49 protein-coding genes (1 of these 49 running past the window's edge) are annotated in these 49,811 nt (G+C 59.7%); 20 read left to right on the plus strand and 29 right to left on the minus strand.

All coding sequences use genetic code 11. The annotated features are described in order from the left end of the window. The 3 genes in view from FP026_RS16595 to FP026_RS16605 are tightly spaced (at most 41 nt apart) and all read right to left on the minus strand, a layout consistent with a single transcriptional unit that may run on beyond the window. Window positions 1–913, minus strand: the 5' portion of a protein-coding gene (locus FP026_RS16595; protein ID WP_149635700.1) for an ABC transporter substrate-binding protein. It extends 347 nt beyond the left edge of the window; only the first 913 of its 1,260 coding nucleotides appear in the window; the start codon lies at window positions 911–913; its stop codon lies beyond the left edge, outside the window. A 41-nt stretch (window positions 914–954) separates the two neighbouring features. Then, the gene (locus tag FP026_RS16600; RefSeq protein ID WP_149635701.1) at window positions 955–2,121 is read right to left on the minus strand and encodes a PLP-dependent transferase; all 1,167 of its coding nucleotides are present in this window, start codon (window positions 2,119–2,121) and stop codon (window positions 955–957) included. Further along, window positions 2,118–2,813 (minus strand): FadR/GntR family transcriptional regulator, encoded by a 696-nt coding sequence (locus FP026_RS16605; protein ID WP_149635786.1) that lies wholly within the window; start codon window positions 2,811–2,813, stop codon window positions 2,118–2,120. Before FP026_RS16605 ends, FP026_RS16600 begins: the two co-directional genes overlap by 4 nt. 193 nt (window positions 2,814–3,006) lie before the next feature. Between FP026_RS16605 and FP026_RS16610 the strand changes: the two genes are divergently transcribed. Together FP026_RS16610 and FP026_RS30260 are read left to right on the plus strand one after the other, a co-directional pair. Then, a complete protein-coding gene (locus FP026_RS16610) occupies window positions 3,007–3,261 on the plus strand; it encodes a hypothetical protein (protein WP_149635702.1) in 255 nt (84 codons plus the stop codon). Window positions 3,262–3,706: 445 nt separating this feature from the next. Then, window positions 3,707–3,847: a hypothetical protein gene (locus tag FP026_RS30260; protein WP_188112594.1), complete on the plus strand. Its 141-nt coding sequence runs from the start codon at window positions 3,707–3,709 to the stop codon at window positions 3,845–3,847. A gap of 86 nt (window positions 3,848–3,933) precedes the next feature. Here the strand turns inward: FP026_RS30260 and FP026_RS16615 are convergent, their stop codons facing one another. Beyond that, complete coding sequence (locus FP026_RS16615) at window positions 3,934–5,169, minus strand: amidohydrolase family protein (RefSeq protein ID WP_149635703.1); 1,236 nt, start codon at window positions 5,167–5,169, stop codon at window positions 3,934–3,936. A 137-nt stretch (window positions 5,170–5,306) separates the two neighbouring features. Then, window positions 5,307–6,020, minus strand: coding sequence for a GntR family transcriptional regulator (locus FP026_RS16620; RefSeq protein ID WP_149635704.1), 714 nt, complete (start codon window positions 6,018–6,020; stop codon window positions 5,307–5,309). A 267-nt stretch (window positions 6,021–6,287) separates the two neighbouring features. Here FP026_RS16620 and FP026_RS16625 point away from each other — a divergent pair, with 267 nt between their 5' ends. From FP026_RS16625 to FP026_RS16650, 6 genes are all read left to right on the plus strand, one after another. Then, window positions 6,288–7,376 (plus strand): ABC transporter ATP-binding protein, encoded by a 1,089-nt coding sequence (locus tag FP026_RS16625; RefSeq protein ID WP_149635705.1) that lies wholly within the window; start codon window positions 6,288–6,290, stop codon window positions 7,374–7,376. Between the two features lie 32 nt (window positions 7,377–7,408). After that, window positions 7,409–8,707 (plus strand): ABC transporter substrate-binding protein, encoded by a 1,299-nt coding sequence (locus tag FP026_RS16630; protein WP_149635706.1) that lies wholly within the window; start codon window positions 7,409–7,411, stop codon window positions 8,705–8,707. A 69-nt stretch (window positions 8,708–8,776) separates the two neighbouring features. Beyond that, the gene (locus FP026_RS16635) at window positions 8,777–9,688 is read left to right on the plus strand and encodes an ABC transporter permease (protein WP_149635707.1); all 912 of its coding nucleotides are present in this window, start codon (window positions 8,777–8,779) and stop codon (window positions 9,686–9,688) included. Window position 9,689: 1 nt separating this feature from the next. Next, entirely contained in the window at window positions 9,690–10,511 is an 822-nt protein-coding gene (locus FP026_RS16640) for an ABC transporter permease (RefSeq protein ID WP_149635708.1), read from the plus strand. 4 nt (window positions 10,512–10,515) lie between these two features. Further along, window positions 10,516–11,259 carry an aspartate/glutamate racemase family protein gene (locus FP026_RS16645; protein ID WP_149635709.1) on the plus strand — a complete coding sequence of 248 codons (744 nt, stop codon included), beginning with the start codon at window positions 10,516–10,518 and terminating at the stop codon, window positions 11,257–11,259. A gap of 108 nt (window positions 11,260–11,367) precedes the next feature. Next, window positions 11,368–12,657, plus strand: coding sequence for a DUF763 domain-containing protein (locus FP026_RS16650; RefSeq protein ID WP_149635710.1), 1,290 nt, complete (start codon window positions 11,368–11,370; stop codon window positions 12,655–12,657). Between the two features lie 15 nt (window positions 12,658–12,672). On the opposite strand, the gene FP026_RS16655 is transcribed toward FP026_RS16650, so the two are convergent. Both FP026_RS16655 and FP026_RS16660 read right to left on the minus strand, forming a co-directional pair. Continuing rightward, window positions 12,673–15,009, minus strand: a complete 2,337-nt coding sequence (locus tag FP026_RS16655; protein WP_149635711.1) for a glucose/quinate/shikimate family membrane-bound PQQ-dependent dehydrogenase — start codon at window positions 15,007–15,009, stop codon at window positions 12,673–12,675. 56 nt (window positions 15,010–15,065) lie between these two features. After that, window positions 15,066–15,245: a hypothetical protein gene (locus tag FP026_RS16660; protein ID WP_149635712.1), complete on the minus strand. Its 180-nt coding sequence runs from the start codon at window positions 15,243–15,245 to the stop codon at window positions 15,066–15,068. A gap of 120 nt (window positions 15,246–15,365) precedes the next feature. Here FP026_RS16660 and FP026_RS16665 point away from each other — a divergent pair, with 120 nt between their 5' ends. Next, window positions 15,366–15,554 (plus strand): hypothetical protein, encoded by a 189-nt coding sequence (locus FP026_RS16665; protein ID WP_149635713.1) that lies wholly within the window; start codon window positions 15,366–15,368, stop codon window positions 15,552–15,554. A gap of 58 nt (window positions 15,555–15,612) precedes the next feature. On the opposite strand, the gene FP026_RS16670 is transcribed toward FP026_RS16665, so the two are convergent. From FP026_RS16670 to FP026_RS16680, 3 genes are all read right to left on the minus strand, one after another. Next, window positions 15,613–16,341: an esterase family protein gene (locus FP026_RS16670; protein WP_149635714.1), complete on the minus strand. Its 729-nt coding sequence runs from the start codon at window positions 16,339–16,341 to the stop codon at window positions 15,613–15,615. Continuing rightward, window positions 16,338–17,297, minus strand: coding sequence for an acetylxylan esterase (locus tag FP026_RS16675; protein ID WP_149635715.1), 960 nt, complete (start codon window positions 17,295–17,297; stop codon window positions 16,338–16,340). The genes FP026_RS16670 and FP026_RS16675 overlap by 4 nt, the downstream gene beginning before the upstream one ends. A 74-nt stretch (window positions 17,298–17,371) precedes the next feature. Further along, window positions 17,372–17,557 (minus strand): hypothetical protein, encoded by a 186-nt coding sequence (locus FP026_RS16680; RefSeq protein WP_246665366.1) that lies wholly within the window; start codon window positions 17,555–17,557, stop codon window positions 17,372–17,374. A gap of 256 nt (window positions 17,558–17,813) precedes the next feature. Here FP026_RS16680 and FP026_RS16685 point away from each other — a divergent pair, with 256 nt between their 5' ends. Beyond that, a complete protein-coding gene (locus tag FP026_RS16685; protein ID WP_149635716.1) occupies window positions 17,814–19,613 on the plus strand; it encodes a diguanylate cyclase in 1,800 nt (599 codons plus the stop codon). Window positions 19,614–19,637: 24 nt separating this feature from the next. On the opposite strand, the gene FP026_RS16690 is transcribed toward FP026_RS16685, so the two are convergent. Genes FP026_RS16690 through FP026_RS16705 form a run of 4 tightly spaced genes read right to left on the minus strand, consistent with a single transcriptional unit; the run spans window position 19,638 to window position 24,230 of the window. After that, window positions 19,638–20,600: a Csu type fimbrial protein gene (locus FP026_RS16690; protein WP_149635787.1), complete on the minus strand. Its 963-nt coding sequence runs from the start codon at window positions 20,598–20,600 to the stop codon at window positions 19,638–19,640. A 1-nt stretch (window position 20,601) separates the two neighbouring features. Beyond that, entirely contained in the window at window positions 20,602–22,965 is a 2,364-nt protein-coding gene (locus FP026_RS16695) for a fimbria/pilus outer membrane usher protein (RefSeq protein ID WP_149635717.1), read from the minus strand. 22 nt (window positions 22,966–22,987) lie between these two features. Then, window positions 22,988–23,707, minus strand: coding sequence for a fimbrial biogenesis chaperone (locus tag FP026_RS16700; RefSeq protein WP_149635788.1), 720 nt, complete (start codon window positions 23,705–23,707; stop codon window positions 22,988–22,990). Between the two features lie 25 nt (window positions 23,708–23,732). Next, window positions 23,733–24,230 carry a Csu type fimbrial protein gene (locus tag FP026_RS16705; protein ID WP_188112595.1) on the minus strand — a complete coding sequence of 166 codons (498 nt, stop codon included), beginning with the start codon at window positions 24,228–24,230 and terminating at the stop codon, window positions 23,733–23,735. A 493-nt stretch (window positions 24,231–24,723) separates the two neighbouring features. Between FP026_RS16705 and FP026_RS16710 the strand changes: the two genes are divergently transcribed. After that, on the plus strand, window positions 24,724–25,341 hold the full coding sequence (locus tag FP026_RS16710) for a hypothetical protein (protein ID WP_149635718.1): 618 nt from the start codon (window positions 24,724–24,726) through the stop codon (window positions 25,339–25,341). A 29-nt stretch (window positions 25,342–25,370) separates the two neighbouring features. Here the strand turns inward: FP026_RS16710 and pepT are convergent, their stop codons facing one another. The 3 genes from pepT to FP026_RS16725 all read right to left on the minus strand — a co-directional run bounded on the left by pepT (window position 25,371) and on the right by FP026_RS16725 (window position 28,857). Continuing rightward, window positions 25,371–26,603, minus strand: a complete 1,233-nt coding sequence (gene pepT / locus FP026_RS16715) for a peptidase T (RefSeq protein ID WP_149635719.1) — start codon at window positions 26,601–26,603, stop codon at window positions 25,371–25,373. A 238-nt stretch (window positions 26,604–26,841) separates the two neighbouring features. Beyond that, window positions 26,842–27,363, minus strand: a complete 522-nt coding sequence (locus FP026_RS16720) for a DUF992 domain-containing protein (protein ID WP_149635720.1) — start codon at window positions 27,361–27,363, stop codon at window positions 26,842–26,844. Window positions 27,364–27,609: 246 nt separating this feature from the next. After that, window positions 27,610–28,857 carry an adenylate/guanylate cyclase domain-containing protein gene (locus FP026_RS16725; protein ID WP_149635721.1) on the minus strand — a complete coding sequence of 416 codons (1,248 nt, stop codon included), beginning with the start codon at window positions 28,855–28,857 and terminating at the stop codon, window positions 27,610–27,612. Window positions 28,858–29,084: 227 nt separating this feature from the next. Between FP026_RS16725 and FP026_RS16730 the strand changes: the two genes are divergently transcribed. After that, the gene (locus tag FP026_RS16730) at window positions 29,085–29,681 is read left to right on the plus strand and encodes a nucleoside 2-deoxyribosyltransferase (protein WP_149635722.1); all 597 of its coding nucleotides are present in this window, start codon (window positions 29,085–29,087) and stop codon (window positions 29,679–29,681) included. Window positions 29,682–29,729: 48 nt separating this feature from the next. On the opposite strand, the gene FP026_RS16735 is transcribed toward FP026_RS16730, so the two are convergent. From FP026_RS16735 to FP026_RS16770, 8 genes are all read right to left on the minus strand, one after another. Further along, on the minus strand, window positions 29,730–30,545 hold the full coding sequence (locus FP026_RS16735) for a phosphate/phosphite/phosphonate ABC transporter substrate-binding protein (protein WP_432444126.1): 816 nt from the start codon (window positions 30,543–30,545) through the stop codon (window positions 29,730–29,732). A 12-nt stretch (window positions 30,546–30,557) separates the two neighbouring features. Beyond that, a complete protein-coding gene (locus FP026_RS16740; protein WP_149635724.1) occupies window positions 30,558–31,562 on the minus strand; it encodes an ornithine cyclodeaminase family protein in 1,005 nt (334 codons plus the stop codon). A 109-nt stretch (window positions 31,563–31,671) separates the two neighbouring features. After that, a complete protein-coding gene (locus FP026_RS16745; RefSeq protein ID WP_149635725.1) occupies window positions 31,672–33,189 on the minus strand; it encodes an HAL/PAL/TAL family ammonia-lyase in 1,518 nt (505 codons plus the stop codon). A gap of 290 nt (window positions 33,190–33,479) precedes the next feature. Then, window positions 33,480–34,226 (minus strand): ATP-binding cassette domain-containing protein, encoded by a 747-nt coding sequence (locus FP026_RS16750; protein WP_015343065.1) that lies wholly within the window; start codon window positions 34,224–34,226, stop codon window positions 33,480–33,482. After that, window positions 34,219–35,283, minus strand: a complete 1,065-nt coding sequence (locus tag FP026_RS16755) for an ABC transporter permease subunit (RefSeq protein WP_149635726.1) — start codon at window positions 35,281–35,283, stop codon at window positions 34,219–34,221. Before FP026_RS16755 ends, FP026_RS16750 begins: the two co-directional genes overlap by 8 nt. A 109-nt stretch (window positions 35,284–35,392) precedes the next feature. Further along, window positions 35,393–36,382, minus strand: coding sequence for an ABC transporter substrate-binding protein (locus tag FP026_RS16760; protein ID WP_149635727.1), 990 nt, complete (start codon window positions 36,380–36,382; stop codon window positions 35,393–35,395). A 228-nt stretch (window positions 36,383–36,610) separates the two neighbouring features. After that, window positions 36,611–38,038: an ROK family protein gene (locus FP026_RS16765; RefSeq protein ID WP_149635728.1), complete on the minus strand. Its 1,428-nt coding sequence runs from the start codon at window positions 38,036–38,038 to the stop codon at window positions 36,611–36,613. Then, window positions 38,031–38,972, minus strand: a complete 942-nt coding sequence (locus tag FP026_RS16770; protein WP_149635729.1) for a tagatose-bisphosphate aldolase — start codon at window positions 38,970–38,972, stop codon at window positions 38,031–38,033. The genes FP026_RS16765 and FP026_RS16770 overlap by 8 nt, the downstream gene beginning before the upstream one ends. Window positions 38,973–39,201: 229 nt before the next feature. Here FP026_RS16770 and FP026_RS16775 point away from each other — a divergent pair, with 229 nt between their 5' ends. Together FP026_RS16775 and FP026_RS16780 are read left to right on the plus strand one after the other, a co-directional pair. After that, the gene (locus tag FP026_RS16775) at window positions 39,202–40,122 is read left to right on the plus strand and encodes a sugar-binding transcriptional regulator (protein ID WP_149635730.1); all 921 of its coding nucleotides are present in this window, start codon (window positions 39,202–39,204) and stop codon (window positions 40,120–40,122) included. Next, window positions 40,122–40,784: an HAD-IA family hydrolase gene (locus tag FP026_RS16780; RefSeq protein ID WP_149635731.1), complete on the plus strand. Its 663-nt coding sequence runs from the start codon at window positions 40,122–40,124 to the stop codon at window positions 40,782–40,784. The genes FP026_RS16775 and FP026_RS16780 overlap by 1 nt, the downstream gene beginning before the upstream one ends. Before the next feature lie 17 nt (window positions 40,785–40,801). Here the strand turns inward: FP026_RS16780 and FP026_RS16785 are convergent, their stop codons facing one another. From FP026_RS16785 to FP026_RS16795, 3 genes are all read right to left on the minus strand, one after another. Continuing rightward, entirely contained in the window at window positions 40,802–41,035 is a 234-nt protein-coding gene (locus tag FP026_RS16785; protein WP_149635732.1) for a tautomerase family protein, read from the minus strand. A gap of 169 nt (window positions 41,036–41,204) precedes the next feature. Further along, on the minus strand, window positions 41,205–42,446 hold the full coding sequence (locus tag FP026_RS16790; protein ID WP_149635733.1) for an NAD(P)/FAD-dependent oxidoreductase: 1,242 nt from the start codon (window positions 42,444–42,446) through the stop codon (window positions 41,205–41,207). Next, window positions 42,443–42,760 carry a MocE family 2Fe-2S type ferredoxin gene (locus FP026_RS16795; RefSeq protein WP_149635734.1) on the minus strand — a complete coding sequence of 106 codons (318 nt, stop codon included), beginning with the start codon at window positions 42,758–42,760 and terminating at the stop codon, window positions 42,443–42,445. Before FP026_RS16795 ends, FP026_RS16790 begins: the two co-directional genes overlap by 4 nt. A 149-nt stretch (window positions 42,761–42,909) precedes the next feature. Here FP026_RS16795 and FP026_RS16800 point away from each other — a divergent pair, with 149 nt between their 5' ends. After that, window positions 42,910–43,170: a hypothetical protein gene (locus FP026_RS16800; protein WP_149635735.1), complete on the plus strand. Its 261-nt coding sequence runs from the start codon at window positions 42,910–42,912 to the stop codon at window positions 43,168–43,170. A 217-nt stretch (window positions 43,171–43,387) separates the two neighbouring features. On the opposite strand, the gene FP026_RS16805 is transcribed toward FP026_RS16800, so the two are convergent. After that, window positions 43,388–44,419, minus strand: coding sequence for a sterol desaturase family protein (locus tag FP026_RS16805; protein WP_149635736.1), 1,032 nt, complete (start codon window positions 44,417–44,419; stop codon window positions 43,388–43,390). 293 nt (window positions 44,420–44,712) lie between these two features. Between FP026_RS16805 and FP026_RS16810 the strand changes: the two genes are divergently transcribed. The 5 genes from FP026_RS16810 to FP026_RS16830 all read left to right on the plus strand — a co-directional run bounded on the left by FP026_RS16810 (window position 44,713) and on the right by FP026_RS16830 (window position 49,724). Continuing rightward, on the plus strand, window positions 44,713–45,546 hold the full coding sequence (locus FP026_RS16810; protein ID WP_149635737.1) for a sugar phosphate isomerase/epimerase family protein: 834 nt from the start codon (window positions 44,713–44,715) through the stop codon (window positions 45,544–45,546). A gap of 51 nt (window positions 45,547–45,597) precedes the next feature. After that, window positions 45,598–46,725 (plus strand): S-(hydroxymethyl)glutathione dehydrogenase/class III alcohol dehydrogenase, encoded by a 1,128-nt coding sequence (locus tag FP026_RS16815; RefSeq protein WP_149635738.1) that lies wholly within the window; start codon window positions 45,598–45,600, stop codon window positions 46,723–46,725. Between the two features lie 138 nt (window positions 46,726–46,863). Beyond that, window positions 46,864–47,238, plus strand: a complete 375-nt coding sequence (locus FP026_RS16820) for a PsiF family protein (RefSeq protein ID WP_149635739.1) — start codon at window positions 46,864–46,866, stop codon at window positions 47,236–47,238. 176 nt (window positions 47,239–47,414) lie between these two features. Continuing rightward, window positions 47,415–48,323: a TIGR03571 family LLM class oxidoreductase gene (locus FP026_RS16825; RefSeq protein ID WP_149635740.1), complete on the plus strand. Its 909-nt coding sequence runs from the start codon at window positions 47,415–47,417 to the stop codon at window positions 48,321–48,323. A 108-nt stretch (window positions 48,324–48,431) separates the two neighbouring features. Continuing rightward, complete coding sequence (locus FP026_RS16830; protein WP_149635741.1) at window positions 48,432–49,724, plus strand: hemolysin family protein; 1,293 nt, start codon at window positions 48,432–48,434, stop codon at window positions 49,722–49,724. The last annotated feature ends 87 nt before the right edge of the window (window positions 49,725–49,811 follow it).

Consider the following 49,811-nt stretch of genomic DNA (forward strand, 5'->3'; position numbering starts at 1 on the left):
TGGCCGAGAACATCGACCAGCCGGCATAACCAATGGTCGGGAAGGATTTACCATCGGGACCCTTTGGCAGTGGCGCTACGCCGAAATCATCTTTTTTCATGCGTTCCGCAACGGCGATCAGGGCGTCCGGATCCTGATCGAGGAAGGCGCAGGTGCCGGAATAGAAGCCGGCGACGACTTCGTTGAAGCCCCAGTTGACGCTATCCTTCGGCGCATAGCCCTTCTTGTAGAGATCGACCATCCACTCGATGCCCTTTGCCCAGCCGGGGCTGTTCATCGTCGAGGTGCCGTCATCCTTGAAGTACTTGTTGTCGCCGGCCATGGAGGCGGCGAAGATCATCCAGCCGTTGAGACCGCCCGGGCCGCCGCGCATGCAGTAGCCGTACTTGCCTGGCAGCTTGGAGATGGCCTCGGATGCCTTGACGAACGCGTCCATCGTCTTTGGCGGCTCGGCGATGCCGGCATCCTTCAGGATCTTCTTGTTGTAGAACATGGCGCGCAGATAGAAGCCGTAAGGCAGCATATAGGCTGTATTCTTCACATCGCGGCCGAGTTGAAGAGCGCGCGGCGTCAGTTCACTCGTATGCTCCCATTTGGCCAGGTAAGGCTCCAGGCTTTCGAGCATGCCGTTATTGCCATAGAGCGACAGCCAGGTATCAGGCATTTCCATCACGTCCGGCGTGTCGCCGGCCGAGACCATGGTGGCGAATTTCTGGAAGGCCTCGTTCCAGGGCAAGGAGATGATGTCGACCTTGGTGCCGGGATTTGCGGCTTCGAACTTGGCGACGATCGATTTGAGCGTCTCGGTACGCTCGGGGCTGGTGATCACTTCCACGAGCTTCAGCGTCGTGTCGGCAAAGGCGGTGCCCGCCATCATGGCGGTGAAGAGTGCTGCTGTTACCAGTCTTTTCATGTTGGTTCCCCTTTTTAAGTTTTCCTCTCAGATTGACGACTTCACGAGGCGGCGGCGATCGCCTCCTCGAGCTCTTTCCATAGGGCCTCGGTTCCTTCGAGGCCGATATGGAGACGTACGGAGCGCGGATTGATGCCGAAAGTATGCGCCGAATTCGGCTGCGCCTTCTGCTGCAGCACAACTTCGCCCGGCACGATCAGGCTCTCATGTCCGCCCCAGCTCACACCCAGCTTGAAGAGCGTGAGGCGATCAGCGAAGGCGCGGATATCGACGCCCTCGCGGAAGATGAAGGAAAACAGGCCCGAGGTGCCATTCAGGCCGGATGGCAGCCGGTTGGCCAGGCCCGGATGGCAGACCTGCTCGACGACATCGAGCTCCTGCAGGCGCTTGGCGATCGTCATCGCAGCCGCCTCATGCGCCTTCATGCGGATTGGCAGCGTGCGCAGACCGCGGATCAGAAGCCATGCGTCGAAGGGAGAAAGCTTGCCGCCGAGATAGGGATAGGCTTCGGCCTTGATGCGCGCGATCATCTCCTTCGAGCCGGCGACGACGCCGGCGACGACGTCGCTGTGCCCACCGAGATATTTCGAGGCGGAATGGAGGACGAGGTCGACGCCGAGCTTCAGCGGCTGCTGGAAGTAAGGCGTGGCCCAGCTGTTGTCGATCATCGAGACGACGCCATGCTGCTTGGCAAGGGCGGCGAGTGCGCCGACATCATGCGCTTCCATGACCCAGCTGGTCGGGCTTTCCATGTAGAAGACCTTGGCGCCGGGAAGCGCCTTGGCAACGGCTTCCTCGTCGCGACCATCGACATAGGTCACTTCCACCTTCATGCGTTTCAGGACCGTGCCGAAGAGGCGGAAGGCGTCGGGATAAACATGTTTGACCGCAACGATCCTGTCGCCTGGCTCGACAAAACTTAGCACTGCAGATGAAATCGCCGCCATGCCGCTCGCAAAACCGAGCGCATCCTCGGCTCCCTCGAGCTTTGCCAGCATCTCCTCGAACATGCGCACCGTCGGGTTGAGGCCGCGCGTATAGATCGGCCGCACCTTTTCACCGCGATAGGAAGCGATCATTTCGTCATAGCTGGAGAAAGTGAACAGCGACGTCTGGAAGATCGGCGGCACCACGGCCTCGGCGAAATTGCCGTCGTCATGGGCTGTAATAAGGGACGCAAGTTCGAACGGCTCTAGCCCGTCAGTCATTTGGACATTTCCTTGATGTCTTCCTCGACAACGTCGAGAATTTTCAGTGTTTCGGCCCGCGCCGCCTCGGGATCCTGGTCGACGATCGCGTTGAACAGCGAGCGATGATAAGGGAAGGACCGGCGGGCGAAATCCTGCCGATCAAAGGGATGGTCCCAAAAGCGTTCGAAGGTTTCGCGCATCTGTTCGAGAAGCTGCCGGAACAGCGGATTGTGCGTGGCGTCGTAGACCGCAAGATGGAAGGCAAGATCCTCCGGCCCGGACGTACCCTTGGCCATATGGACGCGCTCCATCTCGTTGAGTTTCTCTTCGATGATGACGATATCTTCATCCGTGCGTTTTCTCGCCGCCACCATGCCGGCCTCGCATTCGATGCCGCGGCGGACCTCCAGAGTCTGCAACAACGCATCACGCAGATGCGGCGGATCGAGGGAAAGCGGCATGTGGATGGTCGCCTTGGAAACCGGCTTCAGCAGATAGGTGCCGCTGCCTTTGCGCGTCTCCATGACGCCGAGGGCCTGGAAGTACGTAAGCACTTCGCGAATGGTCGAACGCCCCACCGAAAGCGCCGCCATCAGCTCGCGCTCGGTCGGCAGCCTGTCGCCGGCCTGTAGTTTCGACGATTCGATGAAGGTCGACAGCGCGTCGATGACTTGCTGCGTCCGGTCGATGGAGGGAAGTGGCGTCAGCATCGGTTTGGTCATGGTTGATAAATTGGTCTGACATCTGCCATCAGGTCAATCTCTTTTTCAAATGACGCGCTTTTTTCGCGCTTTCAATTGCGAAGAGGAAGACATCGAGCTGTGAGGCAGATCGTTCACGGCCTTCAAGTGCATCGACGGCACTGCTAGAAGGTAGCGAATGTGAGTCCCGGATTGGAAGAGAATGGCAGCGCGAGATCGATATTCACGGAAGCTGGAATGCGCGAAATGCGCTCATACCGGATTTGCCGAGGTTTCCGAAACCGACGACCGCAGGGCTGCCGGCCGGGATTTCAAGATAGACGACATGCCTCGCGGCTTTTCCACCGAACGTCCATCGCTCGACCCGCGCAAGCATATGATGCGCTGCCGTTGCGGCTCCGTATTTCCCTTTGAGCAGGATACGGCTTATGCGCCCGGCGGCGAGCCGCGTCGCTGAACAAAAATGGAAGCAAGAAAGAAAAAAGGCCTCGCGCGGGCGAGGCTAAGCTTGTGCCGCTCCGGGGAAATCGGAAGCGACGCGGCGTTCTTAATAGCCGTCCTCGTTCTCGGCTAGGTCAGTTTTGCCGATAACGGTACGCTTGCGTAAAAAAGCTTTTCATTCGTGAATCTCGCTCGGCGGATAGTGGAAAATCTGGGCAATCAATGCCCGCACTTCCTTTGAAGCAAACGTCGTCGATCGCACGGAAGAGGGCACTTGCCTCCGACGAGAAACATAGGCGTAAACCATTTTACCGTGCAACATTGTTCAGCTACCGTTCATTTTCGCGCGCGCAAAAAGACAATCGCCGCAACGCCTTGCGGTTGTCGAGGCTCGGCTTCCCATTGGCTTTCGGGTCTGGTGGCCGAGCCTCGCGGATATTGAAAAGAGCTTGGATATAGGCATGCGGCTACTTCGCGCTTTCGTCGACTGGATTCTGCGCCGCCGCCAAACGCGGCTGCAGCAGGACGTGACTCAACATTCCGCCGATGATCCATGGGTTCTTCAGCAGATCGAAAAATTCGAGCGCGAACTGAAGCGATAGATGTATCGCGACGCGATCGGCCTAGCCTGTTAGCGCCGGATAGATAGAGCATGATGCCGTCTGAAAACCGCTTACGCTTTTCGGCATCATGCTCTCCAGCTTTCTGGTGTGAGCAGGTGCGCCCGCGGGTGCATGAAAGTCTGCCTGCCGTTCTTCCAGCCGGCGATCGGGTGCCGGATCTCGCGAACCAGCGACAACGGATCGGCAGCATCCGCCACAACGATATCCGCCTGCGCGCCTAGCTTTAGGTCATAGCCGCGTCCCATCACTCGCGCGGCATTGATAGTGACCATGTCAAAGGCAGTGGCGATGTCTTCATCCCGCGACAGCTGGGCAATGTTGACGAAGAAATTGGCCATGCGGCCAAGGGAAGCATCCCCAAAGGGGGTGAACGGGTTGAGGACATTGTTTGTCGCGACCGTCACGGCGACCCCGTTGCCTGCCAGCAGCATTGCCGGGGCAAGGCCGCGCGGGATAAGATGATCCCTGTCCCGGCCAAGCAGGAAGAGATCAGTTGCCGGCAGAATCGTGACCGCGATTCCAGCATCGGCAAGACGCCTGGCGATCTCGCCTGCTTCGGAAGACGCCATGGCCGCAAGCTTAGTGGCATGGCCGATGGAGACGCGGCCGCCATAGTTCCGCCGCTTCGTTTCCGCCAGCACGGCGGGGATTGCGGAGCCCGACGGGTTGAGATCGAAATCGATATGGAAATCGACGTCGACACCATGGCGTTCCGCCAGATCGAAAATGCGGCTGATATGAGCCTGGGGATCGGGATCGGTATAGGGGCAGCCGCCGATGAGATCCGCTCTGTCGCTGAGCGCATGATCCAGCATGCCCTCCGTCTCGGCCTCGTTGGTCAGTCCTTCCTGCGCGAAGGCGCAGATCTGGATATCGATCGCCCAGGCATAGGCGCGTTTGATCTGTTTGATTGCCTCGAATGACCGATAACCGGCGCGTGGATCGATCTCGACGAAGGTCCGCATCGCCGTGGTGCCGTTGACGATCGCTTTTTCGACCACGCGGGCGGCGCGCGCATGGACGTCCTCGACCGTGAAGGCAGCTTTTGCCTTGGCGGTTTCGCGGACGGCCTCTTCCAGCGTTCCCTCGCATATGAAGCAGCGGTCGAGGATGCAGGCCTTGTCGAGATGGATGTGGCTGTCGACAAAACCGCCGAAGGCGAAGCAGCCGCACATATCGTGACGCGGCGCATCCGCAATCAACTCATGCTCGATCGCGGCAATCCTGCCATCCCTGAGACCGATATCGAGGCAACCCTCCCGCTTGGCGATGCGGACATTCGAAATCACCAGATCGAGCATTAAGCTGCCTCGCACATTGGAGGATGGGATCGCCGTTAGCGGGCCTGGCCCCAGTAAAAAGGATTTCCGTCATGCGCACTTTTCCCCTTGAACCGATAGGCAGTGATCCGATCGGGACTGTCTGTAAAACAGTCGTCTCACCGCTCGAACGCTTCTTTCAGGCCGAAGCTTTTGCGCTCGCGCAGATCGAGATCGGCTTCGATATGCGCGATGTGATGAAGCATCAGATGGCAGGCCGTGTCGACATCCTTCTGCTCCAGAGCGGTGATGATGTCGCCGTGCTCGGAATGGCCGCAGCTGGAGACGCTCGACTGTCCGTAGAGCGCGATCACCAATGACGAGCGGGCGACAAGCTCTTCCATGAAGCGCTGCATGATAAGATTGCCGGAAATGGCCGCCACCATCAGATGGAAATCGCCAGAAGCCTTGATCTCGGCCCGGCGGGCGGACTGGCCGCGCTCGCCCATCAGGCGGCCTTCTTCCAAGAGAAGCTGTCTGAGCTGCCTGAGCTGAACCGGGGTGATCCGCTCGGCTGCCGATTTCAATATGCCCGGCTCCACCAGGCGGCGCGCGGCGAATATCTGCCTGGCCTCCTCGGGCGATGGATAGGCGACGAAAGCGCCTCTATTCTTTTCGACGCTGACGAGACCCTCATAGGAAAGCGCCTGCAAGGCGGCGCGCGCCAGGGTCCGGCTGACATTGAACAGGCCGCCGACATCGCTCTCGGACAGCTTCGTGCCGGGTGCAAGCCTGCGTTCGACGATCGCGTCGCGAATGGCGTCACGGATCTGCTGTACGCCTGTCTCTGTAGAATCGATGGGTGTCAGAAGCCCGTCTGCTGAAGAATTCATTTTCGGTTACCTGAATGGTCGCTAAAAATGATAGCTGGTTTCGGGCCGAAGTTAAACGAAATCTTATGCAAAGACGACGCTAAATTGTATACAATAATTTGCACAAATCGAGCACAATAGCCTATTTGGTGAGCAGATACCGGATTGCCTACAGAAAGGCAGAAACTCCTTGTCTCCGGAATAAGGCAAATATCTCAGCAATTTAGAGCACCGCAGCGAAACTGGCACGATTGATGCAGTGTCTTTCCCAAACCAAAGGGGAAGATGATGTCGAAAGCGGCAGAGATCGATATAGTGTCCGTTTCGAAGGTCTACGGGGCCACCACGGCTGTTCATGCGATCAGTCTGAAAATACCGGCAGGCTCCTATTGCTGCTTCCTTGGTCCCTCCGGCTGCGGCAAGACCTCGACGCTACGCATGATCGCGGGGCATGAAGGCATTTCCTCCGGCGACGTCCGCCTTGGAAATACCGTGGTGACGGACTTCCCGCCCGCCAAGCGCGGCACGGCGATGATGTTTCAGTCTTACGCGCTGTTTCCCCATCTCGACCTCATCGACAACGTGGCTTTCAGCCTGAAGATGAAGGGTGTTGCAAAGGATGAGCGTCGCGCCAAGGCGCTCGAAATGCTGAAGCTCATGCAGATGGAAGCCTATGCGACCCGGCGCCCGGCGCAGCTTTCAGGCGGTCAGCAGCAGCGGGTCGCGCTGGCACGCGCCTTGATCACCGATCCGGAAGCGCTGTTGCTCGACGAGCCGCTGTCGGCGCTCGACCCATTCCTGAAGATCCGCATGCGCGCCGAGCTGAAGAAGCTGCAGAAGACATTGGGCATCACCTTCGTCCATGTCACGCACAGCCAGGAAGAGGCGATGGCGCTTGCCGATATCATGGTCATCATGAATGACGGGCGGATCGAGCAGGCCGCCTCGCCACGGGAGGTCTTCGAGCATCCCGCAACGGCTTTCGTCGCCCGCTTCATGGGCGACCACAACGTCCTGTCGGGCCGGGTAACCTCGAGCGAAGACGGCCTCGTCACCATGGCCGTGCCGGAAGGGCAGGGCTTTTCCGTAAGAGGAACGGGGCGCCAGACCGGCGAAGCCGTGGATATCGCCATCCGCACCGATCGTGTCCGGCTTTCGCAATCTGACGGTAAAGGCCTCGGCTTCAACGGCGTGGTCTCCAATGTCGAATATCGCGGTGCGACGCTGAAGATCACCGTTATCGGAGCAGGAAGCGACGATTTCACGGTGATCGCAAGCAACGACGATGACGCCGCCAAATCCATAGCGGTCGGCGATGCCGTCTCATTGAGCTGGGCTCAGGAGGACGCGATCCTTCTCGGCCGTATGTCCGCATGAAAATCTGAAGCATCAAAAAAAGGGGAACTGACATGACGACTGAAACCAAGACTACCAAGACGACGAAAGGCATTTCCCGCCGCTCGCTGCTGAAGACCGGCGCTGCCGCTCTCGGCGCCATGGCAGGCTCCGGCGCCATCACCGGCTTTCCGACCATCTGGGCGCAATCGAACATCACGCTGCGCCAGTTCGGCACCGGCGTTTCGAACATCAATGCCATTGCTGAGAAGTGCAAGGCGGATCTTGGCATTACGCTCGAGATGACCGCGACCGATTCCGATGCCGCCGCACAGCGGGCCGTGACGCAGCCGAACAGCTACGATATCGCCGACATCGAATACTGGATCGCCAAGAAGGTTTTCCCGACCGGCGTCATGCAGCCGATGGACGTCAAGAAGCTCAAATATTACGACAAGATCGTGCCGCTCTTCATCAACGGCAAGCTGAAGCCCGACAGCGTCATCGCGCAGGGCACGGCGCCGCACACGGTGGGCTTTGTCGAAGGGCAGGGCTCGAAGAAATTCGCCAAGGAGCCGACGCAGTGGATGACGATGGTTCCGACCATCTACAACGCCGATACGCTCGGCATTCGTCCCGATCTCACGGGTCGTCCGATCAACAGCTGGGCCGACATTCTCGATCCGGCCTTCAAGGGCAAGACCGCGATCCTCAATATCCCGTCCATCGGCATCATGGACGCCGCGATGATCATGGAAGCCGCCGGCAAGATCAAATATGCCGACAAAGGCAACATGACAAAGGCGGAAATCGACAAGACCATCGACTTCCTGATCAAGACCAAGGGCGATGGCCAGTTCCGCGCTTTCTGGAAGTCCTTCGACGAAAGCGTCAACCTGATGGCATCGGGCGAAGTGGTCATTCAGTCCATGTGGTCGCCGGCGGTTGCCGCCGTCCGCTCGAAGGGCATTGCCTGCACCTTCCAGCCGCTCAAGGAAGGCTATCGCGCCTGGGGCGGCGGCCTCGGCCTCGCCTCGCATCTCAAGGGTGCGCAGCTCGATGCGGCTTATGAGTATATCAACTGGTACACCTCGGGCTGGGTCGGCGGCTATCTCAACCGCCAGGGTTACTATTCCGCCTGCATGGAAACGGCCAAGCAGTTCATGTCGGCCGACGAATGGGGCTATTGGATCGAGGGCAAGCCGGCGCAGGGCGATATCCTCTCTCCAGAAGGCAAGGTGATGGAGAAGGCGGGCGCCGTTCGCGATGGCGGCTCCTTCGAAACCCGCATGGGTGCCGTCGCCTGCTGGAACTCGGTCATGGATGAGGACCGCTACATGGTTCGTCGCTGGAACGAATTCATCGCTGCCTAAGCTGCGATCGATCATTTCCTCTCCCCTTTAAAAACGGGGAGAGGATCCTACCAATGGAGAGGCCGGACCATGGCGACAATCGCTTCCTCGGATGCGGAGCAGGAAACTCAGAAGCCCGGGCGTGGATTTGCCGTACCCGGCTGGGCCGTCGCCTATCTGCAGGCAACGCCGCTGTTTCTCATTCTCGGCTTCTTCTTCCTGTTGCCGATCGCCATGATCGGCATCGTCAGTTTCTGGGATTATGATTTCGCTGGCCTCTATCCGGCATTCCTGACCACGAATTACACCGATACGCTCGGTTCGTGGGTTACATGGAAAACCTACCTCAACACATTGAAATTCACCGCGATCGTCTGGGCACTGACGCTCTTCATCGGCTTCTGGGTCGCCTATTTCCTGGCTTTCCATATCCGCCGCACCTCGACGCAGATGATCCTTTTTCTCGTCTGCACCGTGCCGTTCATGACGTCCAACATCATCCGCATGATCTCGTGGATACCGGTGCTCGGGCGCAACGGGCTGGTCAATTCGACGCTGATCGAGATGGGTCTCATTCCAAAGCCGATCGAATGGCTGCTCTATTCCGATTTCGCCGTCGTGCTGGCTATGGTCCACCTCTATACGCTGTTCATGGTGACGCCGATCTTCAATACGCTGATGCGTATCGACCGCTCGCTGTTCGAGGCCGCGCGCGATGCCGGCGCCAGCGGCTGGCAGGTGTTGTGGAACGTCGTCATTCCGCTTGCCAAGCCCGGCATGGCGATTGGCAGCATCTTCGTCGTCACGCTCGTCATGGCTGATTTTTCCACCGTCCAGGTGATGTCCGGCGGCCAGAGTGCTTCCATCGCCTTGATGATGAAGAACCAGATGTCGCTGCTGCAATATCCGGCGGCAGCCGCCAATGCGGTGGTGCTGCTGATCGTCGTGCTGCTGATGGTCGCCGCCATCCTGCGCATCGTCGATATCCGCAAGGAGCTTTGAGATGAATCGCGAAAAGCGCAGCCTGGAATTCTACATCCTGGCGATCTTCTTCACCATTTTCGTGTTGTTTCTCTATGGCCCGCTATCGGCAGTCGTCATCCTGTCCTTCCAAGGGCCGGATGGCGGCCTGACGTTCCCGTTGAACGGCGTGTCGCTGCATTGGTTCGCCAATCTTTTCGAGAAGCAGGCGGTCGGAGATTTCGGTGCCTCGTTCCAGCGGTCGCTGATACTCGGCGTGATGGTCATGATCGTGACTGTCGTCGTGTCGCTGCTGGCGGGGCTCGCCTTTCGCCGCCGCTTTCGCGGATCGACATTCCTGTTCTACGCGACGGTTGCGAGCCTTGTCGTACCATCCATCATCATTTCGCTTGGGATCGGCGTGGTCTTCCAGCAGGGCGGTCTTGCGCCAGCCTGGTATTCTTCGGCCTTCGGCGCGCATCTGACCTGGACTTTGCCCTTCGGCGTGCTGATCATGTTCGCAGTCTTCAACCGGTTTTCGCCGGCCTATGAGGAAGCCGCCCGTGATCTCGGCGCCAGCCCCTGGCAGACGTTCCGCCATGTCGTGCTGCCGATGATCGCACCGAGCCTGATCGGCGTCGGCCTGTTCGGCTTTACGCTGTCCTATGACGAGTTCGCTCGCACCTTGATGACGTCAGGCACCTACAACACCCTCCCGCTCGAAGTCTACGGGATGACGACGAACGTCACGACGCCAGTGCTCTATGCGCTCGGAACGGTGACGACGCTCTTTTCCTTCACTATCATCCTGCTGGCGCTTGCAGTCATGACCATGCTCGGCCGCCGCCAAGCCAAGAAAAGTTGAGATCATGCGCCTGCTGCTCGTTAATCCGAATACGACCGTTTCCATGACGGAGAAGGCGGCAGTCGCCGCGCGAGCCGTTGCAAGCGCAGGCACCGAGATCATCACCGCCACCTCGCAAATGGGGCCGGCTTCGATCGAGGGCTATTACGATGGAGCGCTAGCTGTACCCGGCATGCTGCGCGAACTGAGGGAGAGGCAGGCGGCGGGCTATGACGCGGCCATCATCTGCTGCTTCGACGACACAGGCCTGGAAGCTGCCCGCATGTTTTGTGACGTTCCCGTCGTCGGGCTCTGCGAGTCCGCTGTTGCGACCGCCGGCTTTCTCGCGCAGCGCTTCAGCGTGGTGACGACGCTCGAGCGTTCGCGTATCCTCATCGACAACCTCGTCCAGCGCTACGGCATGGGCGCGCGGGCGAAGGTTCGAGCTTCAGACATTCCCGTTCTCGAGCTCGAGGACCCGTCTTCCGGCGCGATCGGAAAACTGCGGGCGGAAATCGAACGCGCGCTTGCGGAGGATGGGGCGGAGGCAATCGTACTCGGCTGTGCCGGCATGACGGATCTCGCAAGAGAATTGCAATCGATCTACGGCGTCCCGGTCGTGGACGGTGTCGCCGCGGCGGTCAAGCAGGCCGAGGCCCTGGTGTCCCTGGGTCTGTCCACCAGCAAACGCAGTTCCTATGCCTCGCCGTTACCCAAGCCGTTCTCGGGAGCAATGCAGGACTTTGCGCCCGTGGCGCTGTCGGCTTGACTTTATCGCGATCCAGTATTGCACCCTGCGGTAAACGCTCCGCCTTGCGGATGGCGCATCTCGGCCGCGGGGACTACAATGCCCCCGCAAAGAACGAGAGTCGAGGATTTGGCACAAAGAGCTGGCAAAGCTGACCTTCCCCTGCATGGCGGCCGTGTACCGCGCTGGCTTGGAGACCGGATGACGCGCCTAGGTGCCGTCATCACCGAGGCGGTCGTGCAGCATTATGGCCGCGACGAGCTGTTTCGTCGTCTCGCCAATCCCTTTTGGTTTCAGTCTTTCGGCGCCGTCATGGGCATGGATTGGCATTCCTCGGGGATCACGATAAGCGTTCTTGGTGCCTTGAAGCGCGGCCTGACGCCGCTCTCCAGCGAACTCGGCATCCATGTCTGCGGCGGCCGTGGCGCGCAGTCGCGCAAGACGCCGGGCGAACTGGTTGATATCGGCAATCGCGTTGGCATCGACGGCGCGTCGCTCGCCACCAAGAGCCGGCTGATCGCGAAAGTGGATAGCGCAGCCGTGCAGGATGGCTTCGATCTCTACCTGCATGGCTTCATCGTCGCGGATGATGGCAAATGGGTCGTCATCCAGCAGGGCATGAATGGCGAACGCCGGCAGGCGCGGCGCTATCACTGGTTATCCGAAGGCCTCACGAGCTTTCTGGATTCACCCCACGCAGCCATCGAAGGGCGCGAGCAGGGCGAGATCATCAATCTCGCCGATCGACGTGCGGAGCGTTCCCGCAGCGAACAGCTCGATTTGCTCGCTTCGCTCGGTCCGGATGGAATTATTCGTGAATTCAATGCACTGGAGAGACAAGCTGAAGTAAATAATAAAATCGAGCTTCAGCCGACGTTGCCCTATCTTATCATGCCGGCCCATCATGACGTGCGCGAAGAAGATGTGAACATGCGGCGTTTGCATGGAAACCTTGCCGCCGCGGCCGACCGTGGTCCGGTCGATTTCCAGGAATTGCTGCTGACGCCCGGCGTCGGCGCCAGAACGGTCAAGGCTTTGGCGATGGTCGCCGAAGTCGTGCATGGCGCGCCATGCCGTTTTTCCGATCCTGCGCGCTTTTCCCTCGCCCATGGCGGCAAGGACCGGCATCCTTTTCCGGTGCCGCTGAAGGTCTATGATGAGACGATCAGCGTGATGAAATCGGCGGTCAGGAAGGGCCGCCTCGGCCGCGACGAGGAATTGTCGGCTCTCAAGCGTCTGGATGATCAGTCGAGAATACTGGAGCGCTATGTCACCGGCCCCGATCTCAAGGAGATCGTCGCCGGCGAGTTCGACCGCTCCTACTCCTATGGCGGCCGCAGCGTTTTCGGCTGGGAGCCTCCGTCCGAAGATGACGGCGATCACATCGAACCAGACCAATTCCGCTCCCGGAAAAGCTGATCAAAACCATCGGGCCTATGGCAGCGTATAGCCGATCACATAGTCGCCCGGCTTCGTTCCCACGGAGCCGTGACCGCCTGCGACCATGACGACATATTGCTTGTTGTCGCTGGCCGTATAGGTCATCGGCGTTGCCTGGCCGCCCGCCGGCAGGCGTGCCTGCCAGAGCTGCCTGCCGCTGGTAACATCGTAGGCTCGCAGATAATCGTCCACCGCGGCCGCGAGGAAGGCGACGCCACCCTTGGTCACCATCGGGCCGCCGATGCCGGGAACGCCGACCTTGAAGGGCAGCGGCAAGGGCGTCATGTCGTGGACGGTGCCGTTCTTATGCTTATAGGCGATCTTGCCGGTCTTCAGGTCGACACCCGCGACATAGCCCCAAGGCGGCGCCTGGCAAGGAATGCCGAGCGGACTGACGAACGGTCCCATATAGACGCCATAGGGTGAGCCCTCGTTGCGGTTGAGCCCCTGTTCGCTGCCCTTGTCGCCAGCTCCCTTCGGCGGGATCTCGGCGCGCGGCACCAGCCGCGACGTGAAGGCTAGGTAGGTCGGCATGCCGAACATGATCTGGCGTTCCGGATCGACTGCGACACTGCCCCAGTTGAAGGTGCCGAAATTGCCGGGGAAGATGATGGAGCCGCGCAGCGACGGCGGCGTGTAGCGGCCTTCATATTGATGCTGATGAAAGGAGATGCGGCAGGCAAGCTGGTCGAACAGCGAGATGCCCCACATGTCCTTTTCCTTGAGTGGGGGCGGCGAGAAGGTCAGGTCCGAGATCGGTTGTGTCGGTGAGGCATGGTCCTCTGGAATGGTGCCACCCGGCGCCGGAATCTCCTTGAAAGGAATGATCGGCGTGCCTGTGCGGCGATCGAGCACATAGATGTCGCCCTGCTTGGTCGAGGCGAGCAGTGCGGGAACGACACCGCCATCGGCCTTTGTCATGTCGAAGAGCACGGGCTGCGCCGGCACGTCCATGTCCCAAAGATCATGATGCACGAATTGCTGCACCCATTTGAGCTGCCCCGTGTTGATATCGAGTGCCACCACCGAGGAGGAAAAGCGTTCGACGTTTTCGCTGCGGCCCATGCCGAGCTGGTCGGGCGTCTGGTTGCCAAGCGGTACATAGACCATGCCGAGCGCCTCATCGGCGCTGGAGACCGACCAGCTGTTCGGCGAATTCGTCGTGTAGGTCTGCCCCACTGGTATGGGGGTCGTATGGTCCGGATTGCCCGAATCCCAGTTCCAGAGCAGCGTGCCGGTCCGGACATCGAAAGCGCGAATGACGCCGGATTGCTCTTGGGTCGAGTAATTGTCGTTGACCGCACCGCCGATGATGATCTTGTCGGCGACGATGACGGGCGGCGACGTCGAATAATAGTAGCCGGCGGGATTGTATTTCATGCCGGCCTCAAGATGCAGCGTGCCCTGATCGGCAAAGCTCGGGCACACTTTGCCATTGGCTGCGTCGAGCGCTATCAGCCGGGCATCCGAAGTCGGCAGATAAACACGGTCGGCGCAGGGCGCCCCGCCTGCGGCAGTCGCGTCGTGATAATAGGAGACGCCGCGGCAGGTCTGATGCTGGCGGTTGGGGTTCATGCCGGCGTTGGCGTCGTAACGCCATTTTTCCTTGCCATCCTTCGCGTCGAGCGCGATCGCCAGGCTGTGAGGCGTACAAATGAAAAGCGTGTCGCCCACCTTCAGCGGCGTCACCTGATAGGTGGTCTCACCGATGTCGTCGGGCCGCTTCACATCGCCGGTCTGGTAACGCCAGACCTCCTTGAGATTGGCGACATTCTGCGGATTGATCTGATCGAGGGGCGAATAGCGCTGGCCGAAGGAGGTTCTGCCATATTGATGCCATTCGCCATCAGGCACATCGCCGCCCATCGGGGCATTAGACACTACGGTCGTAGGCAAGTCGCCGGCTAGATCGTGAGGATCGGTCGTCATCGAATAAACGGCAACGACAATGGCGATGACGAGAGAGATGGCAAGCGGCCAGGGATTGGCCCCATAGTGAACGCCGTCGAGGCTGCGAAAGCCGAGCGGGCGCCGGATCCAGGGTGTCAGCAGCCAGAGCCCGATCAGAATGATGAGGCCGCCGCGCGGACCGAGCTGCCACCAGTCGAAACCGACCTCCCATATCGCCCAGGCAAGCGCTGCAAGCACGAAAATTGCATAGAGCCAAAGGGCGGCTGCCTTGCGCACGGCAAGCAGGATGGCGGTCAGGAGAAAGGCGAGCCCAGCCAGAAGATAAAAGAAACTTCCGCCGAGCAGCACCAGCCAAAGCCCACCGCCGCCAAGCGCCAGACCTATGAGTGCCAGAATGATCGATGTGACGACGATGGCCATGATCTGCTCCAGTCTATCAGCCGATTGGATAGTGATTGATCGAAGGCATGCGAAAATCACTCGGGCTCTCGATGGATCCCCGAGGCCGGTCTCAAGTCGAAATCGATGTCGATTGTTTTGCCGGCGGTAACCAGGGCCGTTTCCAGGGCGATTTGGATGGATACATCAAGCTCCCCAATCAATCGCAGATTGAACGTCAGGATGGCAAGAATGTTCCAATCCAGCGAGCCGTTCAAGTTCGATACCGCCGCGCCCGAATTGATTAACGGACGTAGTTAATTTTTTAACAATTATGCGGATACTAATGGAACAAACATTGGAATCAAGGGTTTCCGTGCCGAGCCGGAGGACTAAAGATGAATCTGAAGATCGTTACTGCCCAGTCGGAAGTCGAGACAGCCGACACCGGAACCTATCCGGACGGCATGATGGAACGCGTTCTGGTCGAGTTCTCCGCAAGCTCCGAGCAGCAGCATCGCAAGTCTCACGAGCGGGACTACGGTGCGCGCAAGGCTTTGCGGCCAATCCCGGCCGGACTTGCCTGATATGCCACTGGCGGATGCGACCTCGCCATATGCGGGGTTCGCGGTGTCGGTCGCCTGATCAGATGTAAAGCGGCGCCATTCTGCGCCATGCGCCGGCTCGATGGGCGCGGCCACCCCACACGTGCAGTCGATGGTCGATCTGTTTGTCGGCCAGCAGGCGGCTCAGATGGCGGTTGTTGTCGATGAAGGGATCGGCGTCTCCGATCGTGATGACGATCTCGATCTGGCGCAATTTCTCCAATCGCCAATCGCAGGCTAGCCCCGGCAGAAAATGCGTCGGCGTGTGAAAGTAGATTTCGTCGTCGTAGTAACCGTCAAACAGGTCAGCGAAGGATTCGACCGTCATCGTCAGATCGTAGCGGCCGGAAAAAGCCACCAGCTTGCGGAAAAGGTGAGGGTGACGGAAGACCAGGCTGGTGGCCTGGAAGGCGCCGAGGCTGCAGCCATGGACGATGGTGCACTCATGCGCGTTCTTCTGCGCCATCAGCGGCAGGACTTCGTTCAGGATATATTCCTCGAACGCTTTATGCCTGCGAATGCGTTCGGCCGGATGGCGATGAGCGCTGTAGAAGGTTTCCCTGGCCAGCCCTTCGATGCAATAGAGCTGAAGGTGCCCGCCGATCAGCTTGTCGGCGAGGCTGGCGACGATGCCGATCTGCTCATATTCCCAGAACCGACCGTCGCGCGTAGGAAATACCAACACCTTGGCGCCGGCATGACCGAACACCAGCAGCTCCATGTCTCGATCCAGCCGTGGGCTGTACCAGCGCAGGTATTCGCGGTTCATAGCACCTTGAAAAATCGCCCGACCTTGTCTTGCAGAATCGCGTTCTGCTCTTCGCCACCAGTATAATCGAAATGGCCGGCATCCAGGATGAAGATTTCGTTAAACTTCTGCAGCGCATTTGCGACGGAGAACTGGCAGGGCGGCGCAACGGCCGGATCGAAAAGGGCAGGCGCGACAAGCATCGGAACGGTGATCCGGCTTGCCGCGATTGCGGCATCGAAGAAGCGCAAGGTTTCCAGAACGCTGCCATGTTGCTTCTGATAGGCCTGAACGGATTGCGCGCTGCCCACGGTCGGCAAGGTCAGCCACAGCGGACGATGGCCGAAAGTCGGGACCACGAGATGGCCGCGTCTGATTCTCGCATCGAACGGAATTGCCAATGCACCGATGCCGCCGCCGAAGCTGATACCGCTATAGCCGATATGGCCTGCAAGCCACGGGTAGAGGGTCTCCAAGGTCGAAACGGCAAGCCAGATGTCTTCGACGCAGCCGCCGATGACGTAGGTGTCGCGATGTCCGATGCCGTGCACCACATGTCCCGACGCATCCGATGGGATCAGCGGGCAGGCGCTTAGAGAAAGCCCGCGACTGCAGGGAAATAGAACAGCGGTCTCTTCCAGTGGCAAGTCGAATTCGGGCTGGTCCCTTCCTCCATATCCATGTCCGACGACGAGCCCGCGTCGCACCTGACCATGGCGGGGGACAAGCAGCCAACCGTTGATCTGAAACGATCCCGTCGACACATAGCTGATATCGAAAACATGCCAGTTGTCGTGACTCAACCTGCTGTGACGAAGCTTCGGTTGCGGGTCGACGGCAATGGCGGCTTGGTAGCGCCGTTGCCAGAAATCGTCGAAGCCGGGTGGGGCTTCCGGTATCTCGATAGCCTGCAACTGGGAAAGCCGCAGGCCATAGGTCGGATCGAAGTCGAAAGGATGGGCTGTCGGTACACTCATGGCAAGTTTGTCGCGTGAAAGGATCGACAAGGCAAGGACGAAGATCGCCTGCCTGCATCGTGGATCGTCCCTGTCTATCCGCGGGTCTGTTGCGTTGGACGATCGATGCGATAGAGCACATAAGGCCGCAGGGCGTGGCCTGGCGGTACGATGATGTCGTCGAAATCACCGCCGATCAGCGCGCCATCGACCTTCCGTTCGACAGCCAGAAAGCCGAAGCCTTCCCGAGGTAGTTGCTTGGCGGCTTCATCAATCAGCATGTCCGTTTCCTCGGCCGGGCGCATCCCCGGCAAGCGAACCGGACAAATGTGACTAAAACTCATTTTCGGCACTATTCTTCCCTATCGCGTCCGCGAGCGGGATGTCATCGTAAAGACGTGAAAGCAGACGCCGTCGGCTGGCTATTGCGGTCTCTCCGCTCTCGAAAATGAAGAAGTTTTAAGTCTGTTCGTTAAATGAAGATTTCAATGAATCTGCTGTAATTGTCGAACAGAAGGTAGTTTTGGAGAGAATTTCTTGTCACGGCTCAGAATTCAACAGCTTCAATGGATCGGCGCGGTAGCTGTTATCATGGTTTGCTTGATGATGGCCGGCTCGACGATTGCTTTTAGCCTGTCGGATTACATCAATCACAAGCGGGGAGTGACGGAGTTCGGCCGTTTTCACGCGGCGCTGCACGCGGCTGCAATGATCGCGAGGGAACGCGGACCGGCAAACAGTCTCATGGGCGCTTCGCAAGAAGAGCAGCCGCAATTTGCCGCTGCCTTGAAGGCCAGCCGTGATGAGACCGACAAGGACATTGCCAAACTCGAAACACTCTTTCGAACGGAAATAAATCAGTCGCCGGAGATGCGCAGCGCGTTCATGGCGGTCAAGGCACAACTGGAATTCGGCAGGCAGACCGTTGACGCGATGGTCGCCATGCCGCGCGACGAGCGCAGCGGCGCGAAGATCGCAGAGGCGATCCAGGCAATGTTCCTTGCGGCGGACCGGGCGCAGGATTACCGGGACGTTGCGGGCCGATCGATCATTGCTCTGGCGCCGGAGACCGGCGCCGAAGTCATGCTGACATCGATGGCCGGGACGCTGAGGGAGCGCGCAGGACGCTTGGGATCCTACGTAGTCATGATGCTGACCTCGCAAGGCCAGGCTCGTTCGCACTATCGCATCGCTTTCGACAGCGAATTGAACCGCCTCTTCGAGGTGAACGCGCTTCTGAAGACTTATGCGCCCACCACCCTGCAATCACAGGACGTTGCACAGCTGCTGGATCAGGTGACGGTCAGCTACTTTGCCGGATCGCTGCCCTATGCCCAGCGTGTTGCTTTCGAGTCGAACAGCGGCAACGCGCCGACACCGGCCGAATTCACGGCAAAATACGTTCCCGGAATGAAGTCCACCGAGATCCTGCGGGAGCTCATCGAAACGACTGCACTGACTTCGCTCGATAGAGTTCGGGAGAAAGCTGTGAAGGCCATGCTGGTTTCCGCCTCGTTGGCAGGCATGGCGATCGTAGTAGTCATCGGGTTGGCCTACACGCTGCGACGCTCGCTTTTCAGGCCTATGCTTGCCGCCATAGGCCAGATTGACGAGATTGCTGCAGGCAACCTCGCGACGCCACCGCCAATGCCTCATGCCGGACGGGAAGTGCGCGAAATGTTCCAGCGGCTCGATATTCTGCGTGAGCAGCAGCGTTTCAAGCGGCATCTGGAAACGGAACGCAAGGCGATGACGGAAGAGCTGAGGCGCCTCTCTCAGACAGACGCGTTGACCGGACTTCTTAATCGACGCGCGCTCGGCGAGGCAGTCGGCCGGCTGTTTTCCGAAAGGAAAGCAGGCTTCCGTGGCTTCGGTGTCATCATGTTCGACATCGATCATTTCAAATTGATCAATGATCGGCATGGGCATGCTGTCGGCGACCTGGCGCTTCAAAGAACGGCCGAAATTCTGGGGCCATGCCTGCGTCCCAATGATTTGTTCGCGCGCTATGGCGGCGAAGAATTCATCATCGTCCTCTGTGACGTGAGTGAAACATCTGCACGGTCGACCGCGGAAAGGCTGCGGAAGACCCTGGCACAGGCTGTCATCAACGACGAACATGGCTTGATGGTCACGGCCAGCTTCGGTGTCGACTGGCGTGCGCAATGCGCATTTGAGGATTGGGAAAAACTCACCATGGTTGCCGATAAACGCCTTTATCAGGCCAAACGAAACGGACGTAATCTGGTCTGCTTTTCCGATGCGCTTGAGGAGATGGCGATCGTGTCGGCAGTGAAAAGCGGGCCTGCTGGCCCAGGTGTCGAAAACGCCGCCTGACCGGCTCGCCGTCTTGAGTTCGTGTCAGTAGGTGAGCGTGACCACCACTGTATCCTCATAGATCCCAGGAGATGGCGTCGTCTGCGGCGGCACGCGGCCATAGACCGTTAGAAGCTGGCCTGCACCAGTTCCGCTTCCCGCGACGGTGCTTCCTGGCGTGTTTGCATCGCCCCAGGGCTGCGATCGATTCGTATCCTTATAAAGACCATAGGTCACCGTTTCAGTCCCCTTCGACATTTTTCTGGCGGTCGGTGCGGCGCTCGCGGTGCCGCCGTTCAGCGAGATCGTGTAGGTTGTGCCTGGCGTGCAGGTTGCCGTAATGGAACCGGTGGCGTCGACATTGGTTCGCAGCACGCCCTGCGTGCCGAAGTCGACATTCTGGACGTTGACCAGGCAGTTAGCGGCGACGCTCGCATTGACGCTGAACGATGCGGTTCCCACCGTTCCCGAGGGCGACGCGCAGCTGGTGGCGCTGCTGTAGCTGTAATAGAACGAAGTGTCAGGGGAGGTGAAGTTCGATGTATAACCGCCCGGCGCCGCCGTCGGCGGGCTTCCCAGCGCCGAGCCATAGACCGTCATGCTGCCGGTTGCGCCGACCAGCGAACCATTCAACAGGGCCATTGTCAGCGCATAGGCCGGCGCCCGTGACGGATAGGACCAGGTGCTCGACCCCCAGATCAGGCTTCGCCCAGAATCGGAGTAGAGCTGATAGTTCAAAGAACTTGCTCCGTTCACCATCTGGCGTGCTGCCGACGAGGATGCTCCACCGCTGCCGGCGCCGATATTGGGGCAAATCAGGAGTCGCTTGCCCAGATCCAGGACTCCCCCGGAACAACTTACATTTATCGTGGATGTCGAATTGACCGGAGTGCCCGACAAGGTATCGACCGCGCCAAAGTTCATATCGGTTGCGGTGAAGCTGCAGCTCTGGGCAGCGCACAGCGAAGGCAGTAGTAAGACTAGCAGAAGGGCAATCGATCGCAGCATCCTAAAAACACCTGACATCATCGATCATCACCTGCTCGCCCCGCTGCGGCTTGTAAGCGAACTCCGCATGGCATTTCGTCCCATCCTCAAACGAGACGTCGATCGAGTTGCGCGCATGCAGTCCGCGAATATAGGCTTGGCCGTCATAGCCGACGACAAACGGCTCGTCCGATCCCTGCAGTGCGCCGCTCAAGCCCGCTCGCAGCAGCGACCCGTTTTTGTCCTTGATCGTCACGAGCGCCGCCTGCGGTGCCTCCGCCACGCCGAATTTGACGACGACACCGCTGCGATCCGCCGGGACGACGATTTCCCGGGTTGCCGGCACATCGGCATCGACGGGAAGATTCTTGGGATCGATAGAAACGGTATTGGGTTCATAGGAATTGAGGTTCGGCACTAGAATACGACCGCTCTGGCCGGTCCTGCCGATAGGCCTGTTCTGCTGCTGGACTTCGACATCCGGGGCGCCGACGTCGACGACAGCGAAGGCATCGTCGATCCGGTTGGTGGCAAAGACGCCGCCGCCCGCGACCGCGATGGCACCATCCATACGCGCGACCGCCCGTGCCTGGTTGTTCTGCTGCTGGACGCCGGCTTCGAACTCAGCGAATGACGCTCTATAGCCGATCGCAGCCTCCCGGTTGGCATCCTCGCCTTCGGAGGTACGCAGCCGCCAGCCGACGCTGCCATCCTCCTGCCGCAGCGGCTTCGAAACCTCGGCAACCACGTCAAGTCCGTTCGGCCCGCTTTGAATACCCGTATTCGCTATGACGTTGTCGCCGAAGGGAATGGAAAGGCCGGCGAAAACGCCGAAATTGCTTCGCTCATCAAGGTCGGTGAAGGCGGTGGCGTAAAGCGTCGCGCGCTTGAACGTCTGGCTATACGAAAGTCCCGCGATCCGGCTTTTGCTTCCGTCCGAGTTCTCAAGCCTCGTATAGGAAAGATTGAGGCTGGAAAGGTCCAGTGGCGCCGGCACGCTGAGGGTGATCTGATCGATGGCGCGCGGCACGCCAGCGCTGAATATCGTGAATTCATCCGCCGTGCTCGCGGTCGGTCTGGCGGAAACGGATGCTATGTCGTCGTAATCGTCGAAGGCGCGCTGCATGCGCGCATAGAGCGCCCACCTGTCGTAGCTGAGCTCAAACGAGGCATTCACAAGCGCCCCGGTGCGGGAGCCGCTTTTGCTCCCGGCACCGGCAACCGATGCCACGCCCCAGGCACCGAGAGGAAAGGCGGCCCCGACACCGCCATTCAGCAGATCCGTGCCCCCTTCGAAATGTCCTTCGAGCGTCAGCCAATCGGTCAATCCGTAGCGTGCCGTGGCGACGCCCATCATCCGGCCGTCGTAATCGTCCGATTCCGTGCCGAAATTTCGCCGCGGGACACCGAGTTCCGCCGAAAAATCCAGCAGACCGTGGCGCAGAAGCCAATTGGACGCATAGAAGGGCAAGGTCTGCGTCGTCTCCCGCCCGAGGCTATCGCGCAAGACTACGGTCGCCTGCCCACCGCCGGAAAAGACGGGAAGATTGGTCACTTCGAACGGTCCGGCGGGAACGTCACCTGAATAGGTGCGGACGTTTTGCGTGTAGATATCGAGTGTCGAAGGGACGGCGGCGCTGCCCGCAAACGCAGGCAGCGGCTCGGTCACCAGATCGGAACGCAGCGCGAAATTGCGCTGGAACTGAATGCCGCCGAAATAGACCGGACGCGTCCAGGAGAGACCGCCCGTCGTTATGTCGCCGGCGCGGTAGGTAAGGAGCCTTTCCGCATCGGAATAGCTCCACGTCGTATTGAGACGGGTTATTCCATCGAGGCTACCGTTGGAGTAGCCGGCCAGGAAGGATTGGCTAAGCGTTCCGTAGGGGCTGAAGAAACGGGCATCGAATGAGCCGGATATGCCTTGGAACAGGCTTGAACCGCCCTCAAAAAGGCTGTTGGAGCTCGCATAGAGGGAATAGTTGAGGACGGCGCCGTAGCCTGCCTGGGGCGCAGGCACCGTGCTTTCCTGTTGCCGTTTGATATCGATGACATGCGGGGCACGACCGTTGTCGGTCGTCTGGACATAGAGCCGCTGGGTTTCCTCGTCGACCTGATACGACAAGCCGGGCAGAGCGCCGAGTTCAATGAGCGTGTTGTCGGCAGTATCAGATGGCGGCTTTATGCCGACCTCGCGCAATTCAGCGGCTGCGGCCGCAAGCGAGCCATTCGGGCCTTGCTTGAAATTACCGATCATCTTCATCGAGGTATTGTTGATGAATACTTCCAGGTAGATGTCTCGCGTGCCGATCGGCTGGTCTGTGGACACGGCCGCCGCCGGCAGACTGGGCACGTCTTGAGCACGCAGCACCGAAACTGAAAGACACATGTATAGGAGAACGGCACCAGCGCTACCGTTGATTAACGGCGACTTTTGCATCGAACGGCCCAAGATCGCTCTGGCCATGTAGCGTTACCGCGCTGCCCGAAAGGGACTTCGTCGTCCCGATTGGCCATTGCATCGTCGCACCGCCGAGCACATATCCGACCAACCCGTTGCGGTTGCTGATCTTCGTCCCTCCTTGCGCCAGAGTGAGGTTCGACAACCGGAAGCGGCTGCCGCCATTGTTCCTACCGACCAGAACGAGACCGCTGCCTTGACGGGCAACGCTCCAGGAGACATCTGGCGCCTTCACATCCGCCTGCTTGAAAAAGACGGGAATGGACTGACGCATGATGAGCGTGACCGTGCCGGCCCGTGTCCGTGACGCGTCGGGCAATTCGTCGACGATGACGCGATAGGTCTCTTCGGCTCTGACTGGCGCCTTGCTCGTGCGGATCACTCGGACGACATACTGACCGTTCGGGTTCATCCTCGTCGAAGGAGGGCTGGCGACAACATCTCTCGTCGGCTCCAGGCGCTCTATGCCGTCGGCCTGGCTCCATTTGAAAACCCGTATCTGAACATTGATGGGATGATCCCCGTCATTGCCGAGGTTCAAAACGGTCGCGCTGGCTGGCGCGACAAGTTCGAGACTGGTGGGCGCCACGCGCAGGGACGCCGCGTTGATGCCGTAGGCACTGAGGCAAAAAAGCATGGACGCGGCAATGCATGGCAACATGCGTTGCATGACAGCCTCCTCAATTGACGGGTTTTCAGTAGGTGACGGTGACCGCCACGGTATCCGTGTAGACGCCGGCGGCCGGCGTGGTCTGTGGCGGCACCCGGCCGTAGACGTTTATGTTCTGGACCGCGCCATTGCCTGTGCCCGTGACGGTGTCAGTACCTATAGTTATGCCCCAGGTCTGCGTGCGGGCGGCGTCGCGATAAATGCCATAGTTGATCGTTGCGCTGCTCGGCCCGGTCATCACACGAACAGCCGTCGTCGCTCCGCTGCCAGCGCCGGCACTCAAGCCGATATTGTAGGTTTGCCCCGATGTGCACTGAACGCCGATGGTGGTGGCCTGATCGATATTGGCGGCGATGACGCCATTCGTGCCGAAATCAAGATCGTTGGCGCTCTGGATCAGGCACTGCGCCTGGATGGTAATGCGGACTGTCATGTTGGCCGTCGCGGTCGCAGCCATGGCGGTCGGCGTTGCTGCGATCGTTGTGAAAGCAGCAACGCCGGCGCCGCACAGCATTCTCAGCATTCGTATTCCCCCTCAGCACATCCCGCATAAACATCAGAATATGATAAAATAATCACATATTTGCTTTGCTGGCAATGAGGTAGAAAAGACCGGACGAGAACGCTACAGTATCGAAAGAATACCCCCGAAGTATAATTTCGTTTTATAGAGCGATTACATGAATATGACTGGTAATTTTGAACAACTTGGTTAATGATGAATGAAGTCCATGGTCGCCGAAGCTGGATGGTGGTGGCGAGAATATGAGCCTCATATTCCGCGAATCACGCACTTGGGAAAATGGGTGACGATTCGCCCGGGTCAAAGTTTGAGAAAGAGGCTTCCGGGCTCACGGATCGAGCGGCGGCTCCTGCCTTGCCGATCGTCTCTCTCGGACAAACCCCTTCATCAACATTTTTTTGCAAAAGGTCCGCAATTAGCCATGTTTCGGTAAAAGCTGCGCCACAGTTCCCGTCAAAATGGGCAAGCGAGATCTTGTCCTAAGGAGCGATCGATGGATACGCAGCCTATGAGATGGTGGAACGGCCAAAGCGAGACGACCCGGCGGCTGGGTTCCGGGCTCGCCGTTTGCGGCACGGTGGTTGGTGCTCTCTACATGATTGTTCAGACGGCTCCGACGGAACGCGCCATGCGCATTATCGATGATAGCGGTCGAATTACGATCAGCAGCGGCGAGCTGCTGGACCACGTCGCGACGAATGGGTTGCAGGTCGTGGTGGATGCGAGCCCCGCCCAACAGGTGATGTCGGTGCCGATTCCACAGCCGTCGCCTCTCGCCGCTGCGAAAAACAGCACTTCGGCAAAGAAGGTCGCCTCGCGCACCGATGCCGTTAAAACGAGTGTCGCAGCATCCGGTGACGTCGAGCGTTTCGATCGCTGCCTGCCGCAATGCGAATCACGCGATCCGCTGATCTCGGGATATCCGCAATATGCCGAGGCGGAGCCATCCCTGGTCAGGGACGACGATCCACCTCCGGTGGTGGAGGAAGGGGTTGGCTTTCACCCGCTGGCCGGTGCCCGCCACATATTGACGAAGGCGGCGGATGCGCCTGGCGTGATGCTGCGACGAGGCCGCGAGGCACTTGACAACGTCGCTCGCATAGATTGGTAGATTAGGAAAATACCTATTCTCGGGAACGCTTAGGCGCGTTCCGCCCAGATCTTCGCCAATTCAACGAGCGTCTTTACGGCTCTTTCCATATCCTGGCGGCTGACCCATTCCAGCGGCGAATGGAAAGCATGTCCGCCGGCAAATATATTGGCGCAGGGCAGGCCCATGAACGAGAGCCTGGAACCGTCCGTACCGCCGCGAATGCTGCCGCGAACCGGCATCATGCCGGCCCGTCGGATGGCTTCGACGGCATTCTCGACAATCTGCGGGTGGCGATCGAGGATTGCCTTCATATTGCGGTATTGGTGCCTGACGGTAAATGTATGCGAGGAGCCGGGATAGGCGGTCATAACGTCCTTGACGATCTGCTCCAGCGTGTTCTCCTTGACCGCAAGACCCGCCTCGTCGAAATCGCGGATGATGAAACCGAGCGCCGCCTTCTCCATCGAACCGCTGATGCCAGTGGGATGAATGAAGCCTTCCCGGCCCTCGGTCGTTTCGGGAGCAATGTCTTTCGGCAGCCTGTCGATGATCGCTCCGGCGATCTTGATGGCATTTTCCATCCTTCCCTTGGCAAAGCCTGGATGAATGGCAACGCCCTGGATGACAATCTCGACGCTGTCGGCTGAAAAAGTCTCGTCTTCTATATGGCCTGCCGTTTCGCCATCGACCGTATAGGCGAATTGTGCCCCCAGCTTCTTCAGATCGACCTTGTCAACGCCGCGTCCGATCTCCTCGTCGGTCGTGAACAGGAGCTTGATGGTGCCGTGACGGATGTCCGGATTGTCGACAAGATATTGGGCGGCGGCCACGATCTCGGCGAGACCCGCCTTGTCATCGGCGCCGAGCAGCGTCGTACCATCCGAGGTGATGATGTCATTGCCGATCTGGTCGCGTAGGGCAGGGTGCTCGTCGACAAGGATAATCTGCTGAGCATCGCCGGGAAGGCGGATATCGCCGCCCCCGTAGTTCTTGAGGATTTGCGGTTTGACATTCGTGCCGGTGAAGTCGGGCGCCGTGTCCATGTGGGAGCAGAAGCAAATCACGGGAACAGGTTTATCGACATTCGATGGAATGGTCGCATAGACATAGCCGTGCTCGTCGAGATGTGCGTCGGTAAGGCCGATCGCCAGCAATTCGTCAACGAGGACTCGTCCAAGATTTTTCTGCTTTTCGGTGGACGGCTGCGCGCTCGAGGTCGGATCCGATTGCGTATCGATGACAACGTAGCGGAGAAAACGATCGGTGACGGTATCGGTCATGAACCTGGCTCCAATGAATCACTCGGTTTTGCTTAGAGCATTTCCGCTTTTCTTCGAATCGCGAAAAGGCTTTTTCCTCTTGTTTTCCGCAATTCCGGAGGGAAAACCGCTACGCACTTTTCCTGGAATTGCTCCAGCTATAGCGCCGCGCTGGCGCGCCGTCCGCACGAAAAAGAATGGCCGCTCCAGCGCCAGGCGGGAGCGGCCATATCATGCGATAAGGCTGTGGCCGAAAGCCTCAATCGGCCGAAGTCAGCGTAACCGACGTACCGGTCGCAGCAACGTTCAGTCCAAGCTGACCCGTCACGCTTACGGTCTGAAGATGGATCGAGCCGGAGGTGCCGCCAACGAGAATGTTCGTGCCGACGCCTGCACCGACGGTCGCTTCAACGGTGGCGCCCTGATAGAGGCCGCTCAGAGAACCATGATGATAGCCGGCTGTCGGCGCGAAGACCAACCAGACAAGCCGGCTGCGGGTCGTAAAGCCGAGATCTACACCCATCTTCCTGATCGCACCGGTATAGTGGTCGATGCGCTCGCGTCCGACCGTCGAATGGAAGGTGCAATCCACCTCCTTGGCCGAGCCGAGCACATAGCCGACACCGCCGCCGATTTCGCATTCGAGGTAGCCGATCTTCACGCCGTTGCGCTCGTCCGGCTCTTCACGATAGGTGGTCGGCATGTCCGCCGCCCGTGCCACCGCCGTGCCTGCAACGATCAAAGATGCTGCTGAAAACGCCAGGGTCAAAATTTTTCTCATCTGTTTTCTCCTTGTCAGAGTATTATGGGGCGGCAGGCACCCTCATGGTCGAGCCGATAGAATCAACCCCTACTAAACGTACGTACGCGCAGAACGATCCCAAAAATAAGGCGGCTATCGTCATGATCCACTTCACAATATAGGGAACTGGGTCCGCAGCGGCACCCCCGACCATTTCACGTTTTGCAACCGACTGAGTCGCGTCGTATCAAATCGCCGCGCCGCCAAGAGATTTGCCTTCGGCGATCAGCCGGATTGCAGCAGCTTCTCCTTTGCCGCGAAGGCGTAGACATCCACTGGTTCGCCGAGACCCTTGAGAGGGAAGGAGCCGAGGCTCTCCATATCGCGCCGGCATTCGGCCATATCGACGAATGCCTTCGACAACAGCACTGGCCGCTTGACCTCCTTGGTCAGCGATTCCAGCCGCGACGCAATGTTGACGGCCGGACCGATGACGGTGAAATCAAGACGGGTGCGCGAGCCGATATTGCCGTACATGACATCGCCGACATGCACTCCGACACCGTAGCGCAGCACTTCGCGGCCATGCTTGCGGTTTTCCTCGTTGAGCACTCCGACAGCCGCCTGCGCCTCGCTGATGGCGAGAAGAAGATTGTGACATGCATTGGGATCGCTCAACGGAAAGATCGCGAGCAATCCGTCACCCATGAATTTGAGAATCTCGCCGCCATGCTTTTCGATCGGCTCGACCATGGCATCGAAATAGCCGTTGAGCAGTTCGATGACGTCGTCCCGCGGCCACATATCGGAAATAGTGGTGAAATCTCTTAGATCGCAGATGAGGATGGCTGCGCCCACCGTAGCGCCGCTGCCGCGTGTCGTTGCGCCTGCCAGGATCTGTTCGCTGGCATGCGGACCGACATAGGTGCGCAACAGCGTGCGCGCCATGATGTTCTTCAACCTGATCTCGGTCACCATGGTCAGGGCCGGAAGCAAATCCCTCAAAAAAGTCACATGCTGCTCGGTGAAGCCGCCGGGTGCATCCGAGGCGAAGGTGGCGATGTGACGCTTGCCAAGCGTATGATAAATCGGCCAGGCAATATAATCCGTCAGCCCCTCCTCATACATTTCCTTGTACAACGGATAGGCCAGCTGATCTTTGCCGGAAACCTGCAGATCTTGCCGGACCTCGGTCGCGCCGTTGAAGATCTCGTTGATGGGACTTGCCAGAAACTGCGGCGTGTTCTCGACACCATAGCTGAAGGTCGCGATATCGGCTTCCTTCATTCCGGTACGCCAGAGAATCCGTGCGCCGAGCCATTGCGGATGCAGAGTCCGGAAATGCATGCTCGCTCTTGCGACCGGAATTCCGGACGCGCGCATCTTTTCGCATAGCTCGACGAGGATATTGTCGATGAAACGCTGGTCGCGCACATCATTCATCAGCCAATCGAGAATCTTGCTTTGCCTCGTCGGCCAGTTGCCGCTGTCGTCACGTGATGAATCGGCAATTGCCTCAATGGAAGATTGCATTTCCTTATACCCCACAAATTCCGTCACCTGTCACAGGCCGTCGACGCCACTCGATACTGAACATGACTATACGCGCCTCGTCAGCGGCCGGGAAACGGCAATCGCCTCTATTTCGCGATTTCGTAAATTATGTTTCAGGCTATGGCAGAAGAGGCTTGAATCGGCCATAGGGCTTCATATGGTTCCGCAATTCCCGCGGCGCAATATCATGTCGAGAGGCAAAGCTATTGAGAGCATATCTGGCAGGCCCCGAAGTCTTTCTTCCCAACGCAAGAGAAATCCTCGATCGCAAGATCGCATTGGCTCGCAGCTACGGATTTACCCCCGTCTCGCCCGGTGATCTGGTGGTGCCTGAGACGGAGACACGCCGGGAGCGGGGTCTTGCCATTAGCGCGATCAACGAGAAGCTGATGTCGAGCGCCGATCTTATCATCGCCAACCTGACGCCGTTTCGCGGTATTGCCGCGGATGTCGGCACAGCCTTCGAGCTCGGCTTCATGTGCGCACGCGGCTGCCCGGCATTCGCCTTTTCCAACTGCACTGAAAATCATTTCGAGCGCGTGAGCGGACTTTACAATGGCGACGTTCGTCTCGGTCCGGATGGACGCCATCGCGGTCCCGACGGAATGGCGCTGGAAAACTTCGATATGGCCGACAATCTGATGCTCGACGGCGGCATCGCGGCACGCGACGGCATCATCATAACGCGTCAGGTCGCGGCGAATCAGCTCTTTCTGGATCTGACCGCGTTCGAGGAATGCCTGCGCATCGCTGCCGGCAAATTGTTGAAGCAAGCCACCAGCGCAGAATGCGCTGCCCACTGACTGCTTTCTTTCGCTATGGCGGCAAAACGACGAAAGCTCGTTCGAGCCTCACCACGTCCCGAGAGCTTCATCGACAGCGTGCGCCCGCGCAGGCAGCAGCTCATAAGCGGCAATGTCCGGTTCGGCAAAAGCAGCCAAGCCGAGCGACCCAAGGATATCGCGCCCTACCGGGTCCTTGTGCGCGCCAAGGAGAGCAGCCCGAAGCGCTGCGACGGTTTCGGGTGCTTGCTGTTGCGAGGCGACCAGTAGAGGGAAGGGAGCCGGCTTCGTTGTGGCGATGACCTGCAACGATGCAATCATGTCCGGCTCGTGCATCTCCAGCAGCTGGCAAGCATAGGCGTCGATCGCACCGACATCGACGGCGCCTGAACGGATCGCCTCGATTACGCCGCGCGGATTGAGGAGCGGACCGAAGGTCTTGCTCGCCGGCTGTCCGCCGGCAAGTGAGGCAAAGAATTCGCGTGGCGCATTGTAGCCCGATTGCGAGTCCCGCACCGTCCAGCCCCAGCGCATTGCTGCAAGATCGGCCTTCGCGAGCGGCCTATCACGTGCGGCGACGATATGGCTGGCATAGACGGCTTGCCCGTTTGCCCAATCCGCCAGCGATACAGGCGCCACGAGCGGCAGCGGACGCTCTGCTTTCGCAAGTCGAGAGAACGGAAAGCCGCACATGAAGACTGCGCCCATATCCGGGCGAGCCCATAGCTCGGAAAGCGGCGCCGGCGCGGCATGGGCAATGACCTCGAGCTCAACATCAGACCGATGCGCAAGCCAATGAAAGAGGCGGTCCCAAAGCCCTGATATCTTCGGGCTCAGATTGTACATTCGCGAGCAGGCGATGGCGGGAGGGGGAGCAGGAGACATCATCATAGCGCGTCACGCAAACCGAAGGCGTTGGCCGATGTTCATGCGCTTTGCTTTTTCGACCATCGCCGCGCCGAGCGCGACATCGGTCGTGCTGAGCCCACGATGCCAGAAGAGGATCGTCTCATCATCGCTTTCGCGGCCGGGCTTGGCGCCGCAAACGATCTGGCCAATCTCCGCATGCAGCGTTTCGGCGGTCACCTTACCCTCATCGACATGACGACGCAGCGCGCCGAAGGGGCGACCGGGGCCGCATTGCCCCCAATCATCGACCACGACCTTGTCCATGATATCGGTCAGGTCGAATTCGAGCGCGCTCATCGTGCCATAAGGCACGACGAAAGCGCCTTTCTTGACCCAGGAGGTCTTGAAGAGCGGCGTCGGCTCCGGCAGACGGCTTGCCTCGATCATGATGTCGGCGCCTTTCAGGCAATCTTCCCAATTGTCCGTCACGATGATCTTCTTGCCGAGATCCTTCTCCAGCCGCGCGGCGAAGGCATCCCGGCTTTCCGGGCGGCGCGAATGCACGCGGATCTCGTCGAAATCGAAGATGTGATCGAGCAGCCGCACGTTCCAATAGGAGGTGCCGCGCGCGCCAATATGGCCGAGGATCTTGCTATTCTTGCGGGCGAGATGGCGTGCGCCGATGGCCGTGACGGCACCGGTGCGCATGTCGGTGATGGCAGTCGCATCGATGATGGCCTTCGGCACGCCGGTGCGCGGATCGAACAGATTGAGGACCGCCATTTCCGAGGGCAGTCCCTGCTTGTAGTTGTCGACGAAATCGCCGACGACCTTTACGCCGGCATAGTCGAGCGGCTTCACATAGCCGCGCAGCACGTTGAAATGACCCTTGTCGGAACTCTCGGGCACGAGATGAACGCGAGGCTCGATAACTGTCTCGCCGCGCCCCTGCGCATCGAGCGCCCTGGTCACGGCGTCGAGGATTTCGTCATCGGAAAGCGCCAGCGCCTTGGCGTCGATAGCATTCAAATAGTCGATCCAGATTTCCTGCATTACCGTTCTCCAGGCCTTTTCACCAGCTGCGCCGGTTTAACGAATGATCCAAGCCGCATGGGCGACCGGCGGAAGGCGACGGGCGTGGACCACCTTGCGGCTATATCGATCAGGAAGCCGTCTCCATCAGGTCGGCGTTCTTAATGAACTCCGACAGTCTTTGAAAATCTGGTCCCTGCGCACGATCTTCCTCCAGCGGCGGAACCAGTTCGCGCACCTTGAGATAGGCGCGCAGCGTCCCGCCGCCAAGCTCGCCCACAGCGCCGCGCAGATCAACAGCCTGGGCGGATGCGACAAGCTCGATAGCGACGAGATAGCGCAGCCGCTCGATCATCGCTTCGATTTTTGTCAGGACGCTCGGCGCCATCGATGCCTGATCCTCGACGCCATCCGCAACCGGAATAGGCGCGAGCGAGACGGGCATGGCCAGATGGCGTATCTCGGCTTCGAGTGCCGAGACTGTTTTCTGCACGGTGGCAAAGCCTGTTCTACTTTGCCCGAGCGGCGTCAGGAACCGCGGCAGTTCTGACATGGCCGGTGACATGATCTTCATGGTTCGATAGGCCACCCCTGCTGCACAATGGGAGATTGCCTGGCCGAGCCGCTCCCATGCCAGAACGAAGGCCGTCATGTCGAAATTGCCATGCGACAGGATGAGCCCTTCGTCGGCCAGCACGACAGGATTGTCGCCGGAACTCGCAAGTTCGATCTCGGTTGCGGTGCGCGCCTCGCCGATCGCGTGGAGGAGGGCGCCCCATACCTGGGGAGCGCAGCGATAGCTCAACGGATCCTGCAGGCGCCGTGCCGCACCATCGACAAGAAGAGAACTTCCGGAAAGCAGCTCGCGAAGCCTTGCCGCTGCCTCGCGCTGGCCGAAGGCCGGCCTGGCCGCCAGCGCCCGGTCGTCGAAGGCAGAGACGTTCGCACGGAAGGCCTCGAAATTCAACGCAACAGCCGCAAGCGACCAATCAAACAGCCGCTCGATATCCTCGATGCAGAGGCAGGCCTTGCCGACCGAAAGACTGTTGGCAACGACAAGGACATGGCCGTCCTTCGGCGCGATCGGCAGAGGTTTCAGTCCGGCCTTCAAGAGAGCGTCCGGTGCCTGCATGATCGTGCCATCCACTTCCGCCGCGCCATCCCCTAACAGAGCCCGTGCCATATGCGCCAAAGGTGCAATATCGGCAGCGCCGATCGAACCGAGCGATGGCACGACCGGATGAAAGCCCGCATTGAGTGCCTTAACGAGGCCGGCGAAAACCGGAAGCGACACGCCGGAGCCGCCAGCCGCCATGCCGGCAACGCGGGCGGCCATCATTGCCCTCACGGATTCCAGCGGCAGCGCTGCCCCGACCCCTACGGCCCGCGCCTGTGGCACGCGCAATTGGAAGGCGATGAGGTCGTCCGTTGCAAGGCGAGTGTCGACGCCCGCGCCCAATGCTGTCGTCAAACCATAAACAGGCCGGTCGGCCGCCAGGTAGCGTTCGACGATTGCGCGGGCGGCGGCGATCTTGTCTTCGACGTTCTGTGAAATCGCGATCGTGGCGTTGTGCCGCGCGATTGCGGCGATATCGTTCGCCGTCGGAGGCGCTCCGGTGAAGGATACGATATTATCCGTCTTGCTCATTCCTGCCTGCCTCCAAGACGTGCGCTCGGTTTCCCGCGATCTTCGCCGGAATGCTCTTCCAGTCGATGTTGGTTGTCGGAATAGCAGATATCACGCATAGCACGGCACGTGGCCAGCAACAGTCATATCGATTGACGAACACCGCTATCTCGTTACGAGGCAATATTCGGCGCGGGGAAAAGCTCAAGCAGTGCCAAACGACCAATCCAAAAGTCCTTACGCACAAGGTGATAGCGACAACACATCATCGCTATCACCTTGTTTTGAATGAAGGTTGGTTCGGTGACGAATTAGCCGCCGATCATGAGCCGGACGACTTCCTCATGATTGGTATCGGCGATGTTGCGTTCGCCGGCCACAATCCCGCGCCGCAGGACGACGATGCGGTCAGAGACTGCGAAAATATCCTGCAGATTGTGCGAGATGAAGATAACGCCGCGCCCCTGCGCCTTCAGCGACTTGATGAGGGCCACGACCTTGCGCTGTTCCGGCACGCCGAGCGCCGCCGTCGGCTCATCCATGACCAGAATGCGGGCATTCCAATAAACCGCACGCCCGATCGCGACCGCCTGGCGCTGACCGCCGGAGAAATTGCTGACCGGCGCATCGAGCCGCTTCACATGGAAATCGAGCTCCGCCATCGTCTTGCGTGCTGCTTCCGCCATGGCCTTCCGGTCGAGAACCGGCAGGAAGCCGAAGAGCTTCTTCATCGGTTCGCGCCCAAGGAAGATGTTGGAGCCGATCGTCAGATTATCGGCAAGCGCCAGATCCTGGTAGATCGTCTCGATGCCTTTCTCGCGCGCATCCTGCGGCGATGAGAAGGTGACGGGCTTGCCTTCGATCAGGATTTCGCCCGCGGTGGGCGGATAGACGCCGGAGATCGCCTTGATCATCGTGGTCTTGCCCGCGCCATTATCGCCGGCAAGCGCCACGACTTCACCGGGCCGCACGACCATGGAGCAATTGTCGAGGGCACGCACCGCGCCGAAATAGCGCGAGAGATTGCGAACCTCGAGGAGGGGAGTTGCACTATTCATCCTGTTTCGCTCCGCTGAACCGGCGCTGCGCCTGGTCGATGAGCACCGAAATGATGATGACGATGCCGACGGCGATGAACTGCCAGAACGGTTCCACGTTCATGAAGACGAGGCCGTACTGGATGACGGCGATGACGAGAGCACCGGCAATGGTGCCGATGATCGTGCCGGAGCCGCCGAATAGGCTCGCGCCGCCGATGACGACGGCAGCCACGCTATCGAGCAACAGGGGTTCGCCGGCCTGGGCGGCGCCTGCGGTGAAACGAGCCGCATAGAGAGCGCCGCCCAGGCCTGCGCAAACGGCCGAGAGAATATAGAGCCGCAGCAGATGAGACTTGATGTCGATGCCGGCACGGCGCGCGGCCTGCGCATTCGCGCCGATGGCATAATTATGCTGCCCGAAGCGGGTCTGGCTCAGCAGGTAATGCATGATCACCACGAAGACCAGCGTAACGATGACGAGATAGGGCACGCCGTAGAGCCGCCCATTGCCGAGTTCGGCGAAATAGGAATTCTTGACCGGCACAGTGGTACCGCCCGCAATCAGGAAGGCCGTACCACGCGCAACGCCGAACATGCCAAGCGTGCCGATAAACGGCGGAACCTTGAGACGGGAGATCAGCAGACCGTTGATGAAGCCGGGTATGGCAGCGGCCAGCATGGCGACGAGAATACCGAATACCATCGCTATCGGCAGCGGCATGTAGAGCCCGGCGATATTGGCGATGTGCGCGGCGACGACGGCGGCAAGCCCCATGATGAAGCCGGTCGATAGATCGATGCCGCCGGAAATGATGACGAAGGTCTGTCCGATCGCCAGCAGCAGCGGCGCCACTGCGAAGACCGCGACGGACTGCCAGTTGAAGCTCGAGCCTATGAACGTGCCACCGAAATCGATCCGCGCCCAGATCTCGAAAGTCACGATAAGCCCGGCAAGAAAGAGCCATGCGCGCAATTGCGCGATGCGGTTTAGGATGGTTTTTGCTTGGTCGCCGTGGTCCGCCTGCGGCGCCACGTGGTGATCCGCCTTGCGGATCTCTGCATTGTCGATTGTCATGAACTGGTCCAAACTGAAGCGTTGAACGCGCCAAGATCACGGCGCAGTTCGCTCTATCATCGTTGGATGATGTGCCTCGCCCTTCGGCGAGGCACAGACTATCTCCGGATCAATCGGAGTAGATGAACTTCGCGACATTCTTGTCCGCGACGTTCGATTTGTCGATGACCGTGAAGCCGGTGCCGATCGCCGTCGGGATCGAATTGCCGGTCAGGTGCGCGTAGGCTGCCATCACGCCGAAATAGCCGATTTCAGCCGGGTGCTGCGCGATCGCCAGATCGACGAGGCCGGAGTTGATGTTGTCGACGATCGACGTCGGCGCATCGAAGGCGACCACGCGAATTTTACCCGTCTGGCCGGCCTGCTGCACGCCGTTGGCGGCACCAAGGGCGGAGAACAGATTGGCTCCGAAGACACCATCGAGATCGGAGTTGCGGGCAAAGACCGCCTGCAGCTGCGATGCCGCCTTGTTGGCGTCGTCGTCGTTATATTGCGTCTCCAGAACGGTGATGTTCGGATACTTCTTCATTTCCTCCTTGAAGCCTTGCTCGCGCTGATCCGTGGTCGAGATGCCGGGCTTCACGTTGGAAACGTAGACCTTGCCCTTTTCGCCGACGGCTTTCGCCAGCGCGCGTGCGGCAATCGCGCCGCCGAGCAGGTTGTCCGAAGCGATGTAGGCCAGCGGAAAATCGGCATCGCCCTTGCCGGTCTGGTAGACACCGGTGCCGATGAAGGTGTCGACGGTGATGACCGGGATGCCGGCATCCGCCGCCTTCTTGAGCGGCTGGATCAACTGATCCTTGTCGGTCGGTGCGATGAGGATCGCGTCGGGCTTCTTGGCGATCACCGCGTCAAGAACCGGAACCTGAGTCACCGGGTTGAAATCGGGGCCGCCTTGAAACACCAGCGTCGCGCCGATGGCCTTGGCCGCGGCCTCGGCGCCCTTGCGCATGGTGATGTAAAAAGCATCGGTCGTCAGGCCCGGAATAAGGGCAATCGTAAATTTCTTGTCTGCAGCTTTGGCGGTGCCGGCAACAGCCGCAACACCCGTAGCGAGCGATGCCACGGCCGAAGCCTTGAGAAATGAGCGGCGCTCCATAATTTTCCTCCTCTTGAAGCCGAACCTCCCCTGTCCGGCACAGCGATAATCAGTAGGTTACTGCGGCACGTCAAGTAATTTTTTTCTGCAAAGAATTTCTTTTATCCAATTGATATACTTAAGCAATTCGATGATGGCGGCAATATCATTATCCGCCGGGAGACATAGCGTCGCACGACGTTCAGCATTATTCCGCAGCCGAGCCGTCCATCCGGACGGCGACGGACATTATTCGCGGTCGAACACGCGCCAAACCCAAGCCAGAATCGCGTCCATGTCCGGCTCCTTGGTCTGGTCGACCGTCATCACGGCGCCGCAGCCCATCGGCTCGGCACGATCGGCAAGCGCCATCAGCTCCGGCACATAGTCGGCGCCCGGATGGCCCGGCAATCGATCCTGCAGCCGGCTGGCATAACGCTCTCCCGCAACCGATCCCGGCACCTTGCACCAAAGCTCGGCGACATCCCCGACCTTCGCAGCACTGATATAGCTTTCGAGCTGCGCTTTCGGCTGAAAACCGAACCAGGCATCGATGATGAAGGTCGAGCCGGCCGGCGCCTCGGCGATGACGGACCAGATCGCCTGGTAGCTCGCCTTTCCCAAGGTCCGGTTGAAGTCGCGATCGACAGGTCCGATATGCTGTAGGAACGGATTCTTGATGCCATCGAGGGACAGAACAGGCCAACCGGTTCTCTCAGACAAAGCCTTGGCAAGGCGGCTTTTACCGGAGGCGGGCACGCCGTTGACCAGGACGACCCGCTTTCCCTGTGCCCGCTTTTCCTGTGACGGCGCATCCACAGTGAAAGTCGACAGGCCCGCGCCGATCACTCCGGCATCGTCGGCGAGTTTCGCCGGCAATATCGCGGGGCGGAACCATGGTGCGACCGCCGGCAGGTCTGCAAGGGCACGCGCCGCGCCGCAGCCGAGCCCGCCACCAAGCAGGATGACTTCGGGATCCATCGTCGCTGCTATATTGTCGAGCGCCGCCCGCAAGGGGACTGCCCATTGGCGCAACACGCGCGCCGCCGCATCATTCCCCTCGGCTGCCATGCTGAAAATTTCCCCGATCGTCACGACGGACAATCCCGCTTCGGCGATGTGACGGCGCAATGCCGTTCCGGAACTGAAGGTCTCGACGCAGCCGCACCTGCCGCAGGGGCAGGGTGGGCCATCCTGAGATACGCAGATGTGACCGAGCTGCCCGGCGGCTCTATGCCCGTGATAAATGCGACCGGCATGGGCGAGAGCACCGCCGATACCCGTGCCGATCGTCAACATCGCAACGTTTCGATAGCCCTTGGCGCCGCCGATCCGCATTTCAGCGATCAGCGCCATGCTGCAATCATTCTCGATGCCGACAGGCTTTCCGAGGGCCGCCTCGATCCGCGGCACGAAGTCGAGGCCGGCGAGGTTGAGGATGCCGCCGGACAGGATCTCGCGGCTGGCAACATCGACCCGCCCGGGTATGCCGACGCCGATCCCCGAGACTTCGGCTCCGTCGAGTTCGCGCCCCATTGCGATGACGCGCTCCAGCACCTGCAAGGGATCGGCCGGGGTTCGTTCCGACAGTTTGGCAAGAATCTCGCCGCGAGCGGAGACGAGGGCCGCACGAATATTCGTGCCGCCAATATCGACGCCTATGGCGATGTCAGACATTGGCGCGCTGCCTTTGATCAGCGCCGTGCGAGCCCGTGCCCTTGAAGTGCGTCGCGATGACAGCCTGGATTTCGCGAAGCCTTGGCACCGCGACCGATTCCAGCCGATCTTTCGTCACCGTGCGATCGAGCGAGATGCAATCCTTCCACAGCGAGCGGCCGGCGATCACGCCGGAAGCGCCGTTGCGCATGGCATTCTCGACCTGTGTCAGGAAGGTCGCATGGTCGACGCCAGCAGAGAGCACCGCCCATGGTACGTCGCCGGCAAGACGCGTAACTTCGGCACAGGCTTCCGACGATCCCGGATAGGGGATTTTCAAAACCTTCGCGCCGAGTTCCAGGCAGATCTTGCTGCCGCCGACGATCAGGGACGGCAACTTGGCTTTATGGTCGACCTCGTCCTCATCTTCGAATTTGTAGGTCAGGAATTCGACGACAAGCAGAAGATCTTCGTGTGCGAAGTCTTCGATGCACTGTTTCAGGATCCGGATATTGTGGGCATTCGCCGCTTCCCGATCCGAGCGCAGATAGACCATGATCTTGCCGCCTGTTGCCCCCAGCTGGCGCACGCGGCGCGCCGAAATGCCAGGGACCAGCTTCGATAGACGATACCCTTCCGGCGAGGTATCCCAACCGGAAGCGTCGAGCCCGATCAGCAGCGCGGTGTCGCGCTGAAGGACGCGATCATCGACCAGTGCCGGCACGGCGCAGATCGGATCGACCAACACGCAGGATGCCTTGCTTGCCAGGAACCGGGCGATATCGGCCTTCGTGTCGCCCAGCACCTGGTCGGAGATGGCAGCCTGCTCGGCCGGATCCTTGGCCAGGAGGCTGCGCATGCCGCCGCGCTGGTCGCAGGCAATCACCATCATGGCACCGTCGCTACCACAAATCTGCTGGTACCCGCGCATCTCCGCTGTCGTCAATTTCGTCATATGATCCTTCCTCCAGCCGTTGCAAAACGGCACCCGTCCGAGCACGCCTTCTCCACTCCTCGAAGAGGGGCATGCTCTTGAAATTGAGGGCTCCCATGCGCGGTATAAACGTTGCGAAACCGGCTGTTTTGAGCGATAACTCCCTCAAGTACCGCATGCGTAACACATTACAGAAAGGAATTTCAACCTGAATTCGTCTCAATCGCAGGAGGCTGCGGCAAATCGCGCTTTGTTGCATACGGTCGCCAAATTGCACTACCAGTCCGACATGTCGCAGGTGGATATCGCCAGGAAGCTCGGCCTATCGACGGCGACGGTTTCGCGATTGCTGCAGCGAGCCCGGGCGATCGGGATCGTCCGGATCGAGGTGATCGATCTCTCGCCCGCCGAGGATCTGAGCGCTGCGCTGACCGACGGCCTGAAACTGCGCGCGGCCTCGGTAATCGATACGCCGTCGTCAAACGTGCTGAGCGCGCTCTCCGCACCGGTCGGCTCGCTTCTGCAGCAGGCGGGTCTGCGCTCCGGCTCGACGCTGGGCATCGGGTGGGGAAGGGCAGTACGCGAGGTGACATTGGCGGGCTTGCCGCAACTGCCCGGTATCGTCACGGTCGCGCTGAATGGCGGCATGCAGCAGGCAGCCCCGCACTTCCAGATCAACGAATTCGTCCGCCAGGCGGCAGCCCAGATGGGAGGCGTGCCCCACTTCCTGCATGCGCCTTATATTTCCTCGACTGAACTCCGGGACGCATTTCTGGGCGACCCTACCGTGCAGCAGGTGACCTCCCTTTGGGACAGATTGGATGCGGCGATCGTCGGCGTCGGATTGACGCATGCCTCCAACCCTTCCGAGCCGGCTTTGCCCGGCGAAAAGGCGCTGAGCCACGCGGCCGGGGACGTGCTGCGCCACTATGTCACCGAGGCTGGCGAAATCCTGCATTGGGATGGAGAGGAGGGCATGATCGCCGCTTCGCCCGAACAATTGCGCAAGGTGCCGCTCTGTATCGCAGTCGCTGCAACCCCCGGCAAGGCAAGCGGCATCATCGGAGCGGCACGATCGGGAATGATCAATGCACTGGTCACGGACGCCAATACTGCGCAGGCCATTCTCGATCGCCTGTCATCCAACCAGAAAGCCGAGGATCGATCCTGATGCCGTTCGACGGCCGCTCCTTCGGCGCCTTCCTGTTCGACATGGATGGAACCGTCCTGAATTCGATTGCGGTCGCCGAACGTGTCTGGACCGCCTGGGCGGAAAGACGCGGCGTCGACGCCGTCAGCCTGCTGGCGACCGTTCACGGCCGCAAAGCGATCGAGACGATCACCCGGCTCGGCCTTTCTGGGATTGATCCCGCCGAAGAGGTCAGCATCCTCACCCAAGCCGAAATCGATGACGTTACCGGCGTGGAGCCGATCGCGGGTGCCATCGGCTTCTTGAAAAGCCTGCCGCCGGATCGGTGGGCGATCGTCACCTCTGCGCCGCGAGAGCTGGCCAAAGTTCGCCTTCAGGCGGCCAGGCTTCCCTGGCCGCCGGTTCTGATTGCCGGAGAGGATGTGCAGAATGGCAAACCAGCACCAGATTGCTTCATTTTAGCTGCGAAGATGTTAGCGCAACCCATTGAAGATTGTCTTATTTTTGAGGATGCGCCCGCTGGCATAGAGGCAGCGGAAGCGTCAGGCGCTTCCGTGCTTGTCATCAGCGCGACCCATCGGGCGCCGCTGTTGACGCGGCATCCGAATGTCGAAAACTACGATCATCTCGCTCTGGATATCGGCTCGGGCGGCGCTTTGCGTCTATCCGGAAAGCCTCTCTGAAATACGCCCGAAATACCTCATGGAAATGGGTCATAACCGGGCTTCTTATAGATTGCGTCGGGCTTGGCTTGAATATCCGGCACATAGACGCTTTCGGTCCAATCGGCCATAGCGACATCTTCTATCGCGACGGACACCGAACCTTCATCGACGCCGAGCGTCTCGACGATAACTTTTGTCAAGCGTTCAGCCACGGTTCGCTTCTGTGTCTCGGTTCGTCCCGACACCATTTTCAGGATCAGATGGGGCATCAACATTCTCCTCTTGGGCGATGCTGCCGGTCCAACAATGCGACGACCACGTCACAGCCAGCCCGCCAGCGGCTAGAAAGAGATGTAGTGAGATCGGCCTCCGCGACTAGCGCCTAAAGACGGCAAGCACTTATGTCGCCTGCTCATGAATTGACGAAACAGCGATCTCTTACGCTGCCTTTGGCAAGAGAGACTTCAGGTTCACGTCGGCCGCCAAGGCCTCGATCGGCGGGACTACGCGTTTGGCAATCAGCATCTCGCTCAGCTTGATGTCCTTGGCAATTTTGTTGCCGGGACCGACGCCGCTTGCGGCGACCAGCCGCTGTTCCCCGTCAAGATGAAACAGGACGAAGGCGCCATCCCCAAGGTCCCTTCGAACGACCGTGCGACCCTCATCGACGAGGCCGGCGATCTGCAGTGTATGATCGTACTGGTCGGACCAGAAATAGGGAACGGCGTGATAATTGCGCGCCGCACCTTCCAGATTTGCCGCGGCGAGCATGCCCTGATCCTGAGCATTGCGCCAGGCTTCGAGACGCAGCCGGCGGCCGCCATAGAGCGGATGCGGAAATGAGCAGCAGTCGCCGGCGGCATAGATATCCGTCACCGACGTCTCCAGGCGCTCATTGACCGCAATGCCATTGTCGACCGCAATGCCGGCCTGAGCGGCAAGCTCGGTGCGAGGCTGCGCACCGATCCCGACGACCAGCACATCTGCCGAGATCAGATCTCCATCGAAAAGGGAAATATCGACACGTCGTTCATCCGCTTCGATCCCGCGAACCGCCACACCGCATTTTACGATGACGCCGTTGCGCCGATGCAGGTCGGCGATCGTTTCGGCGATTGGTTCCGGGACGCCGCGCTTGAGAATACGTTCCTGCGACTCGATGACCGTAACCTTCGCGCCACGGCTGCGCGCCGATGCGGCAACCTCGAGACCGATGAAGCCGCCGCCAAGCACAGCCACATGCATATCGGCTCGGATCCATGGGCGAAGTGCAAGCGCATCGTCGATCGTCCTCAGATAAAATATCCGTCCGCCGGTGGGCGCGTTCGGCAATCGCCGGGGTGCCGCACCCGTCGTCAGCAGCAATTTGCCGTAGGACAGCGCCCGGCCATCTGAGAGGATCAGTTGCTTCCCCAAGGTGTCTATAGCGCTTGCCGATGCGCCGCCGATATGCCGGATCGCCCGCTCGCCGAGCACGATATCGCTGAGAACGGCCGGCGCCTGCGGCCCCGCTTCGTCGAGCAGAACCTGCTTGGAAAGAGGTGGCCGCTCATAGGGGAGATGGACTTCGTCGCCGATAAGGGTGATCGTGTGCCGATAGCCGTTCTCCCGCAGGCTCAGCGCTGTGCGTGCGCCGCATTCGCCGGCACCGACGATAATAATGCCCGCATCGCCGCTCATGCGCCGATGCCGATCATGACGCGATCGCCTTCAACTTTGACAGGGTAGGTTTTCAGGTTGATGCAGACCGGCGCACCGCGGGCTTCACCGGTCTTGTAGCTGAAGCGGCCATTGTGCTTCGGACACTCGATGGTGTCGTCCATGACCAATCCGTCGGCCAGATGGATTTTCTCATGAGTGCACAGGCCGTCGGTCGCGAAATAGTCGTCGTCAGGACTGCGATAGATCGCGAAAGTTCGTCCTGCATGATCGAAGCGGACAACATCCTCCTGATCGATTTCATCGGCAGCACAGGCATCAACCCAGTTCGTCATTTCTTCCTCCTCATTGCAATCGTCGCAAGGTGCGAAAAGCATCGCCTAATTCGGAGAGCAAGTTGACGTTGCGCTTTGATTGCGCATCGTTTTTCCTCCCGGCTTGTTCCAAGCATGCGCGAAATGACCCTTCATATTCCACGCCGATCATGATCATTTTTCATCAGGGAGGAGCGGATATCGTCGGCGTCTATAATGCCGGCGGCGCCAATCTCGGCGTCGGCTCGGTGCTTCAGCGTTTTCAGGAACAACGGGGAGGCGAGTGTGTTTGGATCGCACATGCGCTCAATAATGAAACCCGCCGCTTCATCGCCTCGGGGCTGATGACGCACGTTCTCGATCAGGCGCCTGAAACGCAGGCAAGGCGCGCCCTGGATACGAGATTCTATCGCGATCCTGCCCATTCCTGACCTATACGGCGGAAAATATCGGCCCCAGTCACCGCCAAGTGACAAGGCCGGAGCCTGCGGAAGGAGGGCCTCAGGCTCCGGCATTTGCCGCCATCGACGACAAGTTAAGTTGGCGGCGGGGGAGAGCCCAAATGCGCATATGGAGCAAGCAGTTCCCTTGGCAAGTTACAGAGTTCGATAGCACTGCCGGGAAAAATCCGGCCGTCCTCCATGCGCGCTAGCTCGTGCGGGAGCGACGCGCTTGCTTCTCCGCGTATTTCTTGGCGCGCTCCATGAAGCGCTTGTTCATGCGGTCCTCGGCCTCTTTCGAGCCGTCATGGAAGGTGCCGAACCATTGGTCGAGCGGGATCACACCGTCGGCATAATTGCACTCGAAGAATTTATGATGGAGGTAGTGGTCATAGGCATGGGTATCGACCCCGGCTTCCTCGCCGATCACGATCTTGTCGAAGCCGGCGTGCCCCGGTGCAGGTGCAAGGGCGGCATGCGTCAGATGGAACAGGACATGGATCGGATTGGACGGCACGATCCAATGGATAAGAACCCCTGAGAAATACAAAAGATGCTCGACCGGATGCATGGCGAGGCCGGACCAAGGACCGGGATTGACATTGTTGTGATGCAGCTTGTGGACCGTGTGGTAGAGCGGCGGCCAGTGGATCAGGCGATGCACCAAGTAGAAGTGCAGATCGCGGAATGCCGGGATCAGCAGCATGACGATGGCGCAATAGATCGGGTGTTCGGCAAAATCGACATAGGGAATGATGCCATTCGCAAAAGCCCAGAGCGTCAGCACTTCGAAGGCCGTCCATAAGGGTACGGCGCTGGCGAAAGTCCAGATCACATTGTCGACGGTCTGGTTGCTGAAGAGGAAGGCCGAGTTATCCTTCGATGGCCACTTGCTATTATATTTGAAGCTCGTGCCCTGCTTCTTCTGCATATAGAGGCGCAGATGAAAGGCGCCGAAGAACAGGAAGACCAGCGCGGCGTTGCGCAGGAGGAGATAGGCGATCCAGCCCGGCGCCAGCGTCTTCATGGTCTCCATGGAGGGCGTCGCGTAGAGCCACAGCAGCGTTGCGACGACGGCATAGACGACATTCCAGGGCATCAGGTAGCCGGGATAGCCGAAGAACCATTTCAGAAAGGCGATCGGTTTTGCCGGCCAGATGAAAACAGGCGGATATTGCAGAAGCTTGTTGGGCTTCCAGTCGCCGCGCTTGTCGCGCGTGCCGTAGAGCGTGTCGTCCATGATGTGCCTCCCGGTGAATGAACTATGCGGTCAGTGTCAGCGGTGTCTGCTCGAAACGACAGCATTGATTTGATGAAATTTGCTCACGGTGGCAGGACGTTCGCCGGGACCGCAATCAGGGAAGGAGAGGCCTCCGAAAGTATTTTGATGAAAAACCATCACGCCGCGGCGGTCGCGGCATGCGAATACATCGGCTTTGCAATGAAACGCGCTGATGATCAAAAGCCATCACCGCGATGACTGGCAAAGGCTTCGGATTCGTGATCTGAGCAGCTCACTGGCAGGGAGAACCTATGCAAGACTTGCTCATATTCCAGTCGCTCTGGTCCATGGAGCGACGCAGCGCGCGACATCCGGAGCTTTCTCTGGAAGAGAATATCGAAAAGATCGCGGCCGCCGGCTTTAACGGCATCAGCACCCATTGGTACGACCGCAATGTCGTTTCCCGCGTCGCTGGCCTGCTCAAGCAGCATAGCTTGCAGGCGGAAGGCCAGTGCTTTCCGAAGACCGTCGACGATCTGAAGCCTGTGCTCGAGGTTGCCGCCGAACACAATGTCCATCACATCTGTCTGCAGCCTGACGTGCGGCTGCGGCGGCTGGAGGATTGCATTCCGTTGCTGGAGGGCTGGCAGCGTCTGGGGGAGGAGGCCGGCATCGACGTCTGGATCGAGACGCATCGCGACCGGATGACGACGGATCTGTTCTTCACGCTCGATCTGCTCGATCGGCTGCCGGAACTGCGACTGCTCGGCGATATCTCCCATTTCCTCGTCGGACGCGAATTCGCCTGGCCGGTATCCGACGAAAACCATGCGCTTATTCATCGGATACTGGACAGTTCCTGGGCCTTCCACGGCCGCGTCGCCTCGCGCGAACAGGTCCAGATCGAGATTTCCTTCCCGCATCACAGGCCCTGGGTCGATCTTTTCCTCGGCTGGTGGGAATATGGCTTCAAGAGCTGGCAAAAGCGCGCCGGCAAGGACGCAGCGCTCGCCTTCACCTGCGAGTTGGGGCCAAAACCCTATGCCATCACCGGAAGGGACGGCGAAGACACTACCGATCGCTGGGAAGAATCGCTGCTTATGAGGCGGGAAATACTTGATTTGTGGGCAAGGATAGCTAACTAACAAATCAAATGAAATTCTAGCTGTAGACTATTGATTTTGTAGGAGATTTCCATGGACGTTCGCGCCGCGGTAGCCGTTGCTGCCGGCAAGCCGCTTGAAGTGATGACAGTTCAGCTGGAGGGGCCGAAGGCCGGCGAGGTGCTGATCGAGGTCAAGGCGACCGGCATCTGCCACACCGATGATTTCACGCTGTCGGGTGCCGATCCGGAAGGGCTGTTCCCGGCCATCCTCGGCCATGAGGGTGCCGGCATCGTCGTCGATGTCGGGCCGGGGGTCACTTCGGTGAAGAAGGGCGATCACGTCATTCCGCTCTACACGCCCGAATGCCGCGAATGCCCGTCCTGCCTGTCGCGCAAGACCAATCTGTGCACGGCGATCCGCTCGACGCAAGGGCAAGGCCTGATGCCGGACGGCACCTCGCGCTTCTCGATCGGCAAGGACAAGATCCATCACTATATGGGCTGCTCGACCTTTGCCAATTACACGGTCTTGCCGGAGATTGCCGTCGCCAAGGTCAATCCCGACGCCCCCTTCGACAAGATCTGCTATATCGGCTGCGGCGTTACCACAGGCATCGGCGCGGTCATCAACACCGCCAAGGTGGAGATGGGGGCAACGGCGATCGTCTTCGGTCTTGGCGGCATCGGCCTTAACGTCATCCAGGGCTTGCGGCTTGCCGGTGCCGACATGATCATCGGCGTCGATCTCAACAATGACAAGAAGGAATGGGGCGAGCGCTTCGGCATGACGCATTTCGTCAATCCGAAGGAGGTCGGCGACGATATCGTGCCCTACCTCGTCAACATGACGAAGCGCGGCGCCGACCAGATCGGCGGGGCCGACTATACCTTCGACTGCACCGGCAACACCAGGGTGATGCGCCAGGCGCTCGAAGCCTCGCATCGCGGCTGGGGCAAGTCTGTGGTCATCGGCGTTGCCGGGGCCGGCCAGGAGATCTCGACGCGGCCGTTCCAGCTGGTGACGGGCCGCACCTGGATGGGCACGGCATTCGGCGGTGCGCGCGGCCGCACCGATGTGCCGAAGATCGTCGACTGGTACATGGAGGGCAAGATCGAGATCGATCCGATGATCACCCACACCATGCCGCTCGAAGACATCAACAAGGGCTTCGACCTCATGCACTCCGGAAAGAGCGTCAGGGGCGTCGTCGTCTACTGATCCGGGCCGCCCGCCGGTCGCAGATTTAGTGGCAGCCCGAGCAACGGATATGCCGATCGCCAACGTTCAAGAAAACGCCGGCCTCGCGATGAGGTCGGCGGCTTGAACATGAATGGCCTTCAGGCAAAAGGATATGCCATGACCCGCAAGCTGCTAAGCGTGACCGCCGCTGCTCTCTTCACCCTGTCCTCGGCAACCGTGGTCTTCGCGCAGACGACGACACCCGCGCCGACAACAACGACACCGGCTCCTGCCTCAACCTCGTCCACCCCCGCATCCCCTGGCGCTATGCCGTCCAAGGATGAAATCAGGACGGCGCGACAAGCCTGCCGGCAGGATGCGACAGGGCAGGGCCTCAAGGGCCAGGCTCGCAAGGACGCGGTGAACAGCTGCCTGCAGCAGAAATATCCAGTCCTGGCGAAGCGTAAGACCTGCCATGACCAGGGCACCGCCAAGGGCCTGGAAAAGAAGGCCTTGCGCGATTTCGTCAAGCAGTGCATCGCCGCAAGCTGAGCTGCCGGCACAAGCTTCAATCGAAAATGCATTTCCAAGCTGCATGGTCCGCCTCTTTGGGCGGGTTATGCCAAGCGAATGTCACACTGTCGCAAAGAGAACCCGACGCCAGCCCTTTTTCCCGATGGCAAGCCGCCTTATCTCCCTGCCAGACACAACAAGATTCAGGGCGCAACGTGCTTTTCCAAAGAGATCGGCTTTCATTCGGCATTGTCCTTCCGGCGCAGGAGAGAACCCTTGCCGACATGCGGTTCGACGATCAGCTCGATGTCGCCGCTCAAGCAGATAGATTGGGTTTCGATGCCTTGTGGGTAAGGGACGTTCCCCTCAACAGCGAAAGCTATCCCGACCCGATCGGCCATGCCGACCCGTGGGTCTTCCTCGGGGCTTTGGCGGCCTCGACATCCAGGATCGCCCTGGCAACGGGCGCGATCGTTCTGCCTCTGCGGCATCCGCTCCATATCGCCAAGGCTGCCCTTTCGGTGACATCCCTGTCGAAAGGACGGTTTATCCTCGGCCTTGGCTCCGGAGACCGACCGACTGAATACGACGTGTTCGGAGAAGATGTCGAGAACCGCAAGACGCTCTTCCAATCGCATTGGGAGCGCCTCGCCGCCGCTCTCCGTCCTGATCAGAAGATCATCGGCGCCGACGATCGCGTGCGGGAAGAATTCGCCATAAGGCCTCATTTGCAACAGCCGTCCATTCCGATGGTGGCTGTCGGATCATCGTCGCAATCACTTGAATGGATCGCCAGACATGCGGAGGCCTGGATGACCTACTACCGCCCGCTATCGGTTCAGAAAGACCGGCTGGGGCTTTGGCATAATGCCCAGACAAAGGTCGTCACCGATTTCCGCGGCTTCGGCCAATCGATGGTTTTGGATCTGCTCGACAAATCCGATGCGCCGTACGAGGAGGTCAATCTCGGCGGAAGAACCGGCAGGCGAGGGCTGATCGAGACGCTGTCGCCGATGCGCGAAGCCGGCATTCATCACGTCGCCTTCAACCTCATCGCGCAGGGCAGGTCGCTCGGCGAGGTCATGGAGGAGCTTGCCGCCGATATCCTGCCGGCCATGCGCTAGGTTCAGCGAACCGCTCTTAATGGTGGCGCCAGAGAAATCATGCCCATGGCATGCTGGCTTTTGCTGCCCCCGCCACCTATCTTTCCGATGAACCAAAAAGGGCCGGCTTTGCTTGTCGAAATTTCGATCGTTATCGTTCTCACCCTCCTTAACGGCGTGCTTGCCATGTCGGAACTGGCGATCGTCTCGTCACGGCCCGCCCGGCTGAAGGTCCTTTCAGACCAAGGCAGCCGCGGCGCTGCAATGGCGATAAGGCTTTCCGAAGAGCCGGGCCGCTTCCTGTCCACCGTACAGATCGGCATTACCCTCGTCGGCATTCTGTCCGGCGCCTTTTCGGGCGCCACCCTTGGCGCCCGGCTGTCGGGCTGGCTCGCTGCGCAGGACCTGTCGATTGCGGTTGCCGATACCATCGGCGTCGGTTCTGTTGTCGTCGCCATCACCTACCTGTCACTGATCATTGGAGAACTGGTGCCCAAGCAGGTGGCACTTCGGGCGCCTGAGGCCGTTGCCAGCAAGGTTGCGCCGGCCATGGTATTCCTTTCTCGTGCCGCAGCACCACTCGTCTGGCTTCTCGACATTTCGGGAAGGCTGGTCCTGAGCGCGCTCGGTCAATCCGGCAAGGCCGCGGACGGCGTCAGCGATGAAGAAATCAAGACGGTTCTGGCCGAAGCGCAGAGCGCCGGAGTTATCGCTACGGAAGAACAGGCGATGATCTCGAGCGTCATGCGCTTGGCCGACCGAAATGCCAGAGCGCTGATGACGCCGCGCCGCGATGTGGAGGTCATCGACATCGAAGACAATTTCGATGAAATCCGAGAGCAGCTTCGCCGCACCGAAAAGGCGCGACTGCCGTTGCGCAAGGATAGCTCCGACGAGATCGTCGGTGTGTTGACGACGCGTGATTTCTTCGATGGGCTGACCTCCGGCGGCGCTGTCGATATTCTGGCGCTGGCCAAGCAGGTGCCGATCGTTTCGGACCTTTCGAGCGCGCTTGATATCGTCAAGGCGCTGCGTCGATCCTCGTCGCATATGGTGCTGGTCTATGACGAATATGGCCACTTCGAAGGCGTCATCACATCGGGTGATATTCTCGAGGCCATTCTCGGTGCTGTGCAGGAGGAAGCCGATGCCGGCGGCGAACAGGCCATCGTCCGCCGTCATGACGGCAGCTATCTCGTGTCCGGCTGGATGCCCATCGATGAATTCGCCGATTTCATGAATTTTAAGATCGAGGACGATCGCGACTATCAGACCGTCGCAGGCTTCGTGCTGCAGGAACTGCGCCATCTTCCAGACGTGGGCGAAAGCTTCGCAAAAGATGGGTGGCGCTTCGAGGTGGTGGACCTCGACGGTCGCCGGATCGATAAGCTCCTGGTGAGCGCAGACGACGTTGCTCGCTAAGCCCGATCATTGGGGCTCTGCAGCGACTTGAAACACAGACTAGTCGGTATCCGGCGGCACGCGCTTTAGTTCCATAATGTATGTTAT

Origin of the sequence: Martinezella tropici, from assembly GCF_008370325.1 — a bacterium.
Lineage (GTDB): Bacteria > Pseudomonadota > Alphaproteobacteria > Rhizobiales > Rhizobiaceae > Rhizobium > Rhizobium tropici_B.

Excerpts from the sequence above, each read along its gene's own strand:
- FP026_RS16600 (WP_149635701.1), bottom strand. The coding sequence starts at position 2,121 with ATGACTGACGGGCTAGAGCCGTTCGAACTTGCGTCCCTTATTACAGCC.
- FP026_RS16605 (WP_149635786.1), bottom strand. The coding sequence starts at position 2,813 with ATGCTGACGCCACTTCCCTCCATCGACCGGACGCAGCAAGTCATCGAC.
- FP026_RS16610 (WP_149635702.1), top strand. The coding sequence starts at position 3,007 with ATGGCAGCGCGAGATCGATATTCACGGAAGCTGGAATGCGCGAAATGC.
- FP026_RS30260 (WP_188112594.1), top strand. The coding sequence starts at position 3,707 with ATGCGGCTACTTCGCGCTTTCGTCGACTGGATTCTGCGCCGCCGCCAA.
- FP026_RS16615 (WP_149635703.1), bottom strand. The coding sequence starts at position 5,169 with ATGCTCGATCTGGTGATTTCGAATGTCCGCATCGCCAAGCGGGAGGGT.
- FP026_RS16620 (WP_149635704.1), bottom strand. The coding sequence starts at position 6,020 with ATGAATTCTTCAGCAGACGGGCTTCTGACACCCATCGATTCTACAGAG.
- FP026_RS16625 (WP_149635705.1), top strand. The coding sequence starts at position 6,288 with ATGTCGAAAGCGGCAGAGATCGATATAGTGTCCGTTTCGAAGGTCTAC.
- FP026_RS16630 (WP_149635706.1), top strand. The coding sequence starts at position 7,409 with ATGACGACTGAAACCAAGACTACCAAGACGACGAAAGGCATTTCCCGC.
- FP026_RS16635 (WP_149635707.1), top strand. The coding sequence starts at position 8,777 with ATGGCGACAATCGCTTCCTCGGATGCGGAGCAGGAAACTCAGAAGCCC.
- FP026_RS16640 (WP_149635708.1), top strand. The coding sequence starts at position 9,690 with ATGAATCGCGAAAAGCGCAGCCTGGAATTCTACATCCTGGCGATCTTC.
- FP026_RS16645 (WP_149635709.1), top strand. The coding sequence starts at position 10,516 with ATGCGCCTGCTGCTCGTTAATCCGAATACGACCGTTTCCATGACGGAG.
- FP026_RS16655 (WP_149635711.1), bottom strand. The coding sequence starts at position 15,009 with ATGGCCATCGTCGTCACATCGATCATTCTGGCACTCATAGGTCTGGCG.
- FP026_RS16665 (WP_149635713.1), top strand. The coding sequence starts at position 15,366 with ATGAATCTGAAGATCGTTACTGCCCAGTCGGAAGTCGAGACAGCCGAC.
- FP026_RS16670 (WP_149635714.1), bottom strand. The coding sequence starts at position 16,341 with ATGAACCGCGAATACCTGCGCTGGTACAGCCCACGGCTGGATCGAGAC.
- FP026_RS16675 (WP_149635715.1), bottom strand. The coding sequence starts at position 17,297 with ATGAGTGTACCGACAGCCCATCCTTTCGACTTCGATCCGACCTATGGC.
- FP026_RS16680 (WP_246665366.1), bottom strand. The coding sequence starts at position 17,557 with ATGCTGATTGATGAAGCCGCCAAGCAACTACCTCGGGAAGGCTTCGGC.
- FP026_RS16690 (WP_149635787.1), bottom strand. The coding sequence starts at position 20,600 with ATGCTGCGATCGATTGCCCTTCTGCTAGTCTTACTACTGCCTTCGCTG.
- FP026_RS16695 (WP_149635717.1), bottom strand. The coding sequence starts at position 22,965 with ATGTGTCTTTCAGTTTCGGTGCTGCGTGCTCAAGACGTGCCCAGTCTG.
- FP026_RS16700 (WP_149635788.1), bottom strand. The coding sequence starts at position 23,707 with ATGCAACGCATGTTGCCATGCATTGCCGCGTCCATGCTTTTTTGCCTC.
- FP026_RS16705 (WP_188112595.1), bottom strand. The coding sequence starts at position 24,230 with ATGCTGAGAATGCTGTGCGGCGCCGGCGTTGCTGCTTTCACAACGATC.
- FP026_RS16710 (WP_149635718.1), top strand. The coding sequence starts at position 24,724 with ATGGATACGCAGCCTATGAGATGGTGGAACGGCCAAAGCGAGACGACC.
- pepT (WP_149635719.1), bottom strand. The coding sequence starts at position 26,603 with ATGACCGATACCGTCACCGATCGTTTTCTCCGCTACGTTGTCATCGAT.
- FP026_RS16720 (WP_149635720.1), bottom strand. The coding sequence starts at position 27,363 with ATGAGAAAAATTTTGACCCTGGCGTTTTCAGCAGCATCTTTGATCGTT.
- FP026_RS16725 (WP_149635721.1), bottom strand. The coding sequence starts at position 28,857 with ATGCAATCTTCCATTGAGGCAATTGCCGATTCATCACGTGACGACAGC.
- FP026_RS16735 (WP_432444126.1), bottom strand. The coding sequence starts at position 30,545 with ATGTCTCCTGCTCCCCCTCCCGCCATCGCCTGCTCGCGAATGTACAAT.
- FP026_RS16740 (WP_149635724.1), bottom strand. The coding sequence starts at position 31,562 with ATGCAGGAAATCTGGATCGACTATTTGAATGCTATCGACGCCAAGGCG.
- FP026_RS16745 (WP_149635725.1), bottom strand. The coding sequence starts at position 33,189 with ATGAGCAAGACGGATAATATCGTATCCTTCACCGGAGCGCCTCCGACG.
- FP026_RS16750 (WP_015343065.1), bottom strand. The coding sequence starts at position 34,226 with ATGAATAGTGCAACTCCCCTCCTCGAGGTTCGCAATCTCTCGCGCTAT.
- FP026_RS16755 (WP_149635726.1), bottom strand. The coding sequence starts at position 35,283 with ATGACAATCGACAATGCAGAGATCCGCAAGGCGGATCACCACGTGGCG.
- FP026_RS16760 (WP_149635727.1), bottom strand. The coding sequence starts at position 36,382 with ATGGAGCGCCGCTCATTTCTCAAGGCTTCGGCCGTGGCATCGCTCGCT.
- FP026_RS16765 (WP_149635728.1), bottom strand. The coding sequence starts at position 38,038 with ATGTCTGACATCGCCATAGGCGTCGATATTGGCGGCACGAATATTCGT.
- FP026_RS16770 (WP_149635729.1), bottom strand. The coding sequence starts at position 38,972 with ATGACGAAATTGACGACAGCGGAGATGCGCGGGTACCAGCAGATTTGT.
- FP026_RS16780 (WP_149635731.1), top strand. The coding sequence starts at position 40,122 with ATGCCGTTCGACGGCCGCTCCTTCGGCGCCTTCCTGTTCGACATGGAT.
- FP026_RS16785 (WP_149635732.1), bottom strand. The coding sequence starts at position 41,035 with ATGCCCCATCTGATCCTGAAAATGGTGTCGGGACGAACCGAGACACAG.
- FP026_RS16790 (WP_149635733.1), bottom strand. The coding sequence starts at position 42,446 with ATGAGCGGCGATGCGGGCATTATTATCGTCGGTGCCGGCGAATGCGGC.
- FP026_RS16795 (WP_149635734.1), bottom strand. The coding sequence starts at position 42,760 with ATGACGAACTGGGTTGATGCCTGTGCTGCCGATGAAATCGATCAGGAG.
- FP026_RS16800 (WP_149635735.1), top strand. The coding sequence starts at position 42,910 with ATGATCATTTTTCATCAGGGAGGAGCGGATATCGTCGGCGTCTATAAT.
- FP026_RS16805 (WP_149635736.1), bottom strand. The coding sequence starts at position 44,419 with ATGGACGACACGCTCTACGGCACGCGCGACAAGCGCGGCGACTGGAAG.
- FP026_RS16810 (WP_149635737.1), top strand. The coding sequence starts at position 44,713 with ATGCAAGACTTGCTCATATTCCAGTCGCTCTGGTCCATGGAGCGACGC.
- FP026_RS16815 (WP_149635738.1), top strand. The coding sequence starts at position 45,598 with ATGGACGTTCGCGCCGCGGTAGCCGTTGCTGCCGGCAAGCCGCTTGAA.
- FP026_RS16820 (WP_149635739.1), top strand. The coding sequence starts at position 46,864 with ATGACCCGCAAGCTGCTAAGCGTGACCGCCGCTGCTCTCTTCACCCTG.